The 57,671-nt window shown below is 28.6% G+C and carries 51 protein-coding genes (2 of these 51 only partly in view); 36 read left to right on the top strand and 15 right to left on the bottom strand.

The genetic code is table 11. The features are described from left to right. The 3 genes from Q0731_RS05095 to clpB all read right to left on the bottom strand — a co-directional run. Positions 1–166: the 5' end (the start) of a geranylgeranylglycerol-phosphate geranylgeranyltransferase gene (locus Q0731_RS05095; protein WP_299060794.1), read on the bottom strand. The gene continues 698 nt to the left of window position 1, outside the view; the window shows 166 of its 864 coding nt (coding positions 1–166); its start codon is at positions 164–166; its stop codon lies beyond the left edge, outside the window. A 115-nt stretch (positions 167–281) separates the two neighbouring features. Then, complete coding sequence (gene smpB / locus Q0731_RS05100) at positions 282–749, bottom strand: SsrA-binding protein SmpB (RefSeq protein WP_299060796.1); 468 nt, start codon at positions 747–749, stop codon at positions 282–284. A 319-nt stretch (positions 750–1,068) separates the two neighbouring features. After that, complete coding sequence (clpB, locus tag Q0731_RS05105; RefSeq protein WP_299060798.1) at positions 1,069–3,678, bottom strand: ATP-dependent chaperone ClpB; 2,610 nt, start codon at positions 3,676–3,678, stop codon at positions 1,069–1,071. 196 nt (positions 3,679–3,874) lie between these two features. Between clpB and ytxJ the strand changes: the two genes are divergently transcribed. The 7 genes from ytxJ (at position 3,875) to Q0731_RS05140 (ending at position 11,904) form a co-directional block, all read left to right on the top strand. Beyond that, the gene (ytxJ, locus tag Q0731_RS05110; protein WP_299060800.1) at positions 3,875–4,276 is read left to right on the top strand and encodes a bacillithiol system redox-active protein YtxJ; all 402 of its coding nucleotides are present in this window, start codon (positions 3,875–3,877) and stop codon (positions 4,274–4,276) included. Between the two features lie 59 nt (positions 4,277–4,335). Further along, positions 4,336–5,883: a DEAD/DEAH box helicase family protein gene (locus Q0731_RS05115; RefSeq protein ID WP_299060802.1), complete on the top strand. Its 1,548-nt coding sequence runs from the start codon at positions 4,336–4,338 to the stop codon at positions 5,881–5,883. A gap of 484 nt (positions 5,884–6,367) precedes the next feature. After that, positions 6,368–7,816: an arginine decarboxylase gene (locus Q0731_RS05120; protein WP_299060804.1), complete on the top strand. Its 1,449-nt coding sequence runs from the start codon at positions 6,368–6,370 to the stop codon at positions 7,814–7,816. 15 nt (positions 7,817–7,831) lie between these two features. Then, entirely contained in the window at positions 7,832–8,776 is a 945-nt protein-coding gene (gene speB, locus Q0731_RS05125; RefSeq protein ID WP_299060808.1) for an agmatinase, read from the top strand. A gap of 9 nt (positions 8,777–8,785) precedes the next feature. Continuing rightward, positions 8,786–10,315, top strand: a complete 1,530-nt coding sequence (locus Q0731_RS05130) for a bifunctional GNAT family N-acetyltransferase/carbon-nitrogen hydrolase family protein (protein WP_299060810.1) — start codon at positions 8,786–8,788, stop codon at positions 10,313–10,315. A 285-nt stretch (positions 10,316–10,600) separates the two neighbouring features. Continuing rightward, entirely contained in the window at positions 10,601–11,569 is a 969-nt protein-coding gene (locus tag Q0731_RS05135) for a deoxyhypusine synthase family protein (RefSeq protein WP_299060813.1), read from the top strand. Between the two features lie 56 nt (positions 11,570–11,625). Then, a complete protein-coding gene (locus Q0731_RS05140) occupies positions 11,626–11,904 on the top strand; it encodes a hypothetical protein (protein ID WP_299060816.1) in 279 nt (92 codons plus the stop codon). A gap of 112 nt (positions 11,905–12,016) precedes the next feature. On the opposite strand, the gene Q0731_RS05145 is transcribed toward Q0731_RS05140, so the two are convergent. Both Q0731_RS05145 and Q0731_RS05150 read right to left on the bottom strand, forming a co-directional pair. Beyond that, a complete protein-coding gene (locus Q0731_RS05145; protein WP_299060818.1) occupies positions 12,017–12,679 on the bottom strand; it encodes an HAD family phosphatase in 663 nt (220 codons plus the stop codon). Positions 12,680–12,750: 71 nt separating this feature from the next. Further along, positions 12,751–13,167: a DCC1-like thiol-disulfide oxidoreductase family protein gene (locus Q0731_RS05150; RefSeq protein ID WP_299060820.1), complete on the bottom strand. Its 417-nt coding sequence runs from the start codon at positions 13,165–13,167 to the stop codon at positions 12,751–12,753. A 182-nt stretch (positions 13,168–13,349) separates the two neighbouring features. Between Q0731_RS05150 and Q0731_RS05155 the strand changes: the two genes are divergently transcribed. The 16 genes from Q0731_RS05155 (at position 13,350) to Q0731_RS05230 (ending at position 28,074) form a co-directional block, all read left to right on the top strand. Further along, entirely contained in the window at positions 13,350–14,036 is a 687-nt protein-coding gene (locus Q0731_RS05155) for an ABC transporter ATP-binding protein (RefSeq protein ID WP_299060822.1), read from the top strand. An 82-nt stretch (positions 14,037–14,118) separates the two neighbouring features. Next, positions 14,119–15,351, top strand: a complete 1,233-nt coding sequence (locus tag Q0731_RS05160; protein ID WP_299060825.1) for an ABC transporter permease — start codon at positions 14,119–14,121, stop codon at positions 15,349–15,351. Between the two features lie 2 nt (positions 15,352–15,353). After that, on the top strand, positions 15,354–16,598 hold the full coding sequence (locus tag Q0731_RS05165; protein ID WP_299060828.1) for an ABC transporter permease: 1,245 nt from the start codon (positions 15,354–15,356) through the stop codon (positions 16,596–16,598). A 14-nt stretch (positions 16,599–16,612) separates the two neighbouring features. Continuing rightward, positions 16,613–17,740, top strand: a complete 1,128-nt coding sequence (locus tag Q0731_RS05170; RefSeq protein WP_299060830.1) for an efflux RND transporter periplasmic adaptor subunit — start codon at positions 16,613–16,615, stop codon at positions 17,738–17,740. Between the two features lie 346 nt (positions 17,741–18,086). Continuing rightward, entirely contained in the window at positions 18,087–18,428 is a 342-nt protein-coding gene (gene rpsF, locus Q0731_RS05175; protein ID WP_299060835.1) for a 30S ribosomal protein S6, read from the top strand. Between the two features lie 3 nt (positions 18,429–18,431). Next, positions 18,432–18,728: a 30S ribosomal protein S18 gene (gene rpsR / locus Q0731_RS05180; RefSeq protein ID WP_299060838.1), complete on the top strand. Its 297-nt coding sequence runs from the start codon at positions 18,432–18,434 to the stop codon at positions 18,726–18,728. A 15-nt stretch (positions 18,729–18,743) separates the two neighbouring features. Next, a complete protein-coding gene (gene rplI, locus Q0731_RS05185) occupies positions 18,744–19,193 on the top strand; it encodes a 50S ribosomal protein L9 (RefSeq protein WP_299060841.1) in 450 nt (149 codons plus the stop codon). A gap of 104 nt (positions 19,194–19,297) precedes the next feature. Further along, positions 19,298–19,768 (top strand): DUF6495 family protein, encoded by a 471-nt coding sequence (locus Q0731_RS05190; protein WP_299060844.1) that lies wholly within the window; start codon positions 19,298–19,300, stop codon positions 19,766–19,768. Positions 19,769–19,950: 182 nt separating this feature from the next. Then, positions 19,951–20,364, top strand: a complete 414-nt coding sequence (locus Q0731_RS05195; protein ID WP_299060847.1) for a response regulator — start codon at positions 19,951–19,953, stop codon at positions 20,362–20,364. Positions 20,365–20,366: 2 nt separating this feature from the next. Continuing rightward, entirely contained in the window at positions 20,367–20,906 is a 540-nt protein-coding gene (locus tag Q0731_RS05200; protein ID WP_299060850.1) for a heme NO-binding domain-containing protein, read from the top strand. Further along, positions 20,906–22,867, top strand: coding sequence for a PAS domain-containing sensor histidine kinase (locus Q0731_RS05205; protein WP_299060853.1), 1,962 nt, complete (start codon positions 20,906–20,908; stop codon positions 22,865–22,867). The genes Q0731_RS05200 and Q0731_RS05205 overlap by 1 nt, the downstream gene beginning before the upstream one ends. Next, positions 22,868–24,013 (top strand): FIST N-terminal domain-containing protein, encoded by a 1,146-nt coding sequence (locus tag Q0731_RS05210; RefSeq protein ID WP_299060856.1) that lies wholly within the window; start codon positions 22,868–22,870, stop codon positions 24,011–24,013. It begins immediately after the preceding gene. Beyond that, positions 24,013–25,056: an ATP-binding protein gene (locus Q0731_RS05215; protein WP_299060858.1), complete on the top strand. Its 1,044-nt coding sequence runs from the start codon at positions 24,013–24,015 to the stop codon at positions 25,054–25,056. Before Q0731_RS05210 ends, Q0731_RS05215 begins: the two co-directional genes overlap by 1 nt. Before the next feature lies 1 nt (position 25,057). Further along, on the top strand, positions 25,058–25,375 hold the full coding sequence (locus Q0731_RS05220; protein WP_299060860.1) for an Hpt domain-containing protein: 318 nt from the start codon (positions 25,058–25,060) through the stop codon (positions 25,373–25,375). A gap of 5 nt (positions 25,376–25,380) precedes the next feature. Further along, on the top strand, positions 25,381–26,091 hold the full coding sequence (locus Q0731_RS05225; RefSeq protein ID WP_299060863.1) for a LytTR family DNA-binding domain-containing protein: 711 nt from the start codon (positions 25,381–25,383) through the stop codon (positions 26,089–26,091). 111 nt (positions 26,092–26,202) lie between these two features. Then, on the top strand, positions 26,203–28,074 hold the full coding sequence (locus tag Q0731_RS05230; RefSeq protein WP_299060865.1) for a T9SS type A sorting domain-containing protein: 1,872 nt from the start codon (positions 26,203–26,205) through the stop codon (positions 28,072–28,074). Positions 28,075–28,124: 50 nt separating this feature from the next. Here Q0731_RS05230 and Q0731_RS05235 read toward each other — a convergent pair whose 3' ends face one another. Beyond that, positions 28,125–30,134: a tetratricopeptide repeat protein gene (locus Q0731_RS05235; RefSeq protein ID WP_299061329.1), complete on the bottom strand. Its 2,010-nt coding sequence runs from the start codon at positions 30,132–30,134 to the stop codon at positions 28,125–28,127. Positions 30,135–30,397: 263 nt separating this feature from the next. Between Q0731_RS05235 and Q0731_RS05240 the strand changes: the two genes are divergently transcribed. From Q0731_RS05240 to Q0731_RS05250, 3 genes are all read left to right on the top strand, one after another. Beyond that, the gene (locus Q0731_RS05240) at positions 30,398–30,676 is read left to right on the top strand and encodes an STAS domain-containing protein (RefSeq protein WP_299060867.1); all 279 of its coding nucleotides are present in this window, start codon (positions 30,398–30,400) and stop codon (positions 30,674–30,676) included. Between the two features lie 21 nt (positions 30,677–30,697). Further along, positions 30,698–31,957 carry a sugar isomerase gene (locus Q0731_RS05245; protein ID WP_299060869.1) on the top strand — a complete coding sequence of 420 codons (1,260 nt, stop codon included), beginning with the start codon at positions 30,698–30,700 and terminating at the stop codon, positions 31,955–31,957. Between the two features lie 102 nt (positions 31,958–32,059). After that, entirely contained in the window at positions 32,060–33,268 is a 1,209-nt protein-coding gene (locus Q0731_RS05250) for a glycosyltransferase (protein ID WP_299060872.1), read from the top strand. Here Q0731_RS05250 and Q0731_RS05255 read toward each other — a convergent pair. From Q0731_RS05255 to Q0731_RS05265, 3 genes are read right to left on the bottom strand one after another with little or no spacing between them, the layout of a single operon-like run. Further along, the gene (locus Q0731_RS05255) at positions 33,261–34,775 is read right to left on the bottom strand and encodes a glycoside hydrolase family 2 TIM barrel-domain containing protein (RefSeq protein ID WP_299060874.1); all 1,515 of its coding nucleotides are present in this window, start codon (positions 34,773–34,775) and stop codon (positions 33,261–33,263) included. The two genes, Q0731_RS05250 and Q0731_RS05255, sit on opposite strands and share 8 nt — an antisense overlap. Next, positions 34,769–35,983: a hypothetical protein gene (locus Q0731_RS05260; RefSeq protein ID WP_299060876.1), complete on the bottom strand. Its 1,215-nt coding sequence runs from the start codon at positions 35,981–35,983 to the stop codon at positions 34,769–34,771. Before Q0731_RS05260 ends, Q0731_RS05255 begins: the two co-directional genes overlap by 7 nt. Continuing rightward, positions 35,983–39,072 carry a hypothetical protein gene (locus Q0731_RS05265; RefSeq protein WP_299060878.1) on the bottom strand — a complete coding sequence of 1,030 codons (3,090 nt, stop codon included), beginning with the start codon at positions 39,070–39,072 and terminating at the stop codon, positions 35,983–35,985. Before Q0731_RS05265 ends, Q0731_RS05260 begins: the two co-directional genes overlap by 1 nt. 188 nt (positions 39,073–39,260) lie before the next feature. On the opposite strand from Q0731_RS05265, the gene Q0731_RS05270 reads away from it, so the two are divergent. Genes Q0731_RS05270 through manA form a run of 3 tightly spaced genes read left to right on the top strand, consistent with a single transcriptional unit; the run spans position 39,261 to position 42,133 of the window. Continuing rightward, on the top strand, positions 39,261–40,481 hold the full coding sequence (locus tag Q0731_RS05270) for a response regulator (RefSeq protein WP_299060880.1): 1,221 nt from the start codon (positions 39,261–39,263) through the stop codon (positions 40,479–40,481). A 1-nt stretch (position 40,482) separates the two neighbouring features. Beyond that, positions 40,483–40,899 carry a hypothetical protein gene (locus tag Q0731_RS05275; RefSeq protein WP_299060882.1) on the top strand — a complete coding sequence of 139 codons (417 nt, stop codon included), beginning with the start codon at positions 40,483–40,485 and terminating at the stop codon, positions 40,897–40,899. 4 nt (positions 40,900–40,903) lie between these two features. Further along, positions 40,904–42,133, top strand: a complete 1,230-nt coding sequence (manA, locus tag Q0731_RS05280) for a mannose-6-phosphate isomerase, class I (RefSeq protein WP_299060884.1) — start codon at positions 40,904–40,906, stop codon at positions 42,131–42,133. Between the two features lie 6 nt (positions 42,134–42,139). On the opposite strand, the gene Q0731_RS05285 is transcribed toward manA, so the two are convergent. Next, entirely contained in the window at positions 42,140–42,823 is a 684-nt protein-coding gene (locus tag Q0731_RS05285; RefSeq protein WP_299060886.1) for an NAD-dependent deacylase, read from the bottom strand. 66 nt (positions 42,824–42,889) lie between these two features. On the opposite strand from Q0731_RS05285, the gene Q0731_RS05290 reads away from it, so the two are divergent. Then, on the top strand, positions 42,890–43,564 hold the full coding sequence (locus Q0731_RS05290) for an RNA methyltransferase (protein ID WP_299060888.1): 675 nt from the start codon (positions 42,890–42,892) through the stop codon (positions 43,562–43,564). Positions 43,565–43,663: 99 nt separating this feature from the next. Here the strand turns inward: Q0731_RS05290 and Q0731_RS05295 are convergent, their stop codons facing one another. The 5 genes from Q0731_RS05295 to Q0731_RS05315 all read right to left on the bottom strand — a co-directional run bounded on the left by Q0731_RS05295 (position 43,664) and on the right by Q0731_RS05315 (position 51,667). Then, positions 43,664–44,032 carry a DUF4258 domain-containing protein gene (locus tag Q0731_RS05295; protein WP_299060890.1) on the bottom strand — a complete coding sequence of 123 codons (369 nt, stop codon included), beginning with the start codon at positions 44,030–44,032 and terminating at the stop codon, positions 43,664–43,666. Between the two features lie 49 nt (positions 44,033–44,081). Then, complete coding sequence (locus Q0731_RS05300; protein ID WP_299060892.1) at positions 44,082–48,176, bottom strand: T9SS type B sorting domain-containing protein; 4,095 nt, start codon at positions 48,174–48,176, stop codon at positions 44,082–44,084. A gap of 62 nt (positions 48,177–48,238) precedes the next feature. After that, a complete protein-coding gene (locus tag Q0731_RS05305) occupies positions 48,239–49,435 on the bottom strand; it encodes an alanine dehydrogenase (protein WP_299060894.1) in 1,197 nt (398 codons plus the stop codon). Between the two features lie 7 nt (positions 49,436–49,442). After that, on the bottom strand, positions 49,443–49,850 hold the full coding sequence (tsaE, locus tag Q0731_RS05310) for a tRNA (adenosine(37)-N6)-threonylcarbamoyltransferase complex ATPase subunit type 1 TsaE (protein WP_299060896.1): 408 nt from the start codon (positions 49,848–49,850) through the stop codon (positions 49,443–49,445). Positions 49,851–50,119: 269 nt separating this feature from the next. Further along, entirely contained in the window at positions 50,120–51,667 is a 1,548-nt protein-coding gene (locus Q0731_RS05315) for a bifunctional response regulator/alkaline phosphatase family protein (protein ID WP_299060898.1), read from the bottom strand. A gap of 232 nt (positions 51,668–51,899) precedes the next feature. Between Q0731_RS05315 and Q0731_RS05320 the strand changes: the two genes are divergently transcribed. The 6 genes from Q0731_RS05320 to Q0731_RS05345 form a co-directional block, all read left to right on the top strand. After that, a complete protein-coding gene (locus Q0731_RS05320; protein ID WP_299060900.1) occupies positions 51,900–53,123 on the top strand; it encodes an HD domain-containing protein in 1,224 nt (407 codons plus the stop codon). 46 nt (positions 53,124–53,169) lie between these two features. Then, positions 53,170–54,207 (top strand): UDP-3-O-(3-hydroxymyristoyl)glucosamine N-acyltransferase, encoded by a 1,038-nt coding sequence (gene lpxD / locus Q0731_RS05325; RefSeq protein WP_299060903.1) that lies wholly within the window; start codon positions 53,170–53,172, stop codon positions 54,205–54,207. Beyond that, complete coding sequence (locus tag Q0731_RS05330) at positions 54,207–55,598, top strand: bifunctional UDP-3-O-[3-hydroxymyristoyl] N-acetylglucosamine deacetylase/3-hydroxyacyl-ACP dehydratase (RefSeq protein ID WP_299060905.1); 1,392 nt, start codon at positions 54,207–54,209, stop codon at positions 55,596–55,598. The genes lpxD and Q0731_RS05330 overlap by 1 nt, the downstream gene beginning before the upstream one ends. A gap of 2 nt (positions 55,599–55,600) precedes the next feature. Next, positions 55,601–56,386: an acyl-ACP--UDP-N-acetylglucosamine O-acyltransferase gene (lpxA, locus tag Q0731_RS05335; RefSeq protein ID WP_299060907.1), complete on the top strand. Its 786-nt coding sequence runs from the start codon at positions 55,601–55,603 to the stop codon at positions 56,384–56,386. A 61-nt stretch (positions 56,387–56,447) separates the two neighbouring features. Further along, positions 56,448–57,014 (top strand): elongation factor P, encoded by a 567-nt coding sequence (gene efp, locus Q0731_RS05340; protein ID WP_299060910.1) that lies wholly within the window; start codon positions 56,448–56,450, stop codon positions 57,012–57,014. A gap of 74 nt (positions 57,015–57,088) precedes the next feature. Next, positions 57,089–57,671 carry the 5' portion of a UDP-3-O-(3-hydroxymyristoyl)glucosamine N-acyltransferase gene (locus Q0731_RS05345; RefSeq protein WP_299060913.1) on the top strand. It continues 335 nt past the right edge of the window, so only the first 583 of its 918 coding nucleotides appear in the window; the start codon lies at positions 57,089–57,091; its stop codon lies beyond the right edge, outside the window.

Consider the following 57,671-nt stretch of genomic DNA (forward strand, 5'->3'; position numbering starts at 1 on the left):
CCGTTTCTATATCATAAATATCATTTATAACATAACCTCCAGCAGTAATAAATAAAATACTTAATATTAAATATAGAAATTGAATATTTGAAAGAATACCTGTGTGAGTAAAATATCCACTTTCTATCAGTGCATACTTTGTTAAAACCATCGTTAATAAAACCATCAATAGGTTTTTGTAACGAATCAGTTTTAAGAAGGAAATCATTTAGAAGAAAATTTATAATATTAAAAAGACGCTTCAGGTTTTTTAAAACTGAAGCGTCTGAAAATTATATTTATTACGAATTAAAACTTTTTTTAATTCTTGCCAAATCACGTTTATTATCTCTGTCTTTTATAACTTCTCGTTTATCATGCGTTTGTTTTCCTTTAGCCAAAGCAATTTCTAATTTGGCAAAACCTTTATCATTTATAAATAAACGCAAAGGTACAATTGTGTTTCCTTTAGCTTCTACATCTTTTCTTAAAGAACGTAACTCACGTTTATGCATTAACAATCTTCGTTCACTTTTTGGTTTGTGATTGTATGCATGTCCAAATAAATATTCTTGAATGTACATATTTACAATAAACAATTCTCCACCATCATTAAATTCACAAAAACTCTCTGTAATTCTTGCCTGACTTAAACGAATCGATTTTATTTCTGTACCTGTTAATTGAATTCCTGCAACATATTTGTCTAGAATTTCAAATTCGAAACGAGCTTTTTTATTTTTTATATTGATGTTTTTCTGAGCAGCCATAGACTGTTTTTATTTTAATATTTTAACAAAGATACAGTTTTAGTTTGGTCAAGGAAATGTAAAAAAGTCTCTATAATTGATTTTAAATTGATCTACTTATAATTGTAGAAAAGAAAAAGCGATATTTTTTCAAATACCGCTTTTTTTAAATTAACGAACCAAACTACCTTTACTTTTATATACAAACTCATAATTTTGTCGTTTTGAACGCTAGTGATAAATTACATAAAGTAGATTTCTTATTGTTTTTCTTTTTATGTGATTTCTCCCAAAAGGGGGAAATGACAATCTTTGCCTTTTGTTACTTATGCAAAGGTTTTTAAGAATTCTCAACCAAATCATTTTGATTTCTAAAAACCAATTGTTCATCAAAAGCATCTAACAAAATAATACTATCTGTTGTAATTTTTCCTGATAAGATTTCTTTAGAAAGTTGATTCAAAACTTCTTTCTGAATGACTCTTTTTACAGGTCTTGCTCCAAATTCTGGTTGATACCCTTTTTTTGCTAAATATTTAATAGCTTCATCAGTAGCATCTAGAGTAATTTCTTGTTTGCCAATCATTTTCTTTAAATGGTCTATTTGTAATTTTACAATTTCAAAAATATTTGCTTCATTTAAAGGAGTAAACATAATAACATCGTCTATTCTATTTAAAAATTCAGGTCTCACAGATTGTTTTAACAAGCCCATCACTTCAATTTTTGCCATTTCTGTTACCGCTTCTAAATCTGCTTTTGGATCAGCAAACTTCTCTTGAATTATATGACTTCCCATATTTGATGTCATAATAATAATAGTGTTTTTAAAATCTGCAACACGTCCTTTATTATCTGTCAATCTTCCTTCATCTAAAACCTGTAACAAGATATTAAAAGTATCTGGATGTGCTTTTTCAATTTCATCTAAAAGTACCACAGAATAAGGTCTTCTTCTAACAGCTTCTGTTAATTGTCCTCCTTCATCATACCCAACATAACCTGGAGGCGCACCAACCAATCTACTTACAGAGTGTTTTTCTTGATATTCACTCATATCAATTCTAGTCATGGCATTTTCATCATCAAACATGTATTCTGCTAAAGCTTTTGCCAATTCTGTTTTACCAACACCAGTAGTACCTAAAAACAAGAAACTACCTATTGGTTTGTTAGGGTTTTGCAAACCAGCTCTAGAGCGTCTTACAGCATCAGAAACTGCAACAATTGCTTCTTCTTGCCCCACAACTCTTTTGTGTATTTGATTTTCTAGTTTCAATAACTTTTCACGTTCAGACTGAATCATTTTTGTAACAGGTACTCCAGTCCATTTTGCTACAACTTCTGCAATATCATCTAAAGTAACTTCTTCTTTAATTAAACTTTTTTCAGACTGATTTTCTTCCATTGTTTTTTGAAAACCTTCTAAATTTTCTTGAGCTTGTTTAATTTTTCCATAACGAATCTCAGCTACTTTTCCATAATCTCCTTCACGTTCTGCTTTTTCTGCTTCTATTTTAAAATCTTCAATAACTGCTTTAGCGTTCTGAATATGATCTACAATCTCTTTTTCAGATTTCCATTTGGCATTCATTTCATTACGTTCTTCTTTAAGGTTTGCCAAATCAGAACGAAGTGATTTTAGTTTGATTTCGTCATTTTCACGTTTAATCGCTTCAATTTCAATTTCTAATTGCATCACTTTTCTGTCTAAAACATCTAAATCTTCTGGTTTAGAGTTGATTTCCATTCGCAATTTTGCCATGGCTTCATCCATTAAATCAATGGCTTTATCTGGTAAAAAACGATTGGTAATATAACGTTGAGATAATTCTACAGCACTAATAATAGCTTCATCTTTAATACGTACTTTATGGTGTGTTTCATATTTATCCTTAATTCCCCTTAAAATAGAAATAGCACTTTCTGTATCTGGCTCATTTACCTGTACTTTTTGAAAACGTCTTTCTAGAGCTTTGTCTTTTTCAAAATATTTCTGATATTCATCTAAGGTAGTTGCACCAATTGCACGCAATTCTCCACGAGCCAAAGCAGGTTTTAAAATATTTGCTGCATCCATGGCACCTTGTCCTCCTCCAGCACCAACTAACGTGTGAATTTCATCAATAAAAAGTACAATATCTCCCTCTGCATTTGTAACCTCTTTAATAACTGCTTTTAAACGCTCTTCAAATTCACCTTTGTATTTTGCACCAGCAATTAAAGCTCCCATATCTAAAGAAAAAATTAATTTATCTTTTAGATTTTCTGGTACATCACCATCTACAATTCTGTGTGCTAAACCCTCTGCAATGGCTGTTTTACCAGTTCCTGGTTCTCCAACTAAAATAGGGTTGTTCTTTGTTCTACGAGATAAGATTTGTAATAATCTACGTATTTCTTCATCTCTACCAATTACAGGATCTAAATTTCCATTTTTTGCTAATTCATTTAAATTTTTTGCAAACTTATTTAAAGAATTATAGGTTTCTTCCTGACTTTGAGAAGTAACGTTTTCTCCTTTTCTTAACTCTTCTATAGCTGTTTTTAAATGTTTTTCTGTAACTCCTTGGTCTTTTAAAACCTGAGCAATATTAGATTTCGATTTAAAAATTGCAAGAATTAAATGCTCTATAGAAACATAATCATCTTTCATGTTTTTAGCAATAACAGCTGCTTCTGTAAGACTTTTACTTGCTTCTCTAGAGAGCATTAATTCTGCTCCAGTTACTTTAGGCAAACTTTCTAATTGTTTGTCTAAAATTTGGTTTACAATAGTACTATTGATGTTTAATTTTTTCAATAAAAAAGGCAGTACATTTTCATCAACCTGTGTTAATGCTTTAAAAATATGCTCGTTTTCTATTTGATTATGACCAAAACCTTGGGCAATTTGTTGCGCCATTTGTATGGTTTCTTGTGATTTTGTAGTATAATTATTAAAGTTCATTTTTTTTGTTTTTGTAGCAAGAGAACTTATTCCCTTATTGTGTTATATTTTCTTTTATATTCTCCTAAAGGCAAAATCAGTACCAATCTAAAAACGGATATAAAGCAAGTCATAATGTCTTGTTAAACCTTTAATCACCTGACTTTTTGACACTGCAAAGTTTCTTATATTTGCATTATAAACATAAAAGCATAACATGGGCATATTAAACAATATATTTGGAGGTAAAGAAGATAAAGAATCAAAATCAGAAAAAAAGTCATTTTTAAATTGGATTCCTTTAAGCTCTTTAGAGCAATTAAAGGAAATTAATGAAATTTCTAAAACAGAAAGTGTATTTATTTTTAAAGACTCTACAAGATGTGGAATTTGTAAAATAGTAATTAAACAATTCGAAAAATTATTTAAACAAGAACATCAAAATTTAAAAGTTTACTATTTAGATTTATTAAACCATAGAGATATTTCTAATGAAATTGCTACATTATTTGATGTAATACATCAATCACCACAATTATTAGTCATAAAAAATGGCGTTTCTATACATAATGCATCCCATCATGATATTGCATCCGTAAATTTATCAAGATTTATATAGTTTAAATTTGCATTACACCTTATTTAAGTCTTATTTTTGTTTTTCAAATTTATATTCCTTTGGCAGAAACAAACACTTCACAAAAAGTAGGTAAAGAATTATACGGATATCAAAAAGATGCACTTCAAGAAATCTTTAGAAGATTTGAAGATGCTCCAAAAGACTATCATCTATTGTATCAGTTGCCAACTGGAGGTGGTAAAACCGTTATTTTTTCTGAGATTGTAAGACGTTATTTAGAAACTTATCAAAAGAAAGTTTTAGTATTGACGCACAGAATTGAGTTAAGTAAACAAACTTCTAAGATGATTAGTGAGTTTGGTGTAAAAAACAAAATTATCAATTCTACAGCAATTTTAGATGATCAAGATGAGTATAGTTGTTTTGTAGCTATGGTAGAAACCCTAAAAAATAGGTTAAATGATGATAAATTAGATATTTCTGATATTGGTTTGGTTATTGTTGATGAGGCACACTACAATTCTTTTACTAAAATTTTTAAGTTTTTTGATGAATCTTTTATATTAGGTGTTACTGCAACACCTTTAAGTTCTAATACTAAATTACCAATGTATGAGAACTATCAAGAGTTGTTTGTTGGTGAATCTATTCAGCATTTAATTGATCATGAATATTTAGCAAGTGCCAATTTATACTCTTACAATGTTGGTCTAACCTCTTTAGAAGTAGGTGCAAATGGAGATTACACCGTTAAATCTTCAGAAGATTTATACACCAATTCAGACATGCTTTCTAAATTGGTTTCTGCGTATGAAGAGACGGCAAAAGGCAAAAAAACTTTAATTTTTAATAACGGAATTAACACTTCTATACAAGTATTTCATGCGTTTAAAAAAGCAGGTTACCCAATTGCTCACTTAGACAATACCAATACAAAAGCAGAAAGGGCGCTTATTTTAAAATGGTTTAAGAAAACAAAAGGGGCAATTATTACCTCTGTAAGTATTTTAACTACCGGTTTTGATGAACCAACTATTGAAGCCATTATTTTAAATAGAGCTACAAAATCGTTGACTTTATATTACCAAATGATTGGACGTGGGTCTCGAATTTTAAATGATAAAACTACGTTTGATGTGATTGATTTAGGAAACAATTTTCACAGATTTGGTGCTTGGGGAGCAGATTTAGACTGGGAAAAAATGTTTAGAGCTCCAGATTATTATTTAAATGCCATTCTTTCTGATGAAGATATAGAAAGTACTTTTAGATATGAATTACCAGCTAATGTTAAAAAAGAATTTGCAAAATCTACAGATACTTATTTTGATATGAAAAAAGTATATATAGATACCATTAGACAAGGAGAATCTTCTAAAAGAGTCTTAGAAAAATCTATTGTACACCATGCAAAAATGTGTATAGAGAACAGTGAAGATGTTTTTGATGCTTTAATTTTAGCTAAAATGTTAGGAGAAGAAATTGATGATAGAATAAACAGATATGCCAAGTGTATTTCTAAAAGTACCCACAACTTTGTTACTTGGTTAAAAGATGATTATCGAAAAAAATTAAACTCTTATCTAAGAGAAAATTTTGATGAAGATTTTGAAGAAATTCATGGACATCCACCGATTGAAGAGTAAAATATATTTCATTAAAAAACGCTGACTATTCAGCGTTTTTTTTTGCTTTTAACTTTGTTTTTAAATAAATAATAGAACATTTTTTTAAAATTTTATTAGTTTTAGGTGTTGAATGCCTTATGTTTAAAGGGGAGAATAAAAAATAAATATTTTTTTACTTTTTTTTTGATTTTGTTTTTTGTGTTGAAAAATAATTTACATTTACCAGACTTATGTTTAATTAAAATGTTTAGTTTTTCTTATTTCGGATATAACATTCAATCGGAGAATGAAAGTTATATTGCATTTTGGAAATGCAACGAAAAAATTAAGGTATCTCCATTTTCAATTCTTCAAGAATTGCAGCTTTTCTCAAAGTTGCACGTAGTTTACTTGCAAATATTACAGTGATAAAAAACTCTTTTTAGGGTTATAATTTCTATTCTAAAATATTAAATTGTTTTAGTTTGGACAGGTTTATCATACAATTAATTTAAAATTACAAGTGAATACAAAATACATCGATTTAATCGAGCAAACGTTCGATTTTCCACAGGAAGAATTTAAAACAGAAAACAACAAATTGTTTTGGCACGGAATTAATTTAATGGAATTGGCTGCAAAATATGGAGCTCCGTTAAAATTCACCTATTTGCCTAAAATATCAGAAAACATCAATAAAGCCAAAGGGTGGTTTCAAGAAAGTATGGAAAAGCACAACTATAAAGGAAAATACTTTTATAGTTATTGTACAAAAAGTTCTCATTTTAAACATATTTTAAATGAAGCTTTAAAAAACGATATTCATATAGAAACATCTTCTGCTTTTGATATAGATATTGTAAATAATCTTAAAAAAGAAGGGAAAATAAAAGACAATACGTTTGTTATCTGTAATGGTTTTAAACGCGATCAATACATTAAAAATATTGGTGGTTTAATTAATTCTGGACATCAAAATGTGATTCCGATTATTGATAATTATGAAGAAATTAATCTATTATTAGATGAAACAGATAAAAAATTAAATGTTGGTATTAGAATCGCGTCAGAAGAAGAGCCAAAATTTGAGTTTTATACCTCTCGTTTAGGAATTGGTTACAAAAACATCGTGTCTTTTTATGAACGTGAAATAGCAACAAATACTCAAGTTGATTTAAAAATGTTGCATTTTTTTATCAATACAGGTATTAAAGACAATGCCTACTATTGGAACGAATTGATGAAATGCTTAAATGTTTACATCAACTTAAAAAAAGTATGCCCAAGTTTAGATAGTTTAAATATTGGTGGTGGATTTCCGATAAAAAACTCATTGGCATTTGAGTATGATTACCAATATATGATTGATGAAATTATCAATCAAATTAAACAAGTATGTGATGAAGCAGGTGTAGATGTACCTCATATTTTTACAGAGTTTGGAAGCTTTACAGTAGGTGAATCAGGAGCTGCAATTTACCAAGTTTTGTATCAGAAAAAACAAAACGACAGAGAACGCTGGAACATGATAAACTCTTCATTTATAACTACTTTACCAGATGCTTGGGCAATTAACAAACGTTTTATTATGTTGCCAATTAATAAATGGAATAGGCAATATGAGCGTGTTTTATTAGGTGGTTTAACCTGTGACAGTGATGATTATTACAACTCAGAACAACATATAAATGGTATTTATTTACCTGTTTATGAAAAAGAAAATCCACTTTTTATTGGCTTTTTTAACACAGGAGCCTACCAAGAATCTATAGGTGGTTTTGGCGGATTGCAACACTGCTTAATTCCACATCCAAAACACTTAATTATTGATAGGGATGAAAATGGAAATATAACCACCCAAATATTTAAAGAACAACAAAAAAGTAGTGAGTTACTTTCGATTTTAGGTTATGGAGAAGCAACAGAACCTAAAATTGAATCAGAAAAATTAATAAAAGAAGAAGTTTTTTAACACCACAAAATTAAAATGAATACAAATAAAACTTATGCAGGAATTTCAGAAGAATTTGGAAACCTGTCAACATCAAAAATAGTACTTATTCCTGTTCCTTATGATGGAACAAGTACCTGGCAAAAAGGAGCAGATAAAGGGCCACAAGCATTTTTAGATGCTTCTGAAAACATGGAATTATATGACATAGAAACAGATTCTGAAGTATATAAAGAAGGGGTTTATTTAGCAGATGCTGTTACAGAAAATTCTTCTCCAGAAGCAATGGTAGAAGCAGTACATCAAGTAACAAAAAAATACATTAACAGAAATAAATTTGTAACTGTTTTTGGTGGCGAGCATTCCGTTTCTATTGGTACAATTCGTGCATTTAACGAATGTTTTAACAACTTAACAGTCTTACATATTGATGCTCATGCAGATTTAAGAAAAGAATACCAAGGTTCTACATGCAACCATGCTTGTGCTGTTTATGAAGCAAACCAAAATACAAATCTGGTACAGGTTGGTATAAGAAGCATGGATATTTCTGAAAAAAGAAGTATGAATTTAGACAAAGTTTTCTTTGCACATGAAATGGCTGTAAATGAAGATTGGATAGAAGATGTTGTAGATCAATTAACAGAAAACGTGTTTATTACGTTTGATTTAGATGCTTTAGATCCATCAATTATGCCAAGTACAGGAACTCCTGAACCTGGAGGATTGTTCTATTATGAAACATTAGAATTTTTAAAATTAGTTTTTAAAGAAAAAAATGTGGTTGGTTTTGACATGGTTGAATTATGCCCAAATGAAAAAGAAAAATCGTCTGATTTTTTAGCAGCAAAATTATTTTACAAAATGTTGAGTTACAAATTTGCAGCTAATGATGATAATTATGAAAATGGAGAAGACGATACAGCAAATCCGTTTAGTAAATTGTCTAAGTTTAAAGATGATGATAATGATGACTTTTAGTCTTTAATAATGATAAAAACAATAGAAAATATAGAATTGCAATATTTAACAATTGATGATTATCAAGCGTTAAAGCAAGCAATGATTGAGATTTATTCTAGTATGCAAAATACATATTGGGAAGAATCTCAAATACAATCTCTAATACATAAATTTCCAGAAGGGCAAGTTGTTATTAAAATTAACGGGCAATTAGCAGGTTGTGCTTTGTCTATAAAAGTAGATTATGATAGCTTTGATGATACCCATACTTATGAAGATATTACAGGTAATTTTACCTTTAGCACACATGATGAAGATGGTGATGTTTTATACGGAATAGATGTTTTTATCAAAAAAGAATTTAGAGGTTTACGTTTAGGCAGAAGATTGTACGATTACCGAAAAGAAATTTGTGAAACTCTTAATTTAAAAGGAATTGTTTTTGGAGGTAGAATGCCAAACTATCACAAGTTTGCAAAAGAAATATCGCCTAAAGAATATTTAGAAAAGGTAAAACGTAAAGAAATATACGATCCTGTTCTAAATTTTCAAATTTCGAATGATTTTCATCCTTCAAAAATATTAAAAGGGTACTTAGAAGGTGATGCAAATTCGGGTGAATTCGCAGTTTTATTAGAATGGGATAATATTTATTATCAAAAAAAATCTAAAAAAGCAGCAACCAAAAAAACGGTGGTACGTTTGGGGTTGATTCAATGGCAAATGCGTTTGTATAAAGATTTGGAAGAGTTAATGGAGCAAGCTGAGTTTTTTGTGGATTCTGTTTCTGCTTACAGATCAGATTTTGCATTATTTCCAGAGTTTTTTAACGCACCTTTAATGGCTGAGTTTAATCATTTACCAGAATCTGAAGCTATTAGAGAATTGGCAAAATTTACACCAGAAGTAGTAGAGCGTTTTTCTAAGTTGGCAATTTCTTACAACATTAACATTATTACAGGTAGCATGCCAGAAATTAAAGATGGTTTGTTGTATAATGTAGGTTATATCTGTAAAAGAGATGGAACTTTAGGTCGTTATGAAAAACTACACGTAACACCAAATGAAGCAAAAGTTTGGGGTTTACAAGGAGGAAGCGAATTAAAAACATTTGATACAGATTGTGGAAAAGTTGGGGTGTTAATTTGTTACGATTCAGAATTTCCAGAATTAAGTAGGTTATTGGCAGAAGAAGGAATGGATATTTTGTTTATTCCGTTTTTAACCGATACACAAAATGGCTACTCAAGAGTACGTCATTGTGCACAAGCAAGAGCTATAGAAAACGAGTGTTATGTTGCAATTGCTGGGAGTGTTGGTAATTTACCAAAAGTAAATAATATGGACATACAGTATGCACAATCGATGGTTTTTACACCTTGTGATTTTTCTTTTCCGGCAAATGGAATCAAAGCAGAAGCAACTACAAACACAGAAATGATTTTAATTGCTGATGTAGATTTAGATTTGCTAAAAGATTTGAATCAGTTTGGAAGTGTTAGAAATTTAAAAGACAGAAGAACAGATATTTTTGAAGTTAGAAAAACAGCTAAATAATAAAAATTAATTTAAAAGAACTTCTTGATAAAAATTTTTATAATAAAATGATGAAATACAGTTTTGACATTTCGACCAAAGGGAGAAATCTCACAAGAAAAACACATAGTAATGAACAACTAGTGTGATTTCTCCCAAAAGGTTGAAATAACAATATAGTGACTTGTATGTTTTTTATAAAAATGAATTTATTTATTAAAAATTAACAAAATAAACAAGATGTAACTGGTATTGATTTTTCTTTTTTAAAAAATCGTGTCGAAAACATTTTAATAAAACAACAAAATGAGCAAACCAATTACAAATTTTATAGAAAAATACTTTTTACACTTTAATGCAGCTGCTTTGGTAGATGCTGCAAAAGGATATGAAGCGCAATTAAACAAAGGATCTAAAATGTTAGTTTCTTTAGCAGGAGCAATGAGTACAGCAGAATTAGGAAAGATTTTTGCAGAAATGATTCGTAAAGATAAAGTGCAAATTGTTTCTTGTACAGGTGCAAATTTAGAAGAAGATGTGATGAATTTAGTAGCACATTCTCACTACAAACGTGTACCAAATTATAGAGATTTAACTCCACAAGATGAGTGGGATTTACTTGAAAAAGGCTTAAACCGAGTTACAGATACTTGCATACCAGAAGAAGAAGCTTTTAGAAGAATTCAAGAGCATATTGTAAAAATTTGGAAAGACGCAGAAGCAAAAGGAGAACGTTATTTGCCACATGAGTATATGTACAAATTATTATTATCTGGCGTTTTAGAAAAATATTATGAAATTGACATTAAAGATTCTTGGATGTATGCTGCTGCAGAAAAAAACTTACCAATCATTTGTCCTGGTTGGGAAGATTCTACCATGGGTAACATTTTTGCTTCGTATGTTCTAAAAGGCGAATTAAAAGCAAGTACTGTAAAATCTGGAATTGAATACATGACTTTTTTAGCAGATTGGTATACAAATAATTCTGAAAACGGAATTGGATTCTTTCAAATAGGAGGAGGGATTGCAGGTGATTTTCCTATTTGTGTAGTGCCAATGTTGTATCAAGATATGGAAAAACCAGAAACACCATTTTGGAGCTATTTCTGTCAGATTTCAGACTCTACTACAAGTTATGGCTCTTATTCTGGTGCAGTACCTAATGAAAAAATTACTTGGGGTAAATTAGATATTGATACTCCTAAATTTATTATAGAAAGTGATGCAACAATTGTGGCTCCATTAATATTCGCATATTTATTAGAAATGTAGCATTACTTTTTTTTAGAAAAGTTGAACTTTTAATTTTTAACTCAAAAATAAATACAATGAAAAGAGTAATCGTAGAATACGCAAAATTAACAACAGATATTTTAGATTTGTTGATAGCAAAATATCCTAAAGGATATGATTATAGTGATGTGATCTCTTTTAAAAATGCCAAAGGAGAAACCATAAAAGCTGTTGAAGTTAAAACAGAAGACACAGATTATTTAGTGAAGATTAGTGATCGTTTAGAGCAAACGATGGAGGATTATGCTGAAGATGAAGATTCTTTTGATGAAGATGAAGATTTAGATCTTGATGATTTTGAAGAAGGAATATAAGTAGTGAAAAAATAGCTTGGAAAAAATTCCAAGCTGTTTTTTTTAAAGTACACCTTAGTTAGCTAATTTATATTCTTCTAACCCAATAATCAATATTAATAACAATCTAAAACTAAACCATTTTCATCAATCTCTTAAAATTATTTACAATAAAATCGGCACTTTTTAAAGTTTGTCCTTCTGATAAAGGATTTGCAAAACCTATCACAAAAATACCTGCATCATTTGCTGCTTTTACACCATTGTCAGAATCTTCAATAACAATACAATGCTCTTTTGCAGTTTTTCCTAAAAGTGCTGCTTTTTCAAATATTTCTGGATGTGGTTTTGATTCCTTTAAATCTGCACCACTAATTTTAGCTGTAAAATATGGGTTTAAATCGAATCTGTTAAAAACTCTATCAATATTAACCATGGCAGATGAAGAGGCTAAAATTAAGGTTACACCTTTTTTATGACAATATTTTATCAAATCTTCAACACCTTTTACCAAATGTAGTGTTGGGTCGTTTTCAAAGAAATTCACATATCGTTTTCTTTTATCTAAAACCAAATCTTCTGGCTTTAAATTCAACTTAAAATGAGCTACTAATTTCTGAAAAGCATTAATAGTTGATGAACCTGTGAAGGTTTTGTATAATTCATCAGAAACAGTAACTCCAATAGAATTAAAGGTCTCATAATAGGCCTTTTTATGAATTTCTTCAGAATCGATAATTACACCATCCATGTCAAAAATGACACATTTTATTTCTTTTGGTATTTGTTTTTTCATTTTTTTAATTATCAATATAGAGAATTTTGTTAAGTTAGATGTTTTTCACATTTTTAACTACTAACCATTAACTAATTCAAAAACTTAGCGTTTAACTCAGGAGAAGGAATCATACAATTATCTTTTTTGCCAAACCATTTGTAACGGTTTTTGGCTATAAAATCATAAACAGCATCTCTAAATCCTTCAGGTAATAATAAAAATACGTGGCTTAAGTTCCAAATTCCACCAAAATCAATCATCACTTTTAAAGCAGCAGTAGATTTTATTTCATAAGAAATACCAGGTTCGTATAAAATAATAGAATCAATTTTAGCAACATCGATATTTAATTGTTTGATGATTTGTTTGCCTTTTTTAGATTGTAAAGCAGCAAATAAAAAGACGTTTTTTTTATCAAATTGAATCACTTTTAAAACAGCACTATTGCATAAATTACAAACGCTATCAAATAAAATAACCTTTTTGTTTTTAGGAATATCAAACATATTAATATTTGTGAATTAATGAAAACAAAGGTACTTTAACTTTTTTAGTTATTTTTTGGTAACATTTTGTTTATTTATCTACCTCAAGTAAAAATGGGTTCAATTAAATCTTTCCCTTTTAACACAAAATTAGTATCAATAATCAATAGCAATCAATACTTTAGTCTAAAATTAGCCAACCATTGATTAAAATAGAAAAACTTCACAAATCTTATCCTATTGGTAAGGATTCACTTCACGTTTTAAAAGGAATTGATTTACATATTAAAGAAGGCGAATTTGTTGCTATTATGGGGTCTTCTGGTTCAGGAAAATCTACATTATTAAATATTGTTGGTTTGTTAGATGAGCATGATGAAGGAGATTATTATTTAAACGGACAATTAATCAAAAATTTGAATGAGAAAAAAGCTGCCATTTTAAGAAATAAATTCTTGGGCTTTGTTTTTCAATCTTTCAACTTAATATCTTACAAAACAGCTTTAGAAAACGTTGCATTACCCTTGTATTATAAAGGGATGAAACGAAAAGAACGTTTGCAAATTGCCTTAGATTATTTAGAAAAAGTAGGTTTAAAAGATTGGGCAAATCATTTACCAAACGAACTTTCTGGCGGACAAAAACAACGTGTTGCTATTGCAAGAGCCTTGGTTACAAAACCCAAAGTGGTTTTAGCAGATGAACCTACAGGAGCATTAGATTCTACCACAACAGATTCTGTAATTGACCTTTTAAAAGACATCAATGAAGAAGGAATGACCGTTTTTGTAATTACCCATGAAGAAGAAGTTGCAGCACAAACCAAAAGAATTGTGCGTTTAAAAGATGGTGTTATTATTAGTGATGAGTTAACGAAATCAAAAAAATAGAAATTAAAGTTTAAATATTAAAAATACTCATTTCAAAGTTGATAAACAATTACAGGCTTAAACAATTATACAATAAAAAATAATGTTTGATTTAGATCGTTGGAGAGAAATTTTTCAGAGCATTAATAAAAACAGGTTGCGTTCTGTAATGTCTGGTTTTACAGTGGCTTTTGCTATCTTATTATTCACGTTACTTTTTGGAATTGTAAGTGGTTTAAGCAATTCTTTTAAAAGTGCCTTTAAAGATGATGCTCAGAATTCTATGAGAGTGCGTGTTTGGAAAACCTCAAAACCCTACAAAGGGTTACAAACAGGCAGAAGCATACAATTAACCAATAAAGAATATGATTTTGTTGGAAAAGAATATGAAGATAAAATTCAATATCAAACAGCAAGAATAAATAAAAGTGTTGTTATAAAATATCAAAATAATGCAGACAGCTATCGTTTAAAGGGTGTGCACCCAGATCATCAATTTTTAGAAAAAACAATGATTGATGAGGGGCGTTATATAAACCAAAGAGATTTAAAAGAAAAAGCGAAAGTAATCGTAATTGGTAGGTTGCTTAAACAAGATTTATTTGGCGAAAAACCAGCTTTAAATAAACGAGTAAATGTAAATGGAAGTTCTTTTTTAGTTATTGGTGTTTTTTCTGATGAAGGAGGAGATAATGAAGAAAGACAAGCTTATATGCCAGTTACTACAGCACAAATGATGTATGGTAATAATGATTACATCAATCAAATTGTATTAAGCTATCAAACAAATTTAAGTTTAGAGGCTGCTATTGCTTTTGGTGATAAAATGGAGCGTGATTTACGTAGTAAAATGAGTATTCATCCAGATGATCAAAGTGCACTTTCTGTTAGAAATATGGCAGAAGCAAACAAAAATGTGGGTATGTTTATGTTTGTTTTATATGCAATAGTGATTTTAGTAGGTTCTGGTACTTTAATAGCAGGTATTATTGGTATAAGTAATATTATGATTTTTGTGATTAAAGAACGTACAAAAGAATTCGGAATTAGAAAAGCTTTAGGAGCATCACCAGCATCTATTGTTGGTATGGTTGTGCAAGAATCTGTTTTAATTACAACAATTGCAGGATATTTAGGGTTGTCTTTAGGTACTTATATTTTAACATTTATTGGTGATAGTTTAGAAAAAGAGTATTTTATTAAAGACCCAAGTGTAAGTACTGAAATTGTAATAGGAGCAACAGTTGTTTTAATTTTATCAGGATTAATTGCAGGGTATGTTCCTGCAAAAAGAGCTGCAAACATCAAACCTATTGTAGCATTAAGAGCAGATTAATTATGAGGTTTTTATTCGATTCTGATACATGGCAAGAAATTTACGGAAGTATTCGTAAAAATAAAGTACGAACAGGAATTACTATTATTGGTGTTTTATGGGGCATTTTTTTACTTGTAGTTTTATTGGGAGCAGCTAGAGGAATGGAAAATGGGTTTAAAAAATTGTTTGGCGATTTTGCAACCAATAGTGTTTTTGTATGGACACAGGCAACAGATACTCCTTTTAAAGGTTTTCAAAAAGGGAGAAGGTTTACTTTAAACACCAATGATATTGAGGTGTTAAAATCTCAATATTCTAAAGAAATTAAACTTTTAGCACCTAGAAATCAAACTAATAATTTAATTACACATAATTTTAAATCAGGTAGTTTTAAAGTAAGTGGTGATTACCCTATTTTAGATCAAATTCAGAAAAAGAAACTTATTTATGGGCGTTTTTTAAACGAAAACGATATTTTATCAACGGCAAAAGTTACTGTGATTTCAGAGGATATGTACAAACAATTGTTTAATAAAGGAACAATGCCTATAGGAGAGTACATTAAAATTAATGCCATCAATTATAAGGTAATTGGTGTTTATGAGCCTTCTAGTACTATTAATTTTGATGGAGATTGTGCATACATACCTTTTTCAACTTTTAAAAAAGTGTACAATACTGCCAATAAAATAGATTGGATGATGATTACTGCCAATGAAGGAACAGATATTGCCCAAATGGAAAGTGATATTTTGTTAACTCTAAAAAGTTTACATAAAGTACATCCTGAAGACAAAAGAGCTTTTGGAAGTGTAAATTTAGGAAAAGAAATAGGCAAAGTAACAGGCTTTTTAACAGGCATGCAGTTTTTAACTTGGTTTGTTGGTATTGCAACCTTAATTGCTGGTGTTTTTGCTATCGGTAATATTTTGTTAATTACCGTAAAAGAACGTACTAAAGAAATAGGAATTCGAAGAGCTTTGGGAGCAACTCCTAAAAGCATCAAACAACAAATTATTTTAGAATCTGTCTTTTTAACAACAATTGCTGGTATGCTAGGAATTGTATTTGGTGGATTAACCTTGTTTATCATCGATTTAAAATTCGGACAAGGAGTTGATGCAGCTTTGGTAAACCCCACAGTAAATATTCCAATAATATTAATTGCATTAGTCGTATTAATTATTTTAGGTACTTTAATAGGTTTAATTCCTGCACACATGGCAACTGTTATAAAACCTATAGAAGCATTAAGAGAAGAATAAACAAACAATAAATTATGAGTAAAAGAGCAAAAATCATTTTAATAGTAATTGCAGTATTATTTATCGTTGCATTACTTTGGTTCTTTAAAAAGAATCAAAAAAGTATTGTACAATTTGAAACTGAAACACCTTTTAAAACCACTATTGTTAAAAAAACAGTGGCAACAGGTAAAGTGATTCCTTTAGAAGAAATAGAAATTAAACCTCAAATTACAGGTATTATTGATAAAATATTACTTTTAGAAGGAGCAAAAGTTAAAAAAGGAGATTTAATTGCAAGGGTAAGAGTTGTACCTAATGAGCAATCTTTAATTAGTGCAAAAGGTAGAGTAGATAATATTAGAATTCGTTTAAGCAATGCAGAAATATCTTATAAGAGAAATAAAAATCTATTTGAAAAAGGCGTTATTTCTAGAGCAGCATTTGAAAATATAGAATTGACCTATGCTCAAACAAAACAAGATTTAAAAAATGCACAAAACGATTATCAGATTATTAAAAGAGGGTCTTCTGGTTCTGGAGCTTCTGCAAATACAAATATTATGGCACAAATGTCTGGTACTATTTTAGAAATTCCTGTAAAAGAAGGAGACCAAGTAATACAATCTAACAATTTTAATGCAGGTACAACCATTGCATCTATTGCAGACATGAGTAAAATGATTTTTGAAGGTAAAGTTGATGAATCTGAAGTGGGTAAATTAGTAAGTGGAACTGCAATTCAAGTTTCTATAGGTGCTATTGAAGGGAAAAAGTTTCCTGCAAAACTAAACTTTATAGCTCCAAAAGGAACAGAGGAAAATGGAGCAGTACAATTTAAAATTAAAGCAGATATTTCTTTAGATAATAATTTTTTTATTAGAGCTGGTTATAGTGCAAATGCAGATATTGTTTTAGAAAAAAAAGACAGTGTTTTAGCAATTAGAGAAGCTCTTTTAAAGTTTGATAAAAAAACAGAAGAACCTTATGTAGAAGTAAAAATAGGAGAAGATAAATTTGAAAAGAAAAATTTAAAACTAGGAACTTCTGATGGCGAAAATGTTGAAATTTTAGAAGGAGTTACTGCAAATGATGAAATTAAAATTTGGAACAAAGCTTCTTTAGAAGATAAGAAAAGTGATAAAAAGAGGATGAAAAGATAATAATTTTTAATAGGATGTTTTAAAAAGGAACTCAATTTTTGGGCTCTTTTTTTTTTTATTTATACCTTTAAATAGTTAATTATATTAGCTAAACTAAAACTTTTAGATATGTAGTTTATTCAATGAAATTTTAAAAATCGTTTTATTTCTCTTGAGTTTAAATAATACATAAAAAAGGTTTTAAAAATGAAGTTATTCTAAAACATACAGCTAAATTAAATTACCATTCAGTAAATCAGTATTTTAGAAAATAAATAGCAATCATTATTAATTATAAAAAAATAGCGTTTAATAGAAAAAACTCACTATATTTGCAGCCTTAAAATAAACATTAAATAATTAATTTATGAATCATTACGAAACTGTTTTCATTTTGAATCCCGTTTTATCTGACACTCAGATAAAGGAGACAGTACAAAAGTTCGAAGATTATTTAGTTTCTAAAGGAGCTGAAATGATCTCAAAAGAAGATTGGGGCTTAAAAAAATTAGCCTATCCAATTCAAAAGAAAAAAAGTGGTTTTTATCACTTATTAGAATTTAAAATTGCTGGAGAAGAAATTTCTGCATTTGAGTTAGAATTTAGAAGAGATGATAGCATTATGCGTTATCTTACTATTAAATTAGACAAACATGCTGCAGCTTGGGCAAAAATTAGATCAGAACGTGTTAAATCTATAAAAAAATAACAAATGGCTACAATAGAACAACAATCAAAAGGTGGTAAATCTGCTGACGTTAGATATTTAACGCCATTAGATATAGACACTAAAAAAGAAGCAAAATACTGTAGATTTAAGAAAAAAGGCATTAAATATATAGATTATAAAGATGCAGATTTCTTAATGTATTTAGTAAACGAACAAGGTAAAATTTTACCAAGACGTTTAACAGGAACATCATTAAAATATCAACGTAAAGTTGCACAAGCAATTAAAAGGTCTCGTCATTTGGCGTTAATGCCTTACGTTGGAGATTTGTTAAAATAAAAAATACGTAGAGACATGGAATTGATATTAAGACAAGACGTAGAAAATTTAGGATTTAAAGATGATGTTGTATCTGTGAAAAATGGATATGGTAGAAACTTTTTAATACCTACAAAACAAGCAGTTTTAGCAACTTCATCTGCAAAGAAAGTTTTAGCAGAGAATTTAAAACAACGTGCTTATAAAGAAGCTAAATTAATTGAAGACGCAAATGCAATTGCTGAAACAGTTAAAGGATATGAAATTAAAATTGCATCTAAAGTTGGTTCTGGAGACAAATTATTTGGTTCTATAAACAACATAGATTTAGCTGCAGCACTTGCAAAAGCAGGAACAGATTTAGATAAGAAATTTATTAAAGTTGTTGGTGGTTCTGTAAAAAGATTAGGTAAATACGATGCATCTGTAAGATTACATAGAGCAGTAATTGCTGATATTACTTTTGAAGTTGTTGCTGAAAAGTAAACACCTTTAAATAATTTACAAAAAAGCTCGTTAGAAATAACGAGCTTTTTTATTGTTAAACAAAGTATAGTTACAAATTATAAAGCCCAACTTTATTACTTATTATGAAATACAGACAATTAACCAAAGAACAATTTGAAAGTTTGCATGAAGATTTTGCACGTTTTTTAGCAACACAAAGCATAGATGCTAAAGAATGGAGCCAAATAAAAACAGAAAAACTAGACGTAGCAGAAGAAGTGATGAATGTTTTTTCTGATGTAGTTTGGGACGATGTTTTAACAAAAACCAATTATGTAGAGCATTTCTCAAAAACATCTGTAAACTTATTTAAGTGTGATGCAGTAGAAATTCATAGAATTGCCATTAAAATAACTTGGGATATTAATTTACTAGAACAAGAAGGTTTTGAGTGGTTAATGCAAAACCCAATGGATAATTCTGTTGAGATTTTTAGAGGTTCTAAACCTTATAATCAAGAAGATAGAAATACTGAAATTTTCGATTTAATAGAAAAAGGAAGTAGCATTTCTAAAGGAGAAATTTTCGAATATTTTAATCAGTTAGTTTCTTAGTAATCTAGTTATTACTATTTATTTACAGCAATCAAACACCTTTTAGCTTTATAAATCGTTAAACGGTTCGTCTATACTTAATTGTATTTCAGCTACACTTTATTTTATCTTATCAGCAAATTAAATAATACAAAACCTTTTATATTATCATTGCTAGATATAACTCTAGCAACTAAAATAAAATGACTAAAAATTTAAAAATATTATTAATAGAAGATAATTTAATTGAAATAATGAAAATGAAACGTACCATTTCATTATTAGAATTAAAACATACTATTATAGAGGCTAAAAATGGAGAAGAAGGTTTACAATTTTTAGAAGATAAAAGCTATTTACCCGATTTAATTTTATTAGATTTAAACATGCCTAAAATGAGTGGTATTGAATTTTTATCAATCTTAAAAAACGATAAAAATTTGTGTCACATACCCACAGTTATTTTAACAACCTCAGACAATCAAAAAGATTTAGAAGAGTGTTATAAAATAGGGGTTTCTGGTTATGTTTTAAAACCACTAAAATACGATGATTATGTTAAAAAGATAACTGCTGTTTTAGCCTATTGGAGTATTAATGAATTAAAAGAATATTAAGAATGAAAGGAATTGTTTTTACAGAATTTTTAGATTTAGTAGAAGAAAAATTTGGATTAGAAGTGGTAGATAAAATTATTTCAGATTCTAATTTAGCATCTGAAGGAGTTTATACCTCGATAGGTACTTATAGTTTTTCTGAAATGTTACAACTATTACAACATTTAAGTACATACACAAAAATTTCTATAGATAATTTACTTTTAGTGTATGGAGAACATTTTTTTAGTGTTATCGAAACAAGTTATCCAGGATTATTGGCAACTTATAAAGACCCAATAGAAATGATTTCTTCTATAGAAAACCATATTCATGTAGAGGTTCGTAAAATTTATCCAGATGCAGAATTACCTACTTTTATTGTTGAAGAAAAAACTGCAGATGCTGTAATTATGCTTTATAAATCTAGTAGAGCCATGCACCATTTTGGGTTGGGCTTAATGAATAAAACTTTCGAGCATTTTAATACGAAAGCAACTATAGCTTTAGAAAAAATTAAAGAAGATGGTACAGAAGTTCGGTTTATTGTGCGTAAAAATTAATGGATACATCAAAAATTGAAATATTAGAGCGTGCTTTAAAACGTGAAAAAGCAGCTAGAAAAGCTGCCGAAAAAATTTTAGAAGATAAATCTAGAGAATTATATACAATATCTCAAGAGTTAAAAGGTCTTTTAGATGAAAAATCATCTACGTTAGAAGGTGTTTTTAAAAACATTAATGATGCATATTTGGTCATAGATTTGTCTGCTAATGTTATAGAAATGAACGATGCTGCTAAAGAATTATTTGGTTATAGTATTGATGATGATGATTTTAATATTAGCAACCTCATTTATAAAGAAGATGCAGAATATGCAGTGAGTGCTTTTGTACAACTTCAAGAAAAAGGTTTTTTTAACAATTATACTACTAGAATTTTTACAAAAAATAAAGAAATAAAGTGGGTACAAGTAAATGGTTCTTTAGTTTACGATATAAATAAAAATCCTATTGCTGCACAAGGTATTGTTAGAGATATTACAGCTCAAAAAGCAAAAGATGAAAAACTTGTAAAATCTGAAAATAGATTATCATCTTTAATAACAAATTTAGATAGTGGAATTTTATTAGAAGATGCTAATAGGAAGATTGTATTGACAAACCCTAATTTCTGTAAATTTTTTAAAATACCAGTTTCTCCAAAATTACTTATTGGTCAAGATAGTACAAACGCAGCAGAAGAAAGTAAGCACCTCTTTAAAGATCCAACTTCTTTTGTAAATAGAATTAATGAAATTTTAAAAAATAAACAACAAGTTTTAGGAGACGAGCTTACTTTAATTGATGGTACTATTTTAGAAAGAGATTTTATACCAATTTTAGAAAACGGTAGGTATACAGGTCATTTATGGTCTTATAAAAACGTGACTTTAAGAAGACAATATAGAAGAAGTTTAGAAAATCAAAAGCAAAAATATAGTAATATTATTGCCAACATGAACCTTGGTTTAATGGAAGTTGATACGAATGATAAAATTTTAATGATAAACCAAAGTTTTTCTGAAATGTCTGGTTATAAAGCAGAAGAACTTTTAGGTAAAATAGGTAGTGAGGTTTTTCTTTTTAAAAATGATGAAGAAATTATAAAAGATGAAAATACTAAAAGGTTAAAAGGTAGCTCTAATTCTTACGAGATAAAAGTAAAAAATAAACAAGGAAAAATTAGAGAATGGTTGGTAAGTGGTGCACCTAATTATGACTTAAAAGGAGCTATTATTGGCTCTATAGGCATACACTTAGATATTACAGAATTTAAAAAATTACAACTACAAAAAGAAAGTATTTTAAAAGAATTAGAAAAAAGAAACAAAGAATTACATGAATATGCACATATTGTTTCTCATGATTTAAAATCGCCTTTAAGAAGCATTGATGCTTTGGTTAATTGGATAAAATTAGATAATGAAGGTAAGTTTGATGATATAACACTTCAAAACTTTGATCTTTTAAACTCTACTTTAGAAACCATGGAAAAACTAATTTCTGATGTTTTAGAATACTCAAGTGCAGGTACTACCAATAAAGAAGATGAAGATGTAGATTTAAACAAAACAGTAAATGATTTAAAAAGCTTTTTGTTTATCCCAGAAAATATAGCTGTTAATGTGCTACAAGAGTTGCCAATTGTAAGAGGCGATAAAACAAAGTTTCAACAATTATTTCAAAATTTTATAAGCAATGCCATTAAATTTTGTGATAAAGAAATAGGGCTTGTAGAAATAGATTTTGAAGATAAAAATACGTTTTATCAGTTTTCTATAAAAGATAATGGTATTGGTATTGAAAAAAAATATCATGATAAAATATTCAAAGTATTTCACTCCTTAAATAAAAGAGAAGATTCAACAGGAATTGGATTATCAATTGTAAAAAAAATAATTGATTTGCACGAGGGAAATATTTGGTTAGAGAGTGAATTAGGAGAAGGAACCACTTTTTATTTTACCATTAAAAAACACTAAATGAAAACTATACAACTTAAAAAGCATAAAAATACTGATTGGGAATATTTATCAGAAAAAATAAATTTAATAGCACCATTAGTGCTGGTTTTTGGAAATCGTTTTTTATTAGAAGAAGATACTATTTTAGATGAAATAAGAAACATCTTTAAAGACGGACATATTGTTTTTGGTTCTGCTTGTGGTGATATTTCTTCAGAATCTATTGATGATGAAACGGTAACAATTACTGCAATAGAATTCGAAAAAAGTACATTTATAATTAAAACAGCAAACGTTTTAAATAACCATTCAAATACTAAAATTGATAGTTTTAAAATAGGAGAAAATTTAATTAATCAGTTACCACAAGAAGGACTAAAACATGTTTTTGTACTCTCTGAAGGAAGTTTTATAAACGGTAGCCAATTAACTAAAGGTATGAATGCTGCCACAAATGATAATTTGTTAATTACTGGTGCTTTGTGTGGAGATGATGCACGATTTGAAAAGACGGTTTCTTCTTATAATGAGCTTCCAAAACCGGGAGAAATGGTTGCCATTGGTTTGTATGGAGAAACTTTAGAAGTTACATTTTCTATTAATGGAGGTTGGACTCCTTTTGGTCCTGAAAGAATAGTTACAAAATCTAAAGGAAACATTTTATATGAGTTAGATAATTTACCTGCATTAGATTTATATAAAAAATATTTAGGTAAAAAATCTGAAGAATTACCTGGAGCAGCACTTTTATATCCATTAAATGTAAAATCTAATGATGGAAACAATACAATTGTTAGAACTATTTTAAATATTGATGAAACAGAAAATTCGATGATTTTGGCTGGAGATATTTTTGAAAATTCTAAAGTACAATTAATGATGACCAATGTAGATAATATTGTAAATGCAGCAGAAAAAGCAGCAATTAATGCATCAGAATTTAGAAAAAAGAAACCCCAATTAGCCATTTTAGTAAGTTGTATTGGTAGAAAGTTGGTTTTAGACCAAAGAGTAGAAGAAGAGGTAGAAGAAGTTATGGAAGTAATAGGAAATAAGACTACAATTACCGGTTTATATTCTTATGGAGAAATTGCTCCTTTTATTGGCGAAAGTAGTTGTCAATTGCACAACCAAACAATGACCATTACATTAATTAGCGAATAATGAACTCTCTTTTAAAAAGACAAATAAGAAAGTTTTTACCCAAAGAACTGCAATCTAATGAAGAATTAAAAGAATTCTTAGAAGCAATTGATGGTTCTTATACCGTTTCTGACGAGCAATTTGCAATGCTACAAAGAGCAACTACTATTAGTTCTGAAGAACTTTTTGAAGCCAATAAAAAATTACAAAAAGAAACAACAGCTCAAAAAAAAATAATTCATAAATTAGAAGGTGTTATTGATAAATTACAATTTTATGATTTAAAAAATGACAGACCTAAGGAAAGTAAAGATTCTTTAAAATTGGTTGATTTTATTGATAACCAAACAAATGAAATTATAAAAATAAATCAGCAAAAAGATATATTGTTAAAAAGTTTAGAGCAACAGAATAGAGAATTGAATGATTATGCACAAATGGTTTCTCATGATTTAAAATCGCCCTTACAAAGTATTGATGCACTAACATCTTGGGTTTTGCAAGACTATTCAAGTATTTTAGACAGTGCAGGAAAAGAAAATCTACAGTTAATTAGAGAAAATGTAGAAAAAATGGATACTTTGGTAAAAGGTATTTTACAATATTCTACCATTGGTAAATTTGAAAAAGAAGTATACAATGTAAATATCGATTCTTTGGTGTCAGAAATTTTAATTCATAGACAAAAATCAAATACCATTACTGTTAACATTCCTAATAAATTACCCACAATAAAAGGAAATCGTTTTAGATTAGAACAATTGTTTACACATTTAATAGACAATGCAATAAAATTTAACAAAAAAGAAGTTATTACTATCGAAATTGGTTTTAAAGAAGATCATGATTTTTGGAATTTCTTCATAAAAGACAATGGAAATGGGATTGCTGAAAAATATTTTGATAAAATATTTGTAGCTTTTCAAAAAATAGAAGACGATTTTAAGTCTAGTGGTATAGGTTTATCAATAGTAAAAAAAATAATTGAAGTCTGTAAAGGAAAAATTTACGTAGAATCTATACCAGATGTTGGTTCTACTTTTTATTTTAGCATAAAAAAATAATATGGAACAGCCCAACTTAGAATATATAAATCAATTAGCTAGAGGAAACGAATCTATTAAAAATGAGCTGATAGATGTTATTAAAACAGAGTTTCCAGAAGAAAAACAAGAATATTTAGAAAGCTTTCAAAAACAAGAATATAAAAAAATAGAAGAAAATGTTCATAGACTTAAGCATAAAATTAGTATTTTGGGACTTGAAAAAAGTTATGAAATTGCTAATAAGTATGAGCATAATCTAAGAGAATCTTCTATAGAAGGTGCTAAAGAATTTGATGATATACTACAAGTAATTTCTGCATATATAGAAACTATTTAAGTATTATGAACTGTATTATTATTGATGATGAAAAAATGGCAAGAGTTATTTTAAAAACTCTTTGTGATGAAGTGAACTCTTTAAATGTTGTTGATCAGTTTTCTAATGCCATGCAAGCCATTAAATTTTTAAACTCTAATGAGGTAGATCTTATTTTCTTAGACATTCATATGCCAGATTTTAATGGTTTAGATTTTATACAAACCCTTAAAAATCCGCCTAAAATTATTTTAACAACATCAGATCCAAAATTTGCAATAGAAGCTTTTGAATACGATTTTATTGTAGATTATCTTTTAAAACCATTAGAGTTAAACAGGTTTAAAAAAGCTATTGTAAAAGCAGAAAAAAAGGAAATTTCATCATCAGAAATAGTTAAAGAAGCTCCAAAAACAAAAGATATTGATAACGATTTTTATGTAAATATAGACAGACGTTTAATTAAAATAGATTTACCAAGTATCTATTTAATTGAAGCTAAAGGAGACTATATTAAAATAAAAACAGACGATAAAGAGTATACAGTACATTCTACATTAAAGAAAATAGAAGACAAATTACCAGCATCTTTATTTCTTAAAATTCATAGATCTTATATCATCAATATTAAAAAAATTATTGATATAGAAGACAATAGTGTTCTTATAAAAAAGGATGTAATACCTGTTAGCAGATCTAAAAGACCCGAGTTAATGAAAAGATTAGATTTGCTCTAAATCTATTCATCTAAACATCTCTTACATTTGGTCTTTAGTTAAAATGTAAAGAACTAAAATTAAATTTTAAGGTTTCTTAAACCTCTAATTTTGTGGTATATATATTATGCCATGAAAAAAATATTTCTTGTTTTATTCACAACAGCCATCACATCCTTACAATTAAATTCTTATAATTTTCCTATAGAATTTGCTAGTGATGATACAGTGAAATTTAGAAAACCAAATTGTGATGTAATTTCCTTGGATAACCTAAAAACGGCTAATAAATCTTTATCAAACTATTACCCAAATCACATTATGTTTGGTTATGATACAGATAACTTTGCTTATCATAGTAATTTAAAAAGTAACGACTCTTTAGCAGATTTAAAAAAGAAAGTAAGTTATAGTAGAAAAAAAATAGGCAATCAAAATTTTAATATTCCTGGATTAAAAAAAAATATCACATCTAAATCTTTAATAGACTTTCTTCCAGAAACAGGGATGTATAAAACAGTAATTGCCAAAGTATCTAGCCCCAAAAATTTGTTTGAAATTCCCTCTATATCAGAAGTTTTTTCTATCGATTATTATACTGAAAATAAAATAGTATCGTCTTTATTTGCCTCTAAAACAATAGGTAAAATTCACGATCATTCTAAAGTAATTTTAAATCGATTAAATAACTCAAGTTTAGAGGATATTAGTAAAGTGAAAATTAGAGGACATCAAATTATAAGTTCAAAAATTAAAAGAGCTACTGGTATAATAGAATATACCTTAGGTTTTGCTATTAAAATGGATGCAGCAGAAAACAAGTTATTCAGTTTTTGGGACATCGATCAATATCCTGCAGGGAATTATCAAAATTATCAAATTTGGGGCAGTTCATTTTCGCAAGTATTTGCTATTGCAAACTATATTATAGACAAACATACCATAGAAAATGGTTTAAAAAGTACAGTTATTGATAACGTTTTACCAAATGTTTTTGTAAAATCTGGTAGTTACTCAAATGGGGTTGTTTATTTAAATCTTGTAAATAAAATAAACGAAAAATCAGTAGATTTTGTTGGTAATATTGCAGAAACTGAGGTTTCTAAACATAGAAAAGTTACCAATACTTTTGCGCTTTCTGGAGATTATAATGAAGTTTTAACGATAGAAACTGGTGTTTTGTTTGATATTGGTTTTTCTTTAAAAACAGCTTCTACAGAACAAAAAGATGCCTTGTATTTAGCAGATGGTCCTTGGGGTTTAGATTATTTAAAAGAATTTGCAACAGTTTCTAATTTTGATGTAAATACTTCTGAAAGAACCTATAAAGAAGATTTTTATGAAGTTGATAGAAATGTTGCAGCAATAGGTGAAGTAAAAGGAAACATCAATTTATTTAGACATCTTTTACCAGGAGATCAAACTTTAGAGGTTACAGATTACGAGTTTTTAAACTTTAATATCACAAATAATGAAACTGTAGAAATTGTAATTATGCAAGAAGAAGATAGACCTTGGGAAAACAGATTGCGTTATACAATTCTACCAAATACCGATGAAAAAAATTACAGCATTCCATTTTCAGAATTTTTAGACGCTAATGGTAACAAAGCAACTATCACAAATATTAAAACCATTGTTTTTTCTATCATTGGTGATTATACGTATTACAAACCTTTTACCATTAGTTTAAATGAATTGGCTTTTAAATCTAACAATGTTTTAGCAACAGATTCTTTTAGTAAAACAACTTCAAATAAATTAATTAATTATCCAAATCCATTTTCTAACGCTACAACAATTCAATTACCAGAAGCTTCAGAAAATATTACGATTCAGGTTTTTGATTATATGGGTAGAGTAGTTGATTATAAAAAGTTAAAATCAGATTTAAGTGCTAAAAAAATACAATATAAAGCACCAAAATTAAAAAGAGGTTTTTACAAATACAGAGTTAAAGACGATAAAGATAAAATGTACAATGGTACTTTTGCTATCAATTAAGTTTTAGTTATAAATTATATTACAAAAGGCAAAAGTGAAAACTTTTGCCTTTATTTTTTGTAAAAAGGTTTGCTTAGTATAAGCCATTTAAAACGGAATCCAAATTCTGTATATGTAAAACCAGTAGAACCTGCAGTTGCAACAGCAGAAGCAATGTTACTTTGCAAGCCATAAAGGTTTATAAGAGCTCTTTCAGAAAATTTGTAGCCAAATTTAGCATCAACTCTGTAAGTACTTTGTCCATCGTCATTTTCTATATATTGTAAACCAGTTGCTGCTGTTATCCCATAAAACCATTCTTTATTTTTTGCAGCAGTTTCATCTTTAATAAGATTTACAAAAACTTCTACAGCATTAAATTTACTTGGACTAAAATAAACAGTTGGCACTTGATTTTTAAAAGAAAGGTTTTGATAATTAATACCAGCCTTCATAGAAGGTTTTTTTAAAATGTTATAATATAAGGAGGTAAATAGAAGGTTTCTAGCATTATCATCACTTTGAAAGGTGTAATAATACTGTGTAAACCAGCCTAAATTAAAATTTGTACTAACACTATAATTTAAAATAAGATTGTTCTGTACAATTTGCTCGTCTAACAAAGCAGCATTAAAATTTTGGATATCTCTTTTGTAACCCAGTTCTAAATTTTGTAATTTAAAAGGTTTCATTTGTAAAAAGATATCTGTTAATAATTGCTTGTAATTATTTGTTTCAGATTCTAAAGATGTAACTCCAAAATTTCCTTTTACAGTTACATTATTTAAAATTTGATAAGAAGCACCCAATGTAAAATTGTTAGTAATCGCTTTTAAATCTGTAACAGGGTTAGATGTTGTTCTGTAATTATAATTCCCTAAAATTTTAAATTTTGTAGAAAAAGGAATTTCAGTTTTAACATCATAAGCAGTTGCCTCATTATCTCCATTATCAAAAGAATACGATACTTTAGATTCTAAAACAGGTGTAAAGCTAGCATCTAATTGTTTTATAAAATTGGCGGCATCTTTTTGATTTTTATAAAAGGTTAAAGTGTTTTCTGCACTTTGATAAGCACTTTTATAAAAACCAGTAGCTTTTAAGGCATTTGCTTTTCCTAAGTTTCCATCAAAGGAAGCACTGTCTTTTTTTAAAATTAAATTATAATCTGCAATACTTTTTTTAAAATCGCTTTTATAAATATTTAATGTTGCTCTTAAAGATAAAATCCAATTTTCTGGGTTTTTATTTTCTGAAATTAATTGATCAATCTCATTTTTTGCTAGTTTGTATTTTTTATTCCAAATTAAGGCTTGTATGTATCTTTCTTTTGTTTGTTTTGTTGATAAAGAATCGGTGTTTTTATTTAAAAGTTGTACAGTTTGCTCACTTATTTTTAAAGCCTCTTTATCATTTGCATCTAAATGATAGGCAAGTGCAATTCCGTTTAAAGAAGTAAATTTGTTTTCTGGTTTTTCCCCTAAAATTTTATAGGTTTCTTTAGCTTTATCTGTTTGATTTGAAATAAGGTATAAATTTGCTAAATTCAATAATGTTTCTTTATCTTTTTTAAAGTCAATAAAATTTTCTTTTAATATTTCTTCAGCTGCTAAATAATTCTGAGTGTTTACTTTATCATTAGCCAAACCCAAACGCATGTATTTTTTAGAAACCAATGCATTGTTGTTACCAGGTAAAACTTCTAATGCTTTGTCTACATAAAGCAACGCTTTTTCAAACTTTTTTAAATTAGATAAGGTGTTTGCAAAACCCAAAAGAGCAGGGAAACTTTGATTGTTTTCTAGAATTAACTTCTGATAATAACTTTCTGCCTCTTCATATTGTTTGTTCCATAAAAGAGATTCTGCGTAATTTAATTTTACTTCAAAATCTGTAGGATAATCTTTTAAAAGATTGGTAAATAAGTTAACCGCTAGTCTAGATTTGCCATTTAAACCTACTGCACGTCCATAACAAAGCCTTGCAGTTTTATTAGTTGGGTACTCTTTTAATACGTTTTTAAAAAAACCTTCTGCTTGTTTATATTTACCAGTTTCTAAATAGGTAAAACCTTCTTGCATTTCTTGAGAATGGGCGTAAAGGCTTGTAAATAGTGCTAGGAGTACAATTATTTTTTTCAATTTCTGTATCTTTTTTATAAGCTGCAAGTTAAGCAATAGCTTTTAATCATTGACTTTAATTTGGTTGTTTTTCTTAGGAATTACTTAGACAACAGTAAGTAATTATTGAACTTTATGAAATGGTATTTCATCGACAGTTCAACTTTTTTTTAAGACTTGTATTAGATATTTGCAGTAATAATAACCAATAAATATATAATAATATGTCTTTACAAATCTCAAATCAAAACGGAATATTTCATTTAAATGGAAAAATAAACACAACTACTTTAAGTTTTTTTGAAACGTATTTTACCCACAACTTATCTCAATTAAAAAAGATTGTTATAAATATTGATGATTTAATAGAAATTGACAGTAGTGGAGTAAAAGCAATTAAAAATTTTATGAAAGCAGCTATTTTAGAGCAAAAACTGTTTTCTATAATTGGTAAAGGTTGCAAAGAAATTTACGATGATTTTAACCAAACTAATGTAGCCTAATAATTTAAAAATTCAGAAAAGATGACAGCAATTTCAATCCCTTTTAAAAAGAAAATTTCTCCAGAGCAAATATTTATGCTAAGTGGTTTGTTAGTAAATGGTGGTAACTACCTATACAATTTAGTTTTAGGTAGATTCTTAGGGCCAGAAAAATTTGCAGATGCTGCCATTTTAATTACACTTTTATTGGTGTTATCTTTTGTAGCGATGACTTTTCAATTAGTGACTGCTAAATTTTCTGTAATTTTTGAAGATTCTATTTTTGAGTCGTTTATTTCTAATACCTATAGAAATGCTTTAGTTACTGGAGTTTTATTAGGACTACTTGTAGTTTTCTTTTCTTCTGATTTACAAATTTTCTTTAAAACAACTTCTGCAACCATGTTTGTAGTTTTCGGAATCGGAATTCCGTTTTATTTTTTAATGAGTGTAAATAGAGGTGTTTTTCAAGGAAAAAAAGAGTTGACTTCTTTATCAATTACCTATCAATTAGAAATGATAAGTCGTTTACTAATTACTTTTATACTCTTATATTTTTTAAATATTGAAACTTCCTTATTAATTGCCATCGGAATTTTAGTTTCTTTTCTATTTGGATTGATTCCCTTTAAATTTAAAAAGTTTTCACTTGTAAATGTGTTTAAATTAGAAAAAACACAAACTAAATTAGTGCGTAATTTCTTTATAATCACTGCCTTTTACGAATTGACACAAATCATCATAAACAACAGCGATATTTTATTGGTAAAACATTTCTTTGCTTCTTATGAAGCTGGTCTATATGCATCTTTAGCATTAATTGGTAGAGTGGTTTATTTTGTTGCTTGGATGTTTGTAATGTTGTTATTACCAGTAGTTGTACAGCTTAAAAAAGAAGGAAAATCTACCTTGCCAATTTTATTAAAATATGTGGGGTATATTGGTGCAATTTCAATTACAATTGTTTTGGGGTGTTATCTTTTTCCGAATCTAATTATTCAAATTCTTTTTGGAGATGGATATGTAGAAATCTCTCCTTTATTATGGAAATATGCTTTAGCAACTGGTGTTTTTGCCATTTCTAACATCTTTGCTTACTATTATTTATCATTAGATAAATATGTGCCTGTAATTTTATCTGGCATTTTTGGAATGCTTCAAATAGTGTTGGTAGTTTTTTATCATACTTCTTTAGAGCAGGTTGTACATGTGCAAATTATAGCAATGCTTATCTTGTTATTTGTGCAACTAACTTACTTCTTTTTATCGAACTTAAAGGAAAGAAAAATCAGCAATATCTAAACCTATTTTCCATTCATCTATACATACTTGCACTTAAACACAAGCAATCAATTTAAGATTCTTTTTAATCCGAAATTTGTACTATAATTAAAAACAAACATTATGAAATTAGCAATTGTAACAGCATATCCACCAAGTAAAGTAACTTTAAATGAATATGCATATCATTTAGTAAAAAGCTTTAGACAAAGTAAAAAAGTAACAGAATTGGTTCTATTAACAGATAAAACACCAGAAGGAAAAGACATTAATTTTACAGAAAATGGATGTAAAATTACAGTAAAAGAATGCTGGAAGTTTAATAGTTATACAAACATTGTAAATGTTACAAAAGCAATTAGTAAAACAAAACCAGATGCTGTATTGTTTAACTTACAATTTATGAAATTTGGCGATAAAAAATTAGCAGCTGCTTTAGGTTTGGCTTTGCCATTAGTTTGTAAAATTAAGCAAATACCAACCATTGTTTTATTACATAATATTTTAGAGCAAACAGATTTAGAAAAGGCAGGTTTTACTTCAAATAAATTTTTGCAAAAAGCATATAATTTTATTGGTACAAGTTTAACAAAACTTATTTTAAAAGCAGATATAGTTGCTGTTACTATGGATAAATATGTTACTACTTTACAAGAAAAGTATAAGGTGAATAATGTAAAAATGATTCCTCATGGAACTTTTGAAATTCCTAAAAAGCCATCACATACTTTATCAAAAGGTCCTTTAAAAGTAATGACTTTTGGTAAGTTTGGAACTTACAAAAAAGTAGAATCTATGATAGAAGCTGTAGAAAAAGTAAGAAAATCTTCTGGTTTAGATTTAGAGATTGTAATTGCAGGTACAGACAACCCAAATGTACTTGGTTATTTAGATAATGTAAAAGAAAAATACAAACACATACCACAAATAACGTTTACAGGTTATGTAGAAGAAAACCAAGTAGAAACGTTGTTTAACGAAAGTGCAGTGGTTGTTTTTCCTTATACTTCTACAACAGGTAGCTCTGGTGTTTTACACCAAGCAGGTAGTTATGGTAAAGCTGTTGTAATGCCTAATTTAGGCGATTTGGCAACTCTAGTTGTAGATGAAGGGTATAGAGGAGAATTTTTTGAACCAGAAAGTACAGAAAGTTTAGCCAATGCTATTGAAGCAATTGTAACAAATGATGGGTATAGAATTCAATTAGAAGAAGCAAACTATAAAGCAGCAACTGCTTTTCCAATGGAAAGAATTACCAATATGTATTTAGAAGAATTTGAAACTATATCTTCTAAAAAACAAGCTACTTTTTCTAAACCTTCTATTATTTAGAAATAAACTCAAAAGAGGGTTTTTTAATACCATCACTATTTATAAAACCATATTTTTTCTGAGGATTTGTTCGCCAAGGAAGTTTCCCTAAAACTTCTTTGGGTACATCATCAAAATCATACAAAGTCCATGACATAAAAGGAATCGAATTCTTTGTCAGGACTTTTTGTATTTTTTTATAATAGTTGGCTTGTTCTTCTTCAGAACTGGCAAAAGGTCTCCAAAAACCACCATAAGATGAGAGTCCAAACTCTTGTAAAATAATTGGTTTGTCTTTTATGTTTTCTTTTAATGTTGCGTATTCGCTTTCAAAATTATTTACATCTTCGTAATAATGAAAAGAAACAATATCTACTTTATCTTTTAAAATAGTCGCACTTTTTGTGTTAGACCATCCAATAGTTACAGGGTGTTTTTTATCGATAGATTTAATTAAATAAATCATAAAATCTAACCAAGCAGTTACGTTTTCTTTTCCTCTAGAATTAAAATCTAAATTGGGTTCGTTTTTTACATCCCAAGCTAAAATAGCGTTGTGATTTTTAAATTTGTCCACCACAATTTCTGCATGTCTGTGATTTAATGTCCAATCTAAAACATCATAATTGCCATAAAAATCGAATAAAGTAACTACTACTTTTAAACCTTCTTTTTCTGCACTATCTAAAACTTGTTCAAGTTTTTCTAGTTTATCAATCTTTACATTGGCTTTTCCAAAATCTTCATAAGGCACAAAAATTCTAATGGAATTTAAGCCCGCATTTTTAATTATTTTAAAATCGTTTTCTATAATATTTATATCAAAAGCTTCTCCATACATATTCCAAGGAGTTGCTTGTGGATAATAATTAATCCCTTTTATACCAGCATAAGCAATAGTTGCTTTTTTAAATTCAGTTTTATAATTTTCTGAAGCTTCTTTTACCATGTGTCTAATTCGCCAAAAACCATCTTCTAACAATAAAACATATCTATAGGTTGCTTTTTCTGTAGTTTCTAAAATTAATTGGTTATCTTTAAAAACTTTTTTATAAGCAACAGCATCAGTGTCTTTTAAAACAATTAATTGCCCATCTTCACTAAAAAACTCAATATCTAAATGATGTGCTAATGTAGTACCTTCTGTAGTTATTTTATTTAATTTATTGTATTTTAAAATACTGTAAATGTTTTCTCTAGCACTTTCTGTAAAATAATCTTCAATACCTGCTTTTGTATTGGTTTTATAGGCGATGTGTTTTACATACCAGGCATCTAAATAGTCATTTTCTACAGCATTTATTTTTTGCTGACTTATTTTTCGGCCTTCATTACCATCTAAGGTCCAAGTTACTTTTGGCAAATATTGATCTACTTTTTTTACTTCTGTATGCAGCATTTTACTTCTGTCTGCACCTGTATTTAAAAAGCTATACACACTGCTAATTAAAAATAGAAGAATGCTAATAATTAAAACATAGGTTAACATTAAAAAACCTCTAAGAATTCTTTTATTAGTTTTTACCATACTTTAAAACTTTTAAATTCTTTTTGTATTTCTGCAGTTTCAATCACAATTTTATAGGTATTATTTTCAAAAATATTTGGGTTTAAATAAAAATTAGCAAACCCATTGTTAGATTCCTTAAAGAGTTCTGTAACTAAAATATTATTTTTATAAATAGAAAGTTTTACTGATAATCCATCAGGAATTATCTGATTCATAAAACTTTTTAATGGCCCAATTGTAATGTTTCTATTCTTATTGCTAAAAGAAACATTATAATCTTCTATGACTTTTTTGTAGCTAATTTTTAGCACATCACTTTCTGCAATACCTACAAAATAAGCTTTTACTTGCCAATTGTCTTCAAAATCTGGATGTACAATTTTAGCATGTGCAACTCCATTTATGGTTGTACCTGCTGTTTTTAAAATATTTCCTTTTTTATTGGTGATAAAAAACTCAATATAACTTCCATCACTAACAATATTATTGTTTTTGTCTTTTATGGTTGATGTAAAAAAGGTAGTTATTTGGTTTCCATCTGCATAGTCATGATTTCTGCTTACAAACAGTTTAAAGTAGGTGGCAATGGCTGGCATTACATTTACATCAAATTCTTTGGAGTTTATGCCATAAGATTCCGAAGAAATAAGCATTCTACCACTTTTTTTAGGAGCATATATATTTTTATGACCAATTAATTTATCGGTTTTAATAGGTGTTCTTTTTTCTGATGATAAAAATTGATATTTAACATCAACTTTACTATGATCTGTGATAGGATTGTCTAAACTATCTGTAGGTATTACCACTAACATTGTGTAATCTAATTCACCAGCATCAATACTTGGTGGTCCTAAATAGGTTTCTAAAGTTTTGGGTTGTTGAAGTGGAAGCATAGAAATGTTACCAGAAATTGTTTCTTTCTTATTGATAATTTTCCAGGTTAAAATGCCTCTTTTTTTAGATAAAAATTTAGGGATTGTAAAAGTAGCCTTATTATTGATAACGTCTGCTTTTAAAACAGTAGCTCCATAACTATTTGCACAGTATAATTGAAGAGTTGTTGCCTTTTGTACTGCAAATTCTAGTTTAACTGTATCACAAACTCTAAAGTTATTTTTTGGTGAGACTAAAGCAATTGTGGCCTTATTAATTGTTTCTTGACCAAAAAAAGAAACACTTATAAATTGAAAAAATACTAGAAAAAAAAGCTGTTTTAATTTCATTATTTCGGATTTCCTATATACATATTCAACTCTATTTTTACATACTTAAAAAGTGGATGGTTTACTTTTTGTAACTCATTAATTGTATGGTTTTGTATTCTGTTGGGTATTATTTTAAAGGCAATATCTTTATTTGGCAATCCGTTTACAAAGCAAAAACGCATATCATCACTAATTGTTTTTATAGATGGATTTTCAGGAATTGAATATTCAAATCTTAGCTTTCTTTCTTGTCTAATGCCTTCTTTTAAGAATAAATTATCTACCCAAATCATTTTTTTATCATCATTATAAAAAGTAATAATTAATTGTGGCACTGTTATTTCTTGAATTCCACTATTAAATAAAGTTCCATTAATTTTGTTTGGTGTAATATTTATTTCACTTAAAACAATGTCTTTAAATAAATCTGAATTTGAGGTATTTCCTGCAGCTTGTAAATTAAATTTAGTAGGTTGTTCTGCTAATTCTACAGGCGTAAATTCATCAGGATTAAAAGTTTTAGGAATAGAATCTTTGGTTTTAGACCAGGCAATTCCTTCAAAATTAATTCTAAAGGCACTAATTTCTTTTGGCATTAATTTATGCTTTAAAATATGTTTTGCATTGTAGGTTGCCAATTCCTTATTATCATCATTATAAAGTGTCCCTTTTAAGACTACGTCTGATGGAACATTGTCTATATTTTGAACAGTACCAACAATAGCATAATGTTTATTGAATTTTATCAACTTTGCAGACACAATTTCTAAAACGGGTTGTTTTAAAACATCTTCATGATGTGTTTGTTCTGTAGTAATTCTTCTTCTACCTTGGTTAAAATACCCTGTGCTATTTTTAGAGTATAATTGATCTGGTGGTAAATCTATGGATTTTCTTGTGGGCTTTAAATACCATTTTCCTGCTCTTTTAACAGTTGTTTTGTAAGCTGTTTTAGATAGTTTTTCTAAAGGAGTAATCCATTTTGTTTCTACTTTTAAAGTAGTTAAACTATCTGTTTGTTTTAAAACTTCAGTGTAAATAGCGTCTAATTTTGCATACGAACTTAACAAACCATCGGTAACAGATATTTCTAATAAATATTGATCTCTTGTTAATATATCTTCAGGATCTATGTAGGTAAAACTCTTATTCAATTCTTTAAAGTCTAATGCATCATAATAGGCCTTTACCACATTTTCTGGAGACCTTTGTGTATCATTTTTAATGTAAAACATATAACAAGCATAAGCAATAACCACCAGTAAAATTACAGCCCAAATATGAAATGCTTTTAATACTTTTTTAGGAAATTTCTGATAAGCAACCTTAAATTTAAAATAAGCAGGTGCAGCTTTTACTTTTGTTTTTAAACTATGCACAAACAAAGATTGAATGTTCAGTATAAAAGCAATTAACACAGTTAAAAAAGGAATAATTCCCCAAATTATTTTTACCCAAGCAGAAACATCTTCCTTTGGTAAAATGGATGAAATAGGAGGGACGTTTAATTTTTCCCAAACCATAATTCCGTTTTCTAATTGAGACAAACGTTGCCATCCACAGAAAAACAGCACAGGATCGTAAAATTTATCATTAGAAAAAATATACTTTAAATTGTATTTTTCTGGCGTGGTTAAAAACTGCTGTAAAGAGCCAATACCTGCAACACCTTTAAATTTTGAATTTTCTAAACGTTCAATTGGTCTTGTGGTTAATTCTGGTAAACGTCTTGCAGAATGGTAATTTCCATCTACACTCATAGCATTGGTTTGTGCTGCTAACCAAGCCATTTGATCGCCAAAACCAAGTGTTAAATAACGCCATTGATCGTGAGAATCTTGACTTAAAAAATTCACAATGGGTAACATTTTAATTTTTTGAGGTTGAGAAGGTCTAAAATACCCTAAACTCATGGTAAAAATTACCATACCAACATATAATGCCGCTAAAAATCCTCCCAATAATCTGTGATAGACAGCTCCAAAACGTTCTTGAATTAACGTTTTTAAATCTCCTTCTACAAATCTGTAGATAAATTCGCCAAAAATGGGAATAGACATAATAGAACCCCAAAGTGTAAACCTATCTAAGGTTAAAATATTAAAAGCAGTTTCGCCCAATATCATTTTAGGAATTGGAGTAGTGCCACCAGTTCCTAAAATTACCAACATGGTAAAAGACAAGCCAAAAAATAAATATCTTTTGCTAAAATATCTGTAAAAAATATAGGGCATTATAAATAATAAAATTCCCCAAGGAATGGTAAAAAACACCAATCCAGAAGAAGTTACGTCTATAAAACTATCTCTAGAGCCATGAGGAATTGGCACTTGTGTAATTGGGTTTAATTTAGAATTCATCCAATAAGGAAAAATACAAAAGATGATTAAAAACAAAGACGAAAACCCAAAACCTAAATTTCGTTTTAATTGTTTTACAAATGTTTTTATAAATAAAGAAAACGTAACCTCTTTATAAGAAGCAACTTCTTCTTTTGCAACATCCATAATAACAGTACCAATTAATGGGAATATAAAAAATAACATTCCGAAAATTGGAGTTACATGATGAGAAGTAACTGTTACAGCAATTAAAGAAAGAGATGTAAAAAAGAATTTAAACTTCCCTGTTTTTAACCATAAATAAATTTCTGGCAAAGCATGCATTAATACAGAAACCCCAATAATACTGGGTAATTGCCCAAAAATATGCAAGGTTTCTACAAAAGAAGATGAAAAAACAGCCAAAATAGCTGCATAGCCAGCAACTGTTCTGTTGGCAGTAATTAGTAAAGAATATCTGTAAGCTCCTGTTATAAAAAGTACAATAGCAATTAATGCAACTGTAAACAACCCAAATTTTAAACCACCAATTAAAGACAAAGCTGCTATAGATTGATGCACTAAAGGAGGATAACTTTGTACAGTAAAACCTGTGTACCACTTATAATTCCAAGGTTCAAACCAACTATTTGCATAATGATCTGCAAAAAATAAGTGAATTAAAGCATCATAAGTAGTCTCTAAAGTATAAAATATGGTAGACCCATGAAAAACTAAGGCAAGTAGTATTGCTGTTATTAAGTATTTATTAGATTTTTCTTTCATTAACAAGGGACTCACTTAAAGTACTGTAAATATAAATCTTTTAAATTGTAAGCAAAATTTTATTTGACGTAAGTAAACTTCCATTCATCTATACAAAAGTTCGCTTAAAGCGATATCGCACTTTTAGTTTTTAAAACAAAAGTACTTTTGACGTGTAATTAAGCAACAAACTTATAAAAATAAATAGTATGAAAGTATTAGCAATAGATGATCAAAAATTAGTTTTAATCCCATTAGAAAATAGATTAAAAGAATTAGGTTATGAAGTTTTAACTGAAACAAACGCAACAAAAGGAATTGAATTATACGATTCTTTTCAGCCAGATTTGGTAATTGTAGACATTAATATGCCTTTAATATCTGGTTTAGAAGTTGTAAAACATATTAGAAACACTAAAAATGCGAGCACTCCAATTATGGTTTTATCTGGTAATACAGATGATGCTATGATTACTGAAGGTTTTGATTTAGGTATTAATGACTACATGAAAAAACCTTTGAGTTTGGTAGAAGTTTGTGCAAGAGTAAAAAGATTAATAGGAGCACCTGTTGTAACTAATCAAACAAACTCTTCTAAAAACACCATTATACAACAAAGATGTGTTGGTGTGGTAATACCTTGTTATAATGAAGAAGAAAGATTGTTAAGTAACGAGTTTACTAATTTTATTGATGAAAATTCTGGGTACCATTTATGTTTTGTAAACGATGGTAGTAAAGATAAAACTTTAGAGGTTTTAAACGATCTTAGAAAAGGAAGAGAAGATTTTATTACAGTATATGATTGTGAAAAAAACGGAGGGAAAGCAGAAGCAGTAAGACAAGGAATGTTGCACATGGCAAAACATGACGATTTAGATTACATAGGGTTTTTAGATGCAGATTTATCTACAGATTTAACAGATTTTGATGCTTTAGTTTCTACCATAGAAAACTCTGATTATAAAATAGTGAGTGGTTCTAGAATTAGCAGAATGGGTGCAGATATTACTAAAGAATCTGCAAGAAAAATTATTAGTATGACTATTAATTTTATCATTAGAAAGATTTTAAAAATGGATTTTAAAGACACACAATGTGGGGCAAAAATCTTTCATAAAGATGTAATTGAAATTTCATTTGCAGAAAAATTTGTAACTCAGTGGATTTTTGATGTAGAAATTTTTAGAAGAATAACTTTACATTTTGGATTGCAAAAAGCAAAAGAAATGTTGTGTGAACAACCTTTAAAAAGATGGATTCATGCAGATGGTTCTAAATTATCTATGAAAGATTCTATGAAAATTGTTTTTCAATTAGGACAAATAGCATGGTTTTACTCTAAAAAAAAGAAGAAAAATAGTACTGTAACACTAAATAGAAATTACAAAACAAGTGATTTTGTTTTTCAGAACTTGAAAGAGGTTTAATGTGAAGAAAGGAATTATAATAATTTTTGGAAAAAATGAAGGTATTTTATCAAACACTTTAAATTTTAGCACTTTTTTTAATGAAAAAATTAAAATATGCTTGGTAAATAACGGAAATCACGACAACTTTTTTAAAGAGATACAAAGTTTAAAAGAACCATTAAATAATGATGTTGCAATTGTAAACCTAAGAAAAGAAACATCGATAAAATTAGCAGTAAAAGCAGGTGTTCGATTTTTATCAAACAAAGAAGATATTCAACTCATTATTTATGCACAACCCATTAGTATTGCAAACCCAATGCTACTTAAAAAGTTAATAGCAGTTTTTAAACAAGAGTTTATTTCTAAAAAGGAAGAAAGAGTTTTACTAAGATCTGTTTACTCTTTAAATGAAGTTTTAAACGATAAAAAATAACAAAATGGAAACAAGAACTCATATAAATAGCGGTATTTACAAAATTAAAGGAAAAGTACAAAATTACGATTGGGGAGGTAAAAGTTTTATACCTAACTTAATTAAAAAGAAAAATAGTACAGATAACAACTTTGCAGAATATTGGTTAGGTGCTCATGCTAAAGCTCCATCAATAATAGATACAGAAAAAGGAAGCATGAATTTAGACCTTTTTTTAAACGAAAACCCTACCGAAAATTTAGGTTTAAAAGTAGCCAATTCTTTTAAAAAATTGCCTTTTTTATTTAAAGTTTTAGATGTACATAAAATGCTTTCTATTCAAGTGCATCCTACAAAAGAGGCTGCTAAAATTGGTTTTGAGTTAGAAAATGAAAAAGGAATTTTATTAACAGATAGTAACAGAAATTATAAAGATAAAAATCATAAACCAGAAGTAATGGTTGCTTTGGGTGATTTTTGGTTGTTGCATGGTTTTTTAGAAAGAAGTAAAATAATTAAAAACCTATCTGAAACTAAAGAATTAAATTTTTTATTACCTGTTTTTTTAGAAGAAGGATATTTAGAATTATACAAAAAAGTTATGCAATTTACTCAAGAAGAAGTAAACGTAATTTTAAAACCATTGGTAAAAAGAATACTTCCAAAGTTTTTAAATGATGGAATAGAGAAGTCTTCTCCAGAATATTGGGCTGCAAAAGCCATACAAAACAACAATTTTGATACTATTGATAGAGGCATTTTTTCAATCTATTTTTTTAATATTTTAAATTTATCTAAAGGTGAGGCTATTTTTCAAGATGCAGGAGTACCACATGCATATTTAGAGGGTAAAAATATTGAGTTAATGGCAAATTCAGACAATGTTTTAAGAGGTGGTTTAACAACCAAACATATAGATGTTGATGAGCTTTTAAAACACACAAAATTTGAAGAAACAATCCCTAAAATATTAAAAGGAACAAGCAGTAAAGATAATGGAGAAACTGTTTACAAGACAACAGCAGATGATTTTGAATTGAGTAAAATTGATTTAGAAAAAACGGTAAAACATAACTCAATATCTAATTCTGTAGAAATTCTTTTACTTTTAAAAGGTTCAGCTACAGTAACTCAAAATGATGAAATAACACATTTAGAAAAAGGACAATCTGTATTTATTCGTCCAAATACTGCTTATAAAATTGAAACGGAAACAACTGTAGAAATCTATAAAGCAAGTGTTCCAGAGAGTTAAAAATTACTATTTGTTAAGAATCTTTAATAATTTATGAGTCCCCAAACTAGCAACATCTTCAATTATTGTTAAATTTTCAAAATCATATTTAGTAACTGAAGGTTTGGGGTCTATAAAATAAATTGGCGTGTTTGGTTTTATATAATCTATTAACCCAGCTGCAGGATATACTTGCATAGAAGTACCAATAATGACTAGAATATCTGCCTTTTTTACAATTTCTATAGCTTTGTTTAACATAGGGACCATTTCTCCAAACCAAACAATATGTGGTCTTAATTGACTTTTTTTAGGACATAAATCTCCTAAAAACAAGTCCTTTTTCCAGTCTAACACAATATTCTCATCAATAGAACTTCTAACTTTTAAAAGTTCGCCATGTAAATGTGTTATTTTAGCACTACCAGCTCTTTCATGCAAATCATCTACATTTTGTGTAATAATTTCTACATGGAAATTGTCTTCTAATTCAGCTAAATTAAAATGTGCTTTATTGGGTTTAACAGTTAATAATTGTTTTCTACGTTGGTTGTAAAAATCTAAAACCAATTCAGGATTTGCCTCATAACCTTCAGGCGAAGCAACTTCCATCACATCATGTCCTTCCCACAAACCATCAGCATCTCTAAAAGTTTGTATGCCACTTTCTGCAGAAATGCCTGCTCCTGTTAAAACGACTATTTTTTTCATAAATTGGATGAAGTATTTTTGTAAAATCCTCTATAAAGATAAAAATAATAATTTAAGTTTGTAGCTATGATTGATGAAAAATTATTGAACTATTTTGAAGGCTATTTAACAGATAAAAGAAAAACGCTCTTTAAAAAAGTATTAGAAAATAGGACGAGACATTTTACAGTGGTGTTAGAAGATATTTTTCAGCCACATAATGCTAGTGCTGTAATTAGAACAGCAGATATTTTTGGTGTACAAGATGTACATGCCATTGAAAATAAGTATTCGAATAGAGTTTCTAGACATGTTGCAAAAGGTTCACAAAAATGGATAACTTCAAGACGATATAAAGCAGATGGAGATAACACTAAAATTTGCTTAGACAATTTACGCAAAAAAGGCTATCAAATTATTGCAACAACACCTCATAACGATTCTTGTTTATTGCAAGATTTTGATGTGACTAAAAAATCTGCATTTGTATTTGGAGTAGAAGCAGAGGGGGTTTCTGATTATGTGAAAGAACAAGCAGATGGATTTTTAAAAATACCCATGGTTGGTTTTACAGAAAGTTTAAATATTTCTGTTGCAGCAGCTATTATTTTACAAGATATAACTACAAAATTGAGAAATTCTGATGTAGATTGGCAATTATCTGATGAAGAAAAAAACGTTTTGTATTACAATTGGGTACGTAAAACAATTAAAAACGTCGATAAAATAGAAAAGCATTATTACCAAAACTTAGAGGTGTAATTATTTTTCTGAATATTTATTAAAAGACATACCTAAGCTGTATAAAGATACAACTATTTCAAATTAGAAAAGATAGCTTGCTTCATCTCTCTAATCAGTTTACTCCACAATAATTTTCTGAATAGTTGCAGTAGAATCGCATCGTTTTACTAATAAACTGATGTTTTCTAATTCTTTTGAACCTGTTATAAAATATTCTGCACAAGGCTTTTGTCTAGGATTTCCTTTGCCAAAATCAACATCACCAGTATATAAAATTGTTTTTATTTTTAGAGTATCAATATCAAATTTTTGCATTGCATTTGTAGCATCCTCAGAAAATAAACGTTTTTTTATTCTGATAGATTTTAATGTTCTAGAATCCATTCCATAATCAAAAGTGGCTTGTTTTTTTTGCCAGAAAAAATAAACTCCAATGCAGCCTAATGATAAACCTACTAAATAATATCCTATTCTTTTAATGAGCATCTCTAATTTTTGAATTGCAAATTTAGTTTTTTTATCGCTTAAAAGAATATTATTTATTTAATAAAGAAAAATGAGCTCTAAATTGGGCAATTCGATCTCCTTGTTTGTATTCTACTACAAACCAATAATCAGATGGTTTTGCTTTTTTGCCATAATTATTATAGCCATTCCAACCTTTTTCACTTGGTTTTATTACTGTAATTAGCTCTCCATATCTAGAAAATATTTTTATGGTAGCATTTAAGTCGTCTTTAATATCTGTAATATTCCATGTATCATTGATACCATCCCCATTTGGTGTAAAAAATTTAGGATAATCAAAAGCTGTAAACTCCACAAAATAATCTCCACAAATACCTGTAAGATCTTTTACCTTTAAAGTATATAAACCTGGACCAATGTTTTCAAAAATTGGAGATTCCTGAAAAGGACCATCATCTAAAGCATACATATAATTGCCAAAACTAAAATTAGTTTCATTAACTTCTATAGTATATAAATTAACAAAATAATTGGTTAAAAATTTAATTTCAAACTTTGGATTGGAACTTTCTACAACAACTTCTGTAGGATAATAATTACAATTTGGAGGCATTTCTGGTTGTAATTTTATCGTTTTTACTGTGTAAGTACCTGCTTTGAATGCGTTGTAGTCTGGACCTGTACCTACTAACTCATCTTCTAAAAACCATTGCACTGTAAACTCATTTACGTCTAAATTTGATTGCAATAAAAAAGGATTTGTAGTATTACCAGTCTTATAATCAACACAAATTGTTCCTCCTTGTATTTCTAAATCTAATAATGGATAAACATGGATATTAAAATTTCCGTTTTGAAAACAGTTTGGATTGCCCTTAGGATATGCATGAAAGTATATTGTTTGTGATCCTATAGTTGTAATTGTATAGTCTTTTAAATCTATAAAATCTTCTTTATTAGGGCTTCTGTAATATTCTACAGTTATATCTGCATCAGATAAATTTGGTAATGTTACACTACCACAAGTTTCTAAATTTGGTATGGTTATCGTTGGAGTTTCAAAAATATCAACTGTAAAAGCATGTTCATCTTCACAGAAAAAACGATTTCCATTTTGGGCATAAATGTAAATTGTTTGTGATGCTGTAATAACATCTCCATGACTTAATTGTACTCCATTACCACCAGATTCTGTGTAATATTCTCCGACATTTAATTTAGGAAGTGTGTAAGATTCACAAGCAAGTACGTTTGCTGGTTTGTCTACAATAATTCCATAAACATTAACTCTAAAAACGTTTTCATTACTACAAGAACCTATTTCATTATCTTTGTTAAAAATGTATACATCTTGTGTAGTTTCAATTATTTGGCCTGCAAATAATTCTGTTCCTTGCCCATTTGTTTCAGTAAAATATTGCCCATTTTTTAAAGTTGGTAAAGTATAGGGTTCACAACTAGAAATATCTGTAAAATTATCTACAGTTGGTATCTCTTTTATACTGATATTAAAGCTCGATTCATTGTCGCAAAAATTTGTTTTATTATAAATATAAATTGTTTGACTTGTATCAATTAAATCTCCAGCTGTTAAGTTTATTCCTTCTCCATTAGCTTCTGTAAAATAATTTCCATTTGTTAAAACAGGTAATGTTGGTAAATCATTTTCACATTTTATGATGTTGTCTAATACATCTACTGGTACAATAGGGTAAACTATTATACTTAACTCAATACCAGTACAGTTATCTGTTGTTGTAATTTCTGGAGCATAATAATAGACTGTTTGAGAATTTGTTATTACAGTTCCTGAAGGAATAATGCTACCTAATCCATTATTTTCTGTGTAATAATTTCCAAAAGGAAAACTCGGAATTATGTATTGTCCGTTACAAGCAACTATATCTTTAAATTCACTTTGATCAATAATACTTACTGTAAATGAATTTGAATTTGTACAGTTAGTAGTTGTGTTCTCATTAAAAATATAAATAGTTTGACTACTTGTAATTAAATCTCCTTCTTTTAGTAGATTTCCTTCACCATTATTTTCAGTGAAATAATTACCATTTGTAATTTTTGGTAGTTGGTAAGAATTACAAGTTACAACATCGTTTTTAGAATCTACAACAGGTAAATTGTAGATTATTAACTGATACTCTTCATCAGAACAAAATACATCTTCTATTTGAGCATAAAAATAAATTGTTGAACTTTCTGTAATAGCTGTTCCTGGAGTTATTAAATTACCAGTTCCATTTGGGCCATTTTTTTCTGTGTAAAATTCTCCTAAAAGGCTTTCTGGAATAATATATTGATTGCAATGTTCTAAATCAATAGAAAAATCTTTTGCTAAAGTTATTGTAAAGTTTTCTTCAATAAAACAACCTTGAGTATTTTCATTATATATGTACAGAGTAGTGTTTTCTGTAATTTCATCACCAGAAAATAATTGATTACCAGTTTTATTTGGGCCTGTATAGTAAAAACCACTGGCTAAATTTGGCAATATATAAGTTGTACAGGCAATAATATCTTCTATTTCATTTAAAATAGGAGCTTTAATAATATCTATTTGAAAATTAACAATATCAAAACAATTATTGTTCATTAACCTTGCCCAAACTGTAAAATCATCAACATTATTAGGTACTTGAAATGCTAAAGGATTAGCTATTTTGTTATCATTGTTATTCGCTTCACTTTCAGATAAAAAGTAATTAATCGTATAATTTACAGAATCTGCATTATTTAAAATTTCAGTTTCAACTAAAGTTGATAAATTAATGATGTTTTCATTTTCACAAATCGAAAAATTATTAGGTTTGGTTGCTTTAACATCTAAAAATAGTAATTTAAATTCTAAAATAGCATTACAAAATGAATTGGTTGTTTTATTGTATAATTTGATATAAATAGTTTCGTTTCCTGAAGATTGGTAATTTGTTAAAACACTTGAGTCTAGAGGATTATTAATGATGGCATTGGTTAAGGAATTGTAATAAGAAATGTTATATATATTTTCATCAATGCCTAAATTATTTAAATTGTTTGTTGTTAAATCAAATTCACCTATATTATTATCAGTACATTGGTAAAGATTTTGAGGTGTATTTACAGGTAAATCAAAAATAGTAATTTCATCAGTTAAAACACAGCCAGAGTTTGTTATTGAAGCCTCTAAACTATAAACTCCTGTTTGATTAATTTCTATTGTAGGGTTTTCTTCTCCTAAAATAGGATCTCCATTTCTAAACCAAGTATATTTAAAATCTGTTGTATTTGTGTAGCCAGAATCTATGAGTAATTTTTCGCCATCACAAATAGTTTTATCTGCTCCTAAATCTAAAGTAATGTCAAACCCCCCAGATTGTATAAAAACAGCAGAATCATAATCAGCATCATTATTATCTCCAATAGCAAATTTTAATTGGTAAGAATTATTAGGAACCACAGTTGCAACTGCGTTGAGTGTTTTTGTATATCCTCTCATATTTAATAATGAATTGGTTGAGTTTTCATCATTAAAAGTGTCAAATAAATTTGGATTAATAGAGCTACAGCTAGAATTATAAAGGTTATTTCTAATATTTTGAACAGAAATGTTTTTATTACTTTCAGGTAAGGTTGCTAAATTGATGGTTTCTCCAGTATCTAAATTTATTAAAAAGATGGCAAAGACATCACTAAAACCACATTGAAACTCTCCATATTCATTAGATGCAAATAAAAAATTAAAGTTAAAGCTATTGCCTAATGGAACAAAATCAAACTCTAAAAAAGCCACATCAGTTATTTTAGAAGTTTGACCATTTTGATTAATTATTGCTTGTAATTGAGGATCTGAATTTTGAGATATTTCACTGCTTAGGTTGGTGTTTGTATAAGAACCTTCAGAGTATTTTGCAATACCATTTCTAATAATTATTCCTTCAGATAATGGAAAATCGCCTCCATTATTATTAAAATAAGCTATAGATTGATTTGAAGAAATTTGAACATTAGTAGTTTTAATACAAGGGTTGTTAACCAATAAATTTACTAATTCTTCTTTAGAATTAGAAACATTATCTATACGAATTGTTTGTGAAAAAGAATTTAAGGTAAAAATAAAAATTGATATTAAAATTTTAATCCTTTTAAATAGCAAATTTAAGGGCATAATTTAGTTGATACTTTATAAAATATTAACAGTAGTAACTGTATGTTTTAAGCATTATTGTTTTAAAGCATTAATAAATTAATATCTCTAAAAGGCAAATCAAACCAATCTGCAACTGTTTTGTTGGTTAAAATTCCGTGATAAAAATACATGCCGTTTCGCAAACTTTTATCAAATCTTGCTGTATTTTCAAAACCACCTTCTTCAGCAATATTAAGTAAATAAGGTGTAAAAATATTACTAATAGATACAGAAGCAGTTCTAGAATAACGAGCAGGAATATTAGGTACACAATAGTGAATAACACCATGTTTTACAAAAGTAGGAGTACTGTGAGTTGTTATATTAGAGGTTTCAAAACAGCCACCTCTGTCTATACTTACATCTATAATTACTGCACCTTCTTTCATTTTTTCCACCATTTCTTCTGTGGCACAAATTGGCGATCTATTTTTACCTCTCATTGCTCCAATAGCAACATCACAACGCATTAATGCTTTTAAAACAGATTTTGGTTGTAAAGTTGATGTGTAAATTGGTGAATGCAAACAATCTTGTAATTTTCTTAATTTACTAATCGAATTGTCAAAAACCTTTACTCTTGCACCTAAACCAATGGCAGTTCTTGCTGCATACTCACCAACAGTACCAGCCCCAAAAATAACGACACTTGTTGGAGGCACACCTCCTATATTTCCTAATAATAAGCCATTTCCATTATGCACACCACTCATTAATTCTCCTGCAATTAAAATAGAAGCAGTACCTGCAATTTCACTTAAAGATTTTACAATTGGAAAAGAATCGTGTTCATCTTTTATATAATCAAATGAAATGGCTGTAATTCTTTTTTTTGCCAAACACTCAAAGTATTTTTTAGATTGTGTTTTTAGTTGTAAAGAGGATATTAAAATTGCTTGTGGGTTTATATATTCAATTTCTTTTTCTGTTGGTGGGGCTACTTTTAAAACAATATTACATTTAAAGGCTTCTTCTATTGCATAAGAAATTTTTGCACCTGCTTCAGAATATTCTTTATCAGGAAAATTAGCATGATCTCCTGCACCAGTTTCTATAACAATTCTGTGTCCATGAGCACACAAAGCAGAAACAGCATCTGGTGTTAAACAGACTCTCTTTTCTCCTAAATAGGTTTCTTTGGGTACACCAATAAATAATTCTCCTTTATGTCTTTTAATTTCTAACTTTTCTTCTTGTGGAAGTAATTCTTCTTTACTGAAAGGAGAAAATGAACTCATAGTTTGGTTATTTTAGTTGAATATTACGTTGCTGATTATCTAAAATAGACAAATGAATTTGAACAGCATCTAAAGGTAATAAATTTTTGATATTTTCTGGCCATTCTATCAAACACCAAGTATTCGAATCAAAATATTCTTCAATTCCTATATCTAAAGCTTCTTCTTCCTCTTCAATTCTATAAAAATCGAAATGAAAAACACGCTCTTCGTTTGAAGTTTGATATTCATTTACTAAAGAAAAAGTAGGAGAGGAGATGTTGTCTAAAATACCTAATTGCTTGCAAATTTCTTTGATAAGCGTTGTTTTGCCAACCCCCATTTGTCCGTAAAACAACAATGTTTTATTTTCTACGGATGCAATTAGTTCTGTGGCAACTTCAGATAAATTTTCTAAAGAATAGTTTTTGTTCATAAAAGCAAAAATAGAAAAAGTATTCAGTTTTCAGTATCTGTTATTAGTCAAATAACATCAACTAATTATCTACACAGTTTTGTTGTTCTAAAAGAATCTTAAAAAATTATTAATTGCAGATGTCAAATTTTATGTTCTTACTATATTTATGATATGCTTTACAGCGTAAAAAACTTTATGGTTACTTTAATAAACTAATTAAGTTAACAAACAATTCTTAGTTTTAAATAGATACTTATTCTTAAATATCACTTTAACTGCCAACTCTTTTACTTAGGGCTGTAAACAACACAAGGAATAATCATTTCCTCTAAAGAAATGCCTCCATGTTGATAGGTGTTTTTATAATATTTTACAAAATGATTAAAGTTGTTTGGATATGCAAAAAATAAATCTTCTTTGGCAAAAATAAACGGACTATTCATTGCCACAGTTGGTAAAAATATGTCTTTAGGGTTTCTAACAGCATATACATCTTTTTCTTCGTAAGACAGGCTTCTACCTGTTTTATAACGTAGGTTTGCACTAATATTTTTGTCTCCAACTACTTTTGTTGGGTTTTTACAATTAATAGTTCCATGATCTGTAGTAATAATTAATTTTTGCCCTAATGATTGTGCTTTTTGTATAATCTCAAACAAAGGTGAGTTTTTAAACCAACTTAAGGTTAAAGAACGATACGCTTTATCATCACCAGCCAATTCTTTTATTACTTCTAATTCTGTTTTTGAATGCGATAACATATCAACAAAATTGTACACCACAGCTGTTAAATCGTTTTGTTTGGTTCCATTATAATTATCAGCCAAATCTTTACCATTTTTAAGGTTGGTAATTTTATAATACTCGTGTTTAATATCTAAACTTAAACGTTTTATTTGTGCTGATAAAAAATCATTTTCATGCAGATTCATTCCCCCTTCATCAGTATCATTTTTCCAAAAATTTGGATGACGTTTTTCCATTTCAGAAGGCATCAAACCAGAAAACATTGCATTTCTAGCATATTGAGTTGCAGTTGGTAAGATAGAGAAATACGAATATTCTTGGTCTTTCTTATAATGATTATTTATGATTGGTTCTAAAATTCTGTATTGGTCATAACGTAAATTATCAATAATAACCCATAAAACACCTTGATCTTTACTTAATTCAGGCACTACATAATCTTTAAATAAAGTGTGTGAAAAAACAGGTTTATCATGTGCTGTTAAATAATCTTCATAATTCTTTTTAATAAACTTAAAAAACTGACTGTTTGCTTCTTGTTTCTGACTTTCTAAAATACCCAGCATTCCTGGGTCGCTAATTGTCTCTAGTTCTAATTCCCAATGAACCAGTTTTTTGTACAATTCAATCCATTCTTCATAAGAATTTACCATGGCTAAATCCATCGAAATTTTTCTAAATTCTTGCTGATAACTAGAAGTTGTTTTTTCAGTAATTAAACGAGAATGGTCTAAGTTTTTCTTTAAACTCAATAAAATCTGACTCGGATTTACGGGTTTAATCAAATAATCTGCAATTTTAGAGCCAATGGCTTCTTCCATGATATATTCCTCTTCACTTTTGGTAATCATTACCACAGGCAAATTGGCTTGTTTTTGTTTAATTTCTGCAAGTGTATCTAAACCTGTTAACCCAGGCATGTTTTCATCTAAAAAAACAATATCAAAATTTTCTTCATCTACTAAATCAATAGCGTCAGCACCATTTGTACTGGTTGTTACTTTGTAATTTTTACGTTCTAAAAAAAGAATGTGAGGTTTTAATAATTCAATTTCATCATCTACCCATAAAATTTGTATGCTGCTCATATAGTATCTTTAAATTTTAACATTTAACGATAAAAGTAATGTTTTGTTATACTTTTTAGTCTTTATAAATGATAAAATATTGCCAAAAAAAATAATAGATTAGAAGAAATATTACAATAAATAAAAGAATATGATTTTTAATAGTTTAAAGAAATTATTTAAAATAAAGTAAAGAAATATAGGCGTTTCATAATAATGTGTATTTTTGTTTTAAGTTGATAAAAAATATCTTTTGAAAAAAAACAAGCCTAATAAATTAAAGATTTTAAATGATCCTATTTATGGATTTATACAAATACCCAATACTTTAATTTTTGATATTATAGAACATCCTTATTTTCAGCGTTTAAGAAGAATTACCCAAATGGGTTTTTCTAATTTGGTGTATCCAGGTGCAAATCACACACGTTTTCATCATGCAATTGGTTGCATACATTTAATGCAAAAAGCAGTAGAAGGACTGCGTTTTAAAGAAGTTGAAATCTCTAACGAAGAAGAAGATGCATTATACCTTGCTATTTTGTTGCATGATATTGGTCATGGTGCTTATTCTCATGCTTTAGAGCATAGTATTGTTGGAGGAATTTCTCATGAAGAAATTTCTTTAAGATTTATGAAAAAATTAAATAACGAATTTAATGGGGTATTAGATGTAGCAATTCAAATTTTTGAAAAAAAATACCATCGTAAATTTTTATGCCAATTAATTTCTAGTCAGTTAGATATTGATCGATTAGATTATTTAAAAAGAGACAGTTTTTATACAGGTGTTGCTGAGGGTAATATTTCATCAGATCGATTAATTGCCATGATGAATGTAAAAGATGATGAACTAGTAATTGAAGAGAAAGGAATTTATTCTGTAGAAAAATTCTTGATTGCTAGACGTTTAATGTATTGGCAAGTGTATTTACATAAAACAGGTTTAGTGGCTGAAAACATGTTAGTGAATGTTTTAAAAAGAGCCAAGGAATTGGCTGAAAAAGGAGAAGAATTATTTGCAAGTGCTGCATTAAAATATTTTTTGTACAATCAAATTTCTGAAGTCAATTTTAATAACGAAACACTTAATATGTTTTCTAGATTAGATGATTATGATATTTTATCAGCCATTAAAGAATGGTCAAATCATAAAGACAAAGTGTTATCACTTTTATCAAAAATGATTATTGATAGAAAATTATTACGAATAGAAATGAAAAAAAATGAATTTGATGAAACAGCAGTTGTTGATAAAATTAATAATATTGCAAAAAAATTAGAACTTTCTTACTCAGAAGCACAATTCTTCGTGTTTACTAAAAAGATAGAAAACCAAGCATATCAACAAGAAAAACCAATTTTTATACTAAATAAAAGCGGAGATTTAAAAGATATTGCAAAAGCATCAGACCAATTTAATATACAAACACTTACAAATCCTGTTGTAAAACATTTTATTTGTTACCCAAAATAACAATGATATTAGCCAAATCATTTTAAATTTTATATTTTCGCATTTAATGAAATTTACAGCACAACAGATAGCAGATATTTTAGAAGGCGAAATCATTGGGAATCCTGATGTAGAAGTCTCAAAAATTTCAAAAATAGAAGAAGGAGAAAAAGGGTGTTTAACCTTTCTTTCTAACACTAAGTATACTTCTTTTTTATACACTTCTAATGCTTCTGTAGCAATTGTTAATAAAGACTTTTATCCCGAAAAAAAAATTACAACAACTCTTGTAAAAGTAGAAAACGCTTATGAAGCATTTTCTAAAATTTTAGCTTTTTACAATGAAGTAAAAAATAATAAACTAGGTAGAGAATCTCCTCATTTTATTTCTGATTCTGCTAAAATTGGAAATAATGAATATATAGGTGCATTTTCTTATTTAGGAGAGAATGTAATTTTAGGAGAAAATGTTAAGATTTATCCCAATGTTTATATTGGTGATAATACCACAATTGGTAATAATTGTGTTATTTTTTCTGGTGTAAAAATTTACTCGGAAACAATAATGGGGAATAATTGTAAAGTTCATTCAGGAACCATTATTGGAGGTGATGGCTTTGGATTTGCTCCAACTTCAAATGGAGAATACACAGCAATCCCACAAATTGGTAATGTAATTATTGAAGATAATGTAGATATTGGTGCTGCTTGTACCATAGATAGAGCTACAATGGGATCTACAATGATAAGAAAAGGAGTAAAGTTAGACAATCAAATACAGGTTGCACATAACGTAGAAATTGGTAAAAACACTGTAATTGCATCACAAACAGGTATTGCAGGTTCTACTAAAATTGGCGAAAATTGTATGATTGGAGGACAAGTTGGTTTTGTGGGTCATATAAAGGTGGGGAATAATGTAAAAATTTTAGCTCAAGCAGGTATTTCTAAAAATATAAAAGACAATGAAATGGTTAATGGCTCACCTGCATTTAAAATACAAGATTTTAATAAAAGTGCTGTCTATTTTAGAAATTTACCTAAAATAGCAGCAAAAATAAATAACTTAGAAAAAGAGTTGAAGACTCAAAAAACTACCTCATAATGAGTAACAAGCAAAAAACAATTCAAAAAGAAATTAGTTTATCTGGTGTAGGGATTCATACTGGTAAAACTGTAAATATGACAATTAAACCAGCTCCTGTAAATCATGGTTTTGCTTTTAGCAGAATAGATTTAGAAGGATCGCCAATTATAGCTGCAAGAGCAGAATATGTTGTAAATACACAAAGAGGAACTAATTTAGAGAAAAATGGTGTTCAAATTCAGACTTCAGAGCATGTTTTAGCTGCTGCTGTTGGTTTAGATATAGACAATCTTTTAATAGAATTAGACAATGCTGAGCCTCCAATTATGGATGGTTCTTCAAAATATTTTGTAGAAGCACTAGAAAAAGCAGGTATTGAAGAACAAGATGCAGATAGAGAAGAGTATGTTGTTAAAGAAATTATTTCTTATAAAGACGAAATTACAGGAAGTGAAATTATTTTAATGCCTTCAGATGAATACCAAGTTACAGCTATGGTAGATTTTGGAACTAAAATACTAGGTACTCAAAATGCTACTTTAGATAAAATAGCTAACTTTAAAGAAGAAATAGCCGCTGCAAGAACTTTTAGCTTTTTACACGAAATTGAAATGCTTTTAGAAAACGACCTTATTAAAGGTGGTGATTTAAACAATGCAATTGTATATGTTGATAAGGAATTATCAACAAGTACTATGGAAAAACTAAAGAAAGCTTTTAAAAAGGACGATATTGCAATTAAGCCAAATGGAATTTTAGACAACCTTACTTTACACTGGGCAAATGAAGCTGCTAGACATAAATTATTAGATGTGATTGGCGATTTGGCTTTGGTGGGTATCAGAATTAAAGGTAAAGTAATTGCTAATAAACCAGGACATTTAATTAATACGCAGTTTGCTAAAAAATTAGCAAAAATTATTAAAGCTGAAAAAAGAAATAATGTCCCTTCTTATAATTTACATGAAACTCCTTTAATGGATATTCATCAAATTATGGATGTGTTACCTCACAGACCTCCATTTTTATTGATTGATAGAATTTTAGAACTATCAGACAAACATGTTGTTGGTATGAAAAATGTTACTATGAATGAAAACTTTTTTGTAGGCCATTTTCCAGGTTCTCCTGTAATGCCAGGAGTTTTACAAGTAGAAGCAATGGCTCAATGTGGAGGAGTTTTAGTTTTAAACACAGTACCAGATCCAGAAAATTATTTAACTTACTTTATGAAAATGGATAAAGTAAAGTTTAAACAAAAAGTTTTACCTGGTGATACTGTAATTTTTAAGTGCGAATTAATAACACCTATTAGAAGAGGTATTTGTCACATGCAAGCTTATGCCTATGCAAATGGAAAAATTGTTGCAGAAGCAGAATTAATGGCACAAATATCTAAAATTAAATAAGTATGAATCAACCATTAGCCTATGTGCATCCACAAGCAAAAGTGGCGAGAAATGTTGTCATAGAACCTTTTACTACCATTCATAACAATGTTACAATAGGTTCTGGAACTTGGATTGGTTCTAACGTGACCATAATGGAAGGTGCTATAATTGGTAAAAATTGCAGAATTTTTCCTGGATCAGTAATCTCTGCAATTCCTCAAGATTTAAAGTATAACGATGAAGAAACTACTGTAGAAATTGGCGATAATGTTACTATTAGAGAATGTGTTACTATTAACAGAGGTACTATAGATAGAATGAAAACCAAAATTGGTGACAATTGTTTAATTATGGCGTATTGCCATGTTGCACATGATACTTTTGTTGGTGATAATTGTATTTTTTCTAACAATACTACTTTAGCTGGCCATGTTACTATTGGAGACAATGTTGTTTTAGCTGGTATGGTTGCTGTACATCAATTTGCATCTGTTGGTAACCATGCATTTGTTACAGGTGGTTCTTTGGTTAGGAAAGATGTCCCTCCTTATGTAAAAGCAGCAAGAGAGCCTCTTTCTTATGTTGGTATTAATTCAGTTGGTTTACGAAGAAGAGGATTTTCCACAAAAAAAATAAGAGAAATTCAGGATATTTATAGAATCTTATTTCAAAAAAATTACAATACTACCCAAGCAATCAATATTATTGAAGCAGAAATGGAGGCAACTCCAGAACGAGATGAAATAGTGCAGTTTATTAAAGATTCCCATAGAGGAATTATGAAAGGGTATTTTAAAGCAAGTTAAAAATTATAATTATAAAACACAATGCTTAAAGCCTAAAGCTAAGAGCATAAAACATAAAAATATGGCAACAACATCAGATATTAGAAACGGATTGTGTATTAGATATAACAATGATATTTATAAAATTGTAGAATTTTTACACGTAAAACCAGGAAAAGGGCCTGCTTTTGTAAGAACAAAATTAAAAAGTGTTACCAATGGAAAAGTGGTAGATAATACATTTCCTGCAGGGAGAAAAATTGATGATGTAAGAGTAGAAACACATAAGTTTCAGTTTTTATATCACGATGGAGAGTTTTATCACTTTATGAATGAAGCAGATTACTCACAGATTCGTTTATTAGAAGCAGCTTTAGACAATCCTGGATTAATGAAAGAAGGAGAAATTGTAACAATTATCATCAATTCTGAAGATAATATGCCACTTTCTGTAGAAATGCCTGCAAGTGTTATTTTAGAAATAACTCATACAGAGCCAGGAGTAAAAGGAAATACAGCTACAAATGCAACTAAACCTGCAACAGTAGAAACAGGAGCCATTGTTAATGTACCTCTTTTTATTAACGAAGGAGATAAGATTAAAGTAGAAACTACAAAAGGTACTTATCAAGAACGTATTAAAGAATAAAAGAGTTTGCAGTAAGCAGTCTCAAGTAATTCAGTCTGACTGGATACTGCCAACTGAATACTGCCCACTGAAATATGAAATTCAAAAAACCACAAACTTTAGAGCAAATAGCTAAAATAATTGAAGCTAAATCAATAGGTAATGCCAATTTTGAAATTTTAGGAATCAATGAAATTCACGTTGTAGAAAAAGGAGATATTGTTTTTGTAGATCATCCAAAATATTATGACAAAGCTTTAAACTCTGCTGCAACAACTATATTAATCAATAAAGAAGTGGATTGCCCAGAAGGAAAAGCGTTGTTAATTTCTGATGATCCTTTTCGTGATTTCAATAAAATAACAACTCATTTTAATCCTTTTATTGCATCAAAAGTAAACATTGCAGATTCTGCTATCATTGGAGAAAATACCATTATTCAACCGAATGTTTTTATTGGTAATCATGTAATTATTGGTGAAAATTGTGTCATTCATCCAAATGTTACAATTTATGATAATTCTGTAATTGGTAATAATGTAACAATACATGCAAATACTGTTTTAGGAGCAGATGCTTTTTATTACAAAAACAGACCAGAAGGGTTTGATAAATTAATTTCTGGAGGTAAAGTAGTATTAGAAGACCATGTAGACTTAGGTGCTTCTTGTACTATTG

This window comes from uncultured Polaribacter sp., assembly GCF_947497695.1.
Lineage (GTDB): Bacteria > Bacteroidota > Bacteroidia > Flavobacteriales > Flavobacteriaceae > Polaribacter.

Coding starts and splice junctions, on each gene's coding strand:
- Q0731_RS05300 (WP_299060892.1), bottom strand. CDS start 48,176: ATGCCCTTAAATTTGCTATTTAAAAGGATTAAAATTTTAATATCAATT.
- Q0731_RS05225 (WP_299060863.1), top strand. CDS start 25,381: ATGAACTGTATTATTATTGATGATGAAAAAATGGCAAGAGTTATTTTA.
- Q0731_RS05165 (WP_299060828.1), top strand. CDS start 15,354: ATGAGGTTTTTATTCGATTCTGATACATGGCAAGAAATTTACGGAAGT.
- rpsR (WP_299060838.1), top strand. CDS start 18,432: ATGGCTACAATAGAACAACAATCAAAAGGTGGTAAATCTGCTGACGTT.
- smpB (WP_299060796.1), bottom strand. CDS start 749: ATGGCTGCTCAGAAAAACATCAATATAAAAAATAAAAAAGCTCGTTTC.
- Q0731_RS05135 (WP_299060813.1), top strand. CDS start 10,601: ATGAGCAAACCAATTACAAATTTTATAGAAAAATACTTTTTACACTTT.
- tsaE (WP_299060896.1), bottom strand. CDS start 49,850: ATGAACAAAAACTATTCTTTAGAAAATTTATCTGAAGTTGCCACAGAA.
- Q0731_RS05145 (WP_299060818.1), bottom strand. CDS start 12,679: ATGAAAAAACAAATACCAAAAGAAATAAAATGTGTCATTTTTGACATG.
- Q0731_RS05330 (WP_299060905.1), top strand. CDS start 54,207: ATGAGTAACAAGCAAAAAACAATTCAAAAAGAAATTAGTTTATCTGGT.
- rplI (WP_299060841.1), top strand. CDS start 18,744: ATGGAATTGATATTAAGACAAGACGTAGAAAATTTAGGATTTAAAGAT.
- speB (WP_299060808.1), top strand. CDS start 7,832: ATGAATACAAATAAAACTTATGCAGGAATTTCAGAAGAATTTGGAAAC.
- Q0731_RS05130 (WP_299060810.1), top strand. CDS start 8,786: ATGATAAAAACAATAGAAAATATAGAATTGCAATATTTAACAATTGAT.
- efp (WP_299060910.1), top strand. CDS start 56,448: ATGGCAACAACATCAGATATTAGAAACGGATTGTGTATTAGATATAAC.
- Q0731_RS05250 (WP_299060872.1), top strand. CDS start 32,060: ATGAAATTAGCAATTGTAACAGCATATCCACCAAGTAAAGTAACTTTA.
- clpB (WP_299060798.1), bottom strand. CDS start 3,678: ATGAACTTTAATAATTATACTACAAAATCACAAGAAACCATACAAATG.
- Q0731_RS05220 (WP_299060860.1), top strand. CDS start 25,058: ATGGAACAGCCCAACTTAGAATATATAAATCAATTAGCTAGAGGAAAC.
- Q0731_RS05315 (WP_299060898.1), bottom strand. CDS start 51,667: ATGAGCAGCATACAAATTTTATGGGTAGATGATGAAATTGAATTATTA.
- Q0731_RS05260 (WP_299060876.1), bottom strand. CDS start 35,983: ATGAAATTAAAACAGCTTTTTTTTCTAGTATTTTTTCAATTTATAAGT.
- Q0731_RS05235 (WP_299061329.1), bottom strand. CDS start 30,134: ATGCAAGAAGGTTTTACCTATTTAGAAACTGGTAAATATAAACAAGCA.
- Q0731_RS05240 (WP_299060867.1), top strand. CDS start 30,398: ATGTCTTTACAAATCTCAAATCAAAACGGAATATTTCATTTAAATGGA.
- Q0731_RS05290 (WP_299060888.1), top strand. CDS start 42,890: ATGATTGATGAAAAATTATTGAACTATTTTGAAGGCTATTTAACAGAT.
- ytxJ (WP_299060800.1), top strand. CDS start 3,875: ATGGGCATATTAAACAATATATTTGGAGGTAAAGAAGATAAAGAATCA.
- lpxD (WP_299060903.1), top strand. CDS start 53,170: ATGAAATTTACAGCACAACAGATAGCAGATATTTTAGAAGGCGAAATC.
- Q0731_RS05285 (WP_299060886.1), bottom strand. CDS start 42,823: ATGAAAAAAATAGTCGTTTTAACAGGAGCAGGCATTTCTGCAGAAAGT.
- Q0731_RS05205 (WP_299060853.1), top strand. CDS start 20,906: ATGGATACATCAAAAATTGAAATATTAGAGCGTGCTTTAAAACGTGAA.
- manA (WP_299060884.1), top strand. CDS start 40,904: ATGGAAACAAGAACTCATATAAATAGCGGTATTTACAAAATTAAAGGA.
- Q0731_RS05230 (WP_299060865.1), top strand. CDS start 26,203: ATGAAAAAAATATTTCTTGTTTTATTCACAACAGCCATCACATCCTTA.
- Q0731_RS05190 (WP_299060844.1), top strand. CDS start 19,298: ATGAAATACAGACAATTAACCAAAGAACAATTTGAAAGTTTGCATGAA.
- Q0731_RS05200 (WP_299060850.1), top strand. CDS start 20,367: ATGAAAGGAATTGTTTTTACAGAATTTTTAGATTTAGTAGAAGAAAAA.
- Q0731_RS05170 (WP_299060830.1), top strand. CDS start 16,613: ATGAGTAAAAGAGCAAAAATCATTTTAATAGTAATTGCAGTATTATTT.
- Q0731_RS05270 (WP_299060880.1), top strand. CDS start 39,261: ATGAAAGTATTAGCAATAGATGATCAAAAATTAGTTTTAATCCCATTA.
- lpxA (WP_299060907.1), top strand. CDS start 55,601: ATGAATCAACCATTAGCCTATGTGCATCCACAAGCAAAAGTGGCGAGA.
- Q0731_RS05265 (WP_299060878.1), bottom strand. CDS start 39,072: ATGAAAGAAAAATCTAATAAATACTTAATAACAGCAATACTACTTGCC.
- Q0731_RS05140 (WP_299060816.1), top strand. CDS start 11,626: ATGAAAAGAGTAATCGTAGAATACGCAAAATTAACAACAGATATTTTA.
- Q0731_RS05160 (WP_299060825.1), top strand. CDS start 14,119: ATGTTTGATTTAGATCGTTGGAGAGAAATTTTTCAGAGCATTAATAAA.
- Q0731_RS05245 (WP_299060869.1), top strand. CDS start 30,698: ATGACAGCAATTTCAATCCCTTTTAAAAAGAAAATTTCTCCAGAGCAA.
- Q0731_RS05255 (WP_299060874.1), bottom strand. CDS start 34,775: ATGGTAAAAACTAATAAAAGAATTCTTAGAGGTTTTTTAATGTTAACC.
- Q0731_RS05150 (WP_299060820.1), bottom strand. CDS start 13,167: ATGTTTGATATTCCTAAAAACAAAAAGGTTATTTTATTTGATAGCGTT.
- rpsF (WP_299060835.1), top strand. CDS start 18,087: ATGAATCATTACGAAACTGTTTTCATTTTGAATCCCGTTTTATCTGAC.
- Q0731_RS05305 (WP_299060894.1), bottom strand. CDS start 49,435: ATGAGTTCATTTTCTCCTTTCAGTAAAGAAGAATTACTTCCACAAGAA.
- Q0731_RS05215 (WP_299060858.1), top strand. CDS start 24,013: ATGAACTCTCTTTTAAAAAGACAAATAAGAAAGTTTTTACCCAAAGAA.
- Q0731_RS05195 (WP_299060847.1), top strand. CDS start 19,951: ATGACTAAAAATTTAAAAATATTATTAATAGAAGATAATTTAATTGAA.
- Q0731_RS05210 (WP_299060856.1), top strand. CDS start 22,868: ATGAAAACTATACAACTTAAAAAGCATAAAAATACTGATTGGGAATAT.
- Q0731_RS05295 (WP_299060890.1), bottom strand. CDS start 44,032: ATGCTCATTAAAAGAATAGGATATTATTTAGTAGGTTTATCATTAGGC.